This window comes from Photorhabdus bodei (assembly GCF_003287735.1).
GTDB lineage: Bacteria > Pseudomonadota > Gammaproteobacteria > Enterobacterales > Enterobacteriaceae > Photorhabdus > Photorhabdus kayaii.
Genome location: NZ_NSCM01000038.1, coordinates 1 through 48,727, shown reverse-complemented (window position 1 = coordinate 48,727; position 48,727 = coordinate 1). Strand labels below are relative to the sequence as shown.

53 protein-coding genes and 3 pseudogenes are annotated in these 48,727 nt (G+C 43.4%); 28 read left to right on the top strand and 28 right to left on the bottom strand.

All coding sequences use genetic code 11. The features are described 5' to 3' along the window. Window positions 1-135: 135 nt before the first annotated feature. Complete coding sequence (locus tag CKY02_RS24860) at window positions 136-273, bottom strand: hypothetical protein (protein WP_162121016.1); 138 nt, start codon at window positions 271-273, stop codon at window positions 136-138. Between the two features lie 678 nt (window positions 274-951). Here CKY02_RS24860 and CKY02_RS26555 point away from each other — a divergent pair. The 5 genes and pseudogenes from CKY02_RS26555 (at window position 952) to CKY02_RS17650 (ending at window position 2,691) form a co-directional block, all read left to right on the top strand. Beyond that, window positions 952-1,344, top strand: a complete 393-nt coding sequence (locus CKY02_RS26555) for an HNH/endonuclease VII fold putative polymorphic toxin (protein WP_112896296.1) — start codon at window positions 952-954, stop codon at window positions 1,342-1,344. A 2-nt stretch (window positions 1,345-1,346) separates the two neighbouring features. After that, the gene (locus tag CKY02_RS17660; protein ID WP_112896295.1) at window positions 1,347-1,736 is read left to right on the top strand and encodes an Imm50 family immunity protein; all 390 of its coding nucleotides are present in this window, start codon (window positions 1,347-1,349) and stop codon (window positions 1,734-1,736) included. 115 nt (window positions 1,737-1,851) lie between these two features. Then, window positions 1,852-1,956, top strand: a pseudogene (locus CKY02_RS26765) (RHS repeat-associated core domain-containing protein); the annotation flags it as partial. A 54-nt stretch (window positions 1,957-2,010) separates the two neighbouring features. Further along, entirely contained in the window at window positions 2,011-2,355 is a 345-nt protein-coding gene (locus CKY02_RS24855) for an HNH endonuclease (RefSeq protein WP_167405329.1), read from the top strand. Between the two features lie 15 nt (window positions 2,356-2,370). Continuing rightward, on the top strand, window positions 2,371-2,691 hold the full coding sequence (locus CKY02_RS17650) for a DUF7716 domain-containing protein (RefSeq protein ID WP_112896294.1): 321 nt from the start codon (window positions 2,371-2,373) through the stop codon (window positions 2,689-2,691). Between the two features lie 82 nt (window positions 2,692-2,773). Here the strand turns inward: CKY02_RS17650 and murA are convergent, their stop codons facing one another. The 7 genes from murA to mlaF form a co-directional block, all read right to left on the bottom strand. Then, entirely contained in the window at window positions 2,774-4,033 is a 1,260-nt protein-coding gene (murA, locus tag CKY02_RS17645) for a UDP-N-acetylglucosamine 1-carboxyvinyltransferase (RefSeq protein WP_112896293.1), read from the bottom strand. Between the two features lie 51 nt (window positions 4,034-4,084). Then, on the bottom strand, window positions 4,085-4,339 hold the full coding sequence (gene ibaG / locus CKY02_RS17640) for a BolA family iron metabolism protein IbaG (protein ID WP_112896292.1): 255 nt from the start codon (window positions 4,337-4,339) through the stop codon (window positions 4,085-4,087). Between the two features lie 273 nt (window positions 4,340-4,612). Further along, the gene (mlaB, locus tag CKY02_RS17635; protein ID WP_112896291.1) at window positions 4,613-4,906 is read right to left on the bottom strand and encodes a lipid asymmetry maintenance protein MlaB; all 294 of its coding nucleotides are present in this window, start codon (window positions 4,904-4,906) and stop codon (window positions 4,613-4,615) included. Window position 4,907: 1 nt separating this feature from the next. After that, window positions 4,908-5,537 carry a phospholipid-binding protein MlaC gene (gene mlaC / locus CKY02_RS17630; protein ID WP_112879238.1) on the bottom strand — a complete coding sequence of 210 codons (630 nt, stop codon included), beginning with the start codon at window positions 5,535-5,537 and terminating at the stop codon, window positions 4,908-4,910. Window positions 5,538-5,570: 33 nt separating this feature from the next. Then, window positions 5,571-6,077 carry an outer membrane lipid asymmetry maintenance protein MlaD gene (gene mlaD, locus CKY02_RS17625; protein WP_112896290.1) on the bottom strand — a complete coding sequence of 169 codons (507 nt, stop codon included), beginning with the start codon at window positions 6,075-6,077 and terminating at the stop codon, window positions 5,571-5,573. A 4-nt stretch (window positions 6,078-6,081) separates the two neighbouring features. Then, window positions 6,082-6,864: a lipid asymmetry maintenance ABC transporter permease subunit MlaE gene (gene mlaE, locus CKY02_RS17620; RefSeq protein ID WP_112879264.1), complete on the bottom strand. Its 783-nt coding sequence runs from the start codon at window positions 6,862-6,864 to the stop codon at window positions 6,082-6,084. Between the two features lie 10 nt (window positions 6,865-6,874). Then, window positions 6,875-7,678, bottom strand: coding sequence for a phospholipid ABC transporter ATP-binding protein MlaF (gene mlaF / locus CKY02_RS17615; protein ID WP_112896289.1), 804 nt, complete (start codon window positions 7,676-7,678; stop codon window positions 6,875-6,877). Between the two features lie 228 nt (window positions 7,679-7,906). Here mlaF and CKY02_RS17610 point away from each other — a divergent pair, with 228 nt between their 5' ends. The 12 genes from CKY02_RS17610 to rnk all read left to right on the top strand — a co-directional run bounded on the left by CKY02_RS17610 (window position 7,907) and on the right by rnk (window position 16,465). Next, window positions 7,907-8,881 (top strand): calcium/sodium antiporter, encoded by a 975-nt coding sequence (locus CKY02_RS17610; RefSeq protein ID WP_112896288.1) that lies wholly within the window; start codon window positions 7,907-7,909, stop codon window positions 8,879-8,881. Between the two features lie 23 nt (window positions 8,882-8,904). Continuing rightward, window positions 8,905-9,873 carry an arabinose-5-phosphate isomerase KdsD gene (gene kdsD / locus CKY02_RS17605; RefSeq protein ID WP_112896287.1) on the top strand — a complete coding sequence of 323 codons (969 nt, stop codon included), beginning with the start codon at window positions 8,905-8,907 and terminating at the stop codon, window positions 9,871-9,873. Between the two features lie 17 nt (window positions 9,874-9,890). Beyond that, entirely contained in the window at window positions 9,891-10,454 is a 564-nt protein-coding gene (gene kdsC, locus CKY02_RS17600; protein ID WP_112896286.1) for a 3-deoxy-manno-octulosonate-8-phosphatase KdsC, read from the top strand. Between the two features lie 20 nt (window positions 10,455-10,474). After that, window positions 10,475-11,053, top strand: coding sequence for an LPS export ABC transporter periplasmic protein LptC (lptC, locus tag CKY02_RS17595; RefSeq protein WP_112896285.1), 579 nt, complete (start codon window positions 10,475-10,477; stop codon window positions 11,051-11,053). After that, complete coding sequence (lptA, locus tag CKY02_RS17590; protein ID WP_112896284.1) at window positions 11,034-11,567, top strand: lipopolysaccharide ABC transporter substrate-binding protein LptA; 534 nt, start codon at window positions 11,034-11,036, stop codon at window positions 11,565-11,567. Before lptC ends, lptA begins: the two co-directional genes overlap by 20 nt. A 6-nt stretch (window positions 11,568-11,573) precedes the next feature. After that, entirely contained in the window at window positions 11,574-12,299 is a 726-nt protein-coding gene (gene lptB / locus CKY02_RS17585) for an LPS export ABC transporter ATP-binding protein (protein WP_011148169.1), read from the top strand. Between the two features lie 27 nt (window positions 12,300-12,326). Next, window positions 12,327-13,766: an RNA polymerase factor sigma-54 gene (gene rpoN / locus CKY02_RS17580; RefSeq protein WP_112896283.1), complete on the top strand. Its 1,440-nt coding sequence runs from the start codon at window positions 12,327-12,329 to the stop codon at window positions 13,764-13,766. 23 nt (window positions 13,767-13,789) lie between these two features. Continuing rightward, entirely contained in the window at window positions 13,790-14,077 is a 288-nt protein-coding gene (gene hpf / locus CKY02_RS17575; RefSeq protein WP_036775988.1) for a ribosome hibernation promoting factor, read from the top strand. Window positions 14,078-14,200: 123 nt separating this feature from the next. Next, a complete protein-coding gene (ptsN, locus tag CKY02_RS17570) occupies window positions 14,201-14,668 on the top strand; it encodes a PTS IIA-like nitrogen regulatory protein PtsN (RefSeq protein WP_112896282.1) in 468 nt (155 codons plus the stop codon). A 74-nt stretch (window positions 14,669-14,742) separates the two neighbouring features. Then, complete coding sequence (rapZ, locus tag CKY02_RS17565; protein ID WP_011148173.1) at window positions 14,743-15,594, top strand: RNase adapter RapZ; 852 nt, start codon at window positions 14,743-14,745, stop codon at window positions 15,592-15,594. Then, entirely contained in the window at window positions 15,594-15,866 is a 273-nt protein-coding gene (npr, locus tag CKY02_RS17560; protein WP_011148174.1) for a PTS phosphocarrier protein NPr, read from the top strand. The genes rapZ and npr overlap by 1 nt, the downstream gene beginning before the upstream one ends. A 188-nt stretch (window positions 15,867-16,054) precedes the next feature. Beyond that, window positions 16,055-16,465 (top strand): nucleoside diphosphate kinase regulator, encoded by a 411-nt coding sequence (rnk, locus tag CKY02_RS17555; protein WP_112879249.1) that lies wholly within the window; start codon window positions 16,055-16,057, stop codon window positions 16,463-16,465. 54 nt (window positions 16,466-16,519) lie between these two features. Here rnk and pmbA read toward each other — a convergent pair whose 3' ends face one another. Next, window positions 16,520-17,860: a metalloprotease PmbA gene (gene pmbA / locus CKY02_RS17550; RefSeq protein WP_112879250.1), complete on the bottom strand. Its 1,341-nt coding sequence runs from the start codon at window positions 17,858-17,860 to the stop codon at window positions 16,520-16,522. A 201-nt stretch (window positions 17,861-18,061) separates the two neighbouring features. Between pmbA and yjgA the strand changes: the two genes are divergently transcribed. Further along, window positions 18,062-18,601 carry a ribosome biogenesis factor YjgA gene (gene yjgA, locus CKY02_RS17545; protein ID WP_110086377.1) on the top strand — a complete coding sequence of 180 codons (540 nt, stop codon included), beginning with the start codon at window positions 18,062-18,064 and terminating at the stop codon, window positions 18,599-18,601. Window positions 18,602-18,732: 131 nt separating this feature from the next. Here yjgA and CKY02_RS17540 read toward each other — a convergent pair. The 10 genes and pseudogenes from CKY02_RS17540 to mreB form a co-directional block, all read right to left on the bottom strand. Further along, window positions 18,733-18,943 (bottom strand): annotated as a pseudogene (locus CKY02_RS17540) (RNA-guided endonuclease TnpB family protein); the annotation flags it as partial. 36 nt (window positions 18,944-18,979) lie between these two features. Next, on the bottom strand, window positions 18,980-20,425 hold the full coding sequence (gene tldD, locus CKY02_RS17535; protein WP_112896281.1) for a metalloprotease TldD: 1,446 nt from the start codon (window positions 20,423-20,425) through the stop codon (window positions 18,980-18,982). 5 nt (window positions 20,426-20,430) lie between these two features. Further along, window positions 20,431-21,288, bottom strand: coding sequence for a deaminated glutathione amidase (gene nit1, locus CKY02_RS17530; RefSeq protein ID WP_112896280.1), 858 nt, complete (start codon window positions 21,286-21,288; stop codon window positions 20,431-20,433). Next, on the bottom strand, window positions 21,285-25,079 hold the full coding sequence (gene yhdP / locus CKY02_RS17525) for an AsmA2 domain-containing protein YhdP (protein ID WP_167405328.1): 3,795 nt from the start codon (window positions 25,077-25,079) through the stop codon (window positions 21,285-21,287). Before yhdP ends, nit1 begins: the two co-directional genes overlap by 4 nt. A 47-nt stretch (window positions 25,080-25,126) precedes the next feature. Beyond that, window positions 25,127-26,596, bottom strand: a complete 1,470-nt coding sequence (rng, locus tag CKY02_RS17520; RefSeq protein WP_112896278.1) for a ribonuclease G — start codon at window positions 26,594-26,596, stop codon at window positions 25,127-25,129. After that, entirely contained in the window at window positions 26,593-27,180 is a 588-nt protein-coding gene (locus CKY02_RS17515; RefSeq protein WP_112896277.1) for a Maf family protein, read from the bottom strand. Before CKY02_RS17515 ends, rng begins: the two co-directional genes overlap by 4 nt. Before the next feature lie 31 nt (window positions 27,181-27,211). Beyond that, on the bottom strand, window positions 27,212-27,415 hold the full coding sequence (locus CKY02_RS24050) for a hypothetical protein (protein ID WP_146747467.1): 204 nt from the start codon (window positions 27,413-27,415) through the stop codon (window positions 27,212-27,214). Window positions 27,416-27,512: 97 nt separating this feature from the next. Beyond that, entirely contained in the window at window positions 27,513-28,001 is a 489-nt protein-coding gene (gene mreD / locus CKY02_RS17505; protein ID WP_112896275.1) for a rod shape-determining protein MreD, read from the bottom strand. Then, on the bottom strand, window positions 28,001-29,035 hold the full coding sequence (mreC, locus tag CKY02_RS17500) for a rod shape-determining protein MreC (protein ID WP_112896274.1): 1,035 nt from the start codon (window positions 29,033-29,035) through the stop codon (window positions 28,001-28,003). The genes mreD and mreC overlap by 1 nt, the downstream gene beginning before the upstream one ends. 110 nt (window positions 29,036-29,145) lie before the next feature. Then, window positions 29,146-30,189 (bottom strand): rod shape-determining protein MreB, encoded by a 1,044-nt coding sequence (mreB, locus tag CKY02_RS17495; protein ID WP_011148194.1) that lies wholly within the window; start codon window positions 30,187-30,189, stop codon window positions 29,146-29,148. 642 nt (window positions 30,190-30,831) lie between these two features. Between mreB and acuI the strand changes: the two genes are divergently transcribed. From acuI to accC, 4 genes are all read left to right on the top strand, one after another. Next, entirely contained in the window at window positions 30,832-31,809 is a 978-nt protein-coding gene (gene acuI / locus CKY02_RS17490; RefSeq protein WP_112896273.1) for an acrylyl-CoA reductase (NADPH), read from the top strand. Between the two features lie 208 nt (window positions 31,810-32,017). Next, window positions 32,018-32,473, top strand: a complete 456-nt coding sequence (gene aroQ, locus CKY02_RS17485; protein ID WP_112896272.1) for a type II 3-dehydroquinate dehydratase — start codon at window positions 32,018-32,020, stop codon at window positions 32,471-32,473. A gap of 25 nt (window positions 32,474-32,498) precedes the next feature. After that, entirely contained in the window at window positions 32,499-32,969 is a 471-nt protein-coding gene (gene accB, locus CKY02_RS17480; protein ID WP_112896271.1) for an acetyl-CoA carboxylase biotin carboxyl carrier protein, read from the top strand. Between the two features lie 12 nt (window positions 32,970-32,981). Next, a complete protein-coding gene (gene accC / locus CKY02_RS17475) occupies window positions 32,982-34,331 on the top strand; it encodes an acetyl-CoA carboxylase biotin carboxylase subunit (protein ID WP_112896270.1) in 1,350 nt (449 codons plus the stop codon). Window positions 34,332-35,875: 1,544 nt separating this feature from the next. On the opposite strand, the gene CKY02_RS17465 is transcribed toward accC, so the two are convergent. Genes CKY02_RS17465 through CKY02_RS17440 form a run of 6 tightly spaced genes read right to left on the bottom strand, consistent with a single transcriptional unit; the run spans window position 35,876 to window position 42,493 of the window. Then, entirely contained in the window at window positions 35,876-36,757 is an 882-nt protein-coding gene (locus tag CKY02_RS17465; protein ID WP_112896268.1) for a DUF6282 family protein, read from the bottom strand. Then, window positions 36,754-37,431, bottom strand: coding sequence for an RraA family protein (locus tag CKY02_RS17460; protein ID WP_112896267.1), 678 nt, complete (start codon window positions 37,429-37,431; stop codon window positions 36,754-36,756). Before CKY02_RS17460 ends, CKY02_RS17465 begins: the two co-directional genes overlap by 4 nt. Further along, a complete protein-coding gene (locus CKY02_RS17455; RefSeq protein ID WP_112896266.1) occupies window positions 37,431-39,596 on the bottom strand; it encodes an isocitrate/isopropylmalate family dehydrogenase in 2,166 nt (721 codons plus the stop codon). Before CKY02_RS17455 ends, CKY02_RS17460 begins: the two co-directional genes overlap by 1 nt. Further along, window positions 39,593-40,336 (bottom strand): alpha/beta hydrolase, encoded by a 744-nt coding sequence (locus CKY02_RS17450; RefSeq protein ID WP_011148203.1) that lies wholly within the window; start codon window positions 40,334-40,336, stop codon window positions 39,593-39,595. Before CKY02_RS17450 ends, CKY02_RS17455 begins: the two co-directional genes overlap by 4 nt. Beyond that, window positions 40,333-41,271: a beta/alpha barrel domain-containing protein gene (locus CKY02_RS17445; RefSeq protein ID WP_112896265.1), complete on the bottom strand. Its 939-nt coding sequence runs from the start codon at window positions 41,269-41,271 to the stop codon at window positions 40,333-40,335. Before CKY02_RS17445 ends, CKY02_RS17450 begins: the two co-directional genes overlap by 4 nt. Further along, complete coding sequence (locus CKY02_RS17440) at window positions 41,264-42,493, bottom strand: multidrug effflux MFS transporter (RefSeq protein WP_112896264.1); 1,230 nt, start codon at window positions 42,491-42,493, stop codon at window positions 41,264-41,266. Before CKY02_RS17440 ends, CKY02_RS17445 begins: the two co-directional genes overlap by 8 nt. A gap of 465 nt (window positions 42,494-42,958) precedes the next feature. Between CKY02_RS17440 and CKY02_RS24045 the strand changes: the two genes are divergently transcribed. Then, entirely contained in the window at window positions 42,959-43,246 is a 288-nt protein-coding gene (locus tag CKY02_RS24045) for an iron-containing alcohol dehydrogenase family protein (protein WP_146747466.1), read from the top strand. On the opposite strand, the pseudogene CKY02_RS25860 reads toward CKY02_RS24045, so the two are convergent. Then, window positions 43,224-43,358 (bottom strand): annotated as a pseudogene (locus CKY02_RS25860) (RNA-guided endonuclease TnpB family protein); the annotation flags it as partial. The gene CKY02_RS24045 and the pseudogene CKY02_RS25860 overlap by 23 nt on opposite strands. A gap of 137 nt (window positions 43,359-43,495) precedes the next feature. On the opposite strand from CKY02_RS25860, the gene CKY02_RS17430 reads away from it, so the two are divergent. From CKY02_RS17430 to fis, 5 genes are all read left to right on the top strand, one after another. Beyond that, on the top strand, window positions 43,496-43,738 hold the full coding sequence (locus CKY02_RS17430) for a YhdT family protein (RefSeq protein WP_112879754.1): 243 nt from the start codon (window positions 43,496-43,498) through the stop codon (window positions 43,736-43,738). Beyond that, window positions 43,728-45,173 carry a sodium/pantothenate symporter gene (panF, locus tag CKY02_RS17425; protein ID WP_112879753.1) on the top strand — a complete coding sequence of 482 codons (1,446 nt, stop codon included), beginning with the start codon at window positions 43,728-43,730 and terminating at the stop codon, window positions 45,171-45,173. Before CKY02_RS17430 ends, panF begins: the two co-directional genes overlap by 11 nt. Before the next feature lie 41 nt (window positions 45,174-45,214). Continuing rightward, a complete protein-coding gene (gene prmA, locus CKY02_RS17420; RefSeq protein ID WP_112896263.1) occupies window positions 45,215-46,105 on the top strand; it encodes a 50S ribosomal protein L11 methyltransferase in 891 nt (296 codons plus the stop codon). Window positions 46,106-46,388: 283 nt separating this feature from the next. Beyond that, entirely contained in the window at window positions 46,389-47,354 is a 966-nt protein-coding gene (dusB, locus tag CKY02_RS17415; protein ID WP_112879751.1) for a tRNA dihydrouridine synthase DusB, read from the top strand. Window positions 47,355-47,379: 25 nt separating this feature from the next. Then, on the top strand, window positions 47,380-47,676 hold the full coding sequence (fis, locus tag CKY02_RS17410) for a DNA-binding transcriptional regulator Fis (RefSeq protein WP_010847912.1): 297 nt from the start codon (window positions 47,380-47,382) through the stop codon (window positions 47,674-47,676). A gap of 152 nt (window positions 47,677-47,828) precedes the next feature. Here the strand turns inward: fis and CKY02_RS24040 are convergent, their stop codons facing one another. Both CKY02_RS24040 and CKY02_RS17405 read right to left on the bottom strand, forming a co-directional pair. Continuing rightward, on the bottom strand, window positions 47,829-48,044 hold the full coding sequence (locus CKY02_RS24040) for a hypothetical protein (protein ID WP_146747465.1): 216 nt from the start codon (window positions 48,042-48,044) through the stop codon (window positions 47,829-47,831). Window positions 48,045-48,086: 42 nt separating this feature from the next. Continuing rightward, on the bottom strand, window positions 48,087-48,488 hold the full coding sequence (locus CKY02_RS17405; RefSeq protein WP_112896262.1) for a hypothetical protein: 402 nt from the start codon (window positions 48,486-48,488) through the stop codon (window positions 48,087-48,089). Window positions 48,489-48,727: the final 239 nt, after the last annotated feature.

The following is a 48,727-nucleotide window of genomic DNA, read 5'->3' as shown; positions in this document are numbered from 1 at the left end:
GTCGGACAGCCCGAAGCCGGCCTGAAACCTGAGTGCGGTTGGACAGTTCGACGGTTAGCCGCTTCCCTGTGAGCCTGTGGGGTGCAGTGAAAGGCAGACTGCGCGCGTCCCTGCGCACAGACTGCCTGCCTACCTTCAGCGTGCCGGCGGTAAATGGTGGCCGCCCGGCGTTAAGCCGACGCGTCCACTGTCAGCGCGGTTGCCGGTCAGCCCCCAATGAACATAATGTGGCATTAAGCGCAATGGGCCTGAACGGCCCGCCGCGCTTAACAAACATTATGTCGGCGCCGCCCACCCAAGGGCGCTGCGCGGCCACCTCAACAAAGGTGAGCGGCTGACCGCCGGGTGGGGCCTCTTAGCCCCCGTGGCGCACCGGGCTGCGCCCGCTGCTGTCAGCCTCAATGCAAAATCCCACCGCCGCAGTCGCCGCCATCCGTGGCGGCTCCGGTGTCAACATCCGCCTTAAACCGTTGCCGGTCAGTCCGTCAAGGTCAACGGCCCTGAAAGCAGGCCAGCAAGCTGGCCGCAGTTTATTGCCCCCGCCCCAACCCTGCTGCACTGGCTGCGCCCGGTTCGCAGTCGCAGGCTCCTTGCTCATTCCCGTGCTCGCCATCTCCGCCCCGTGCAGCCCCCAGGGGCTTCCCTGCTGAACAGCGTCACCTGCGGGCCTCGCCGGCCCGCACCCGGCCAACCCGCGTCAGCGGCGCAGACAAGCTGCCCCGCCGCCACGGGTTATCGATAAAACCCGGTTCTGGCAGAAAAAGCGGGCGGAAACCCGGCACTGACATCGGGGAAAAAGTGAGCTAAAATCGGCAAAGTGCACATCGGGGTTTTGGGTTCGCGGCGGTGAGTGCAGTGGGACGAAGTGGCTCTTTAACAGGTTGTTATTAAAGAAAAAATCCCGGTAAAAAAGTATGGTCGTGTCGGGGCAGTCCCTAAGACCCGCTAGGGCTGGCTGGGTGTCCGGGGACTAAGAACAAGAAAACGACGTATGAAGGGAAAAGTCGTCGTGACGCGTTACGGCAGGCCAAGAGAGATGCGGGGATACCAAATAATCAGCAACCTTTTGAGATATCAAGAGTAGATTTAGGGGATGGATACGGAGGTAATATTCGTAATGCTAAAGGCGTTCCAGTTCAAACCCGACAATATCACTATAGGGATAAGCAAGGTTCTGTCGTAGTTATTCAAGAACACAGTTTGGGGCATTCAAAGGCAACACCTTTACATGGAGCAGAACCCCATTTTAATGTTAGACCAGTTGATAAAGTAAATGGAAAAATATTAGATACGGGAAGTGTTCCAGACACTCATGGACATTATAATTTTCCTTTAGGGATGTGATTATGTGGTTTAGTAATGCGATAAGAAATGAGCAAATAAAATATATGTTCAATAATGAGTTTGATATAAGCAAAGCCGAATTCATTAGTTATACTTTTCATCATTATTCATCTTTACAGCTTTGTTTTATATGTAAAAAAATCCCTTCCGTATATCCTAAAAAGTGGGATAATAAAGGATTTAATGCGATGAGTTTAGTTTTAAGTATGTCTAATATAAATTCATTTGAAAGCAAAGGAAATAAAGTGGGTTTTATTTGCTCTCCACAAATTAGTAGCACCCATGATTCTACATCTATTGAAATAATCAATAAGAATTTCTATTTATTGTGTAATGCGGATTTTTTAACAATAGATGGTATTACTCCATATATAGATGAAAGATGGGATTAATATTTTAATTTATTGTTGATCATTCCAATAAATAACAAAAAGCCGGAAAGATCCCCATGACCTTCCGGCTTTGTTCTACTTAATGCCCAATGAAGAGCAGAACTTGACCTGACATTTGCGATTCTGTGGGCAGTATGAGGATGAGGAAAGCGGGCTATACTATAATCGTTTTAGGTATTACGATAACGAGACCGGGCAATACCTCTGTGCCGACCCTTTAGGCTTAACTGGCTTTGATGCTTCCGGTAGACCTTTATCCAGTCCGAATTATAGTGTGTGGTATCAAACAGATATTCTCGCAGATTTACATTCAAGTAGCAGACCTAAGCATTTTAATAATGCAAATAAACAACTGTATGAAGCAATACAAAAAGATCCACATTTAGCTAAATCGTTACCACCTGAAGTTGTAGCGCATGTGCAGCCGGGTCCAAAAGGTGGATTTGAACGTACTAGCCCGCCTAATCATTCATGGCACCATAATGCTCAAAATCCAACTAAGATAGAACTTATTCCAAGATCTCAACATCAAGCGCCTGGCGCTGTACAGAAAAGCCTTCATCCAAATCAGGAAGGAGGATTTAAAAAGTTAGGTAGTGGAAAATGTGGTGGACTATAAATAATGAGGTAGTTTATGAAGTTAGTTTCTATTGCTGATGTATTATCGACCCCAGAAAATAATTCCAGCGAGTGGTTTTGCTTGCCTCCAGATCAAAATAGTTGGACGTTAGAAACAGAAGGAGTTTTTTCTCTGAGTAGTGCTGATTTTCCACCTGATTCTGATGATTATTTACCTAAACAGGTAAAAGAAAACGGGTGGATTGAAGTTTTAGATGGAGGAACAATTGAAGAAGTAGTAGCTAATACTAAGGCCCAGTTAGATAATCCATCTCTCAATGATCTATTAGAGGCATTTATTTTTTATTTTGAAAATGATGCTTTTATAGAGTTTTAATTATATGTGATATGAGCCGGAAAGATCTTTCGAGATCTTCCGGCTTTCTTATGATCTACCGTGGTGCATACCCACAGTAAGCCTACGTTGATTTCACTCGTTCAATGTTTGCGCCAAGTCCGCGCAACTTATCTTCGATATGTTCATAACCCCGGTCAATATGATAAATACGGTCAACAACCGTCACGCCTTCCGCAATACAACCCGCCAGAACTAAGCTCGCCGATGCGCGTAAATCCGTCGCCATGACCTGAGCACCAGATAATTTTTTAACACCATGACAAAGCACGGTGTTACTTTCAATTTCCGCATGAGCTCCCATCCGAATTAATTCAGGGATATGCATGAAACGGTTTTCGAAAATAGTTTCGGTGATCATCCCAGCACCTTCCGCAACCAAATTCAGCAAGCTGAATTGTGCCTGCATGTCGGTCGGGAAACCAGGGTGCGGAGCAGTACGTAATGTCACCGCTTTAGGGCGTTTACCGTGCATATCAAGGCTTATCCAATCTTTACCAATTTCAATATCAGCACCCGCCTCACGCAATTTAGCTAATACCGCATCCAGCGTATTAGGCTGAGCATGACGGCAAACTACCTTGCCACCGGATATCGCAGCCGCAACAAGAAATGTCCCCGTTTCAATCCGATCAGGTAATACACGGTATACACCACCACCAAGACGTTCTACACCTTCAATGATGATATGGTCAGTACCCGCCCCTGTGATTTTTGCACCCAAGGTATTGAGAAAATTAGCCGTATCCTCGATTTCAGGTTCACGTGCTGCATTCTCAATAATTGTTGTCCCTTCTGCCAACGTTGCCGCGGTCATAATCGTGACTGTCGCTCCAACGCTAACTTTATCCATCACAATGCAAGCCCCTTTCAGACGCCCATTAACGGAAGCCTTGACGTAGCCCTCTTCCAGCACAATTTCAGCACCTAACTGTTCCAAGCCACTGATATGCAGATCAACCGGGCGGGCACCAATCGCACAACCACCCGGCAAAGATACTTGCCCCTGACCAAAACGCGCTACCAAAGGACCTAACGCCCAAATAGATGCACGCATGGTTTTTACTAGCTCGTAAGACGCACAATATTGATTCACATCGCGAGCATCTACAAATACAGAACCATTGCGTTCAACTTTGGTCCCAAGGCGATTCAATAATTTGATAGTGGTATCAATATCTTTCAATTCTGGAACATTTTGCAACTCAACAGGCTCTTCAGCCAACAACGCGGCGAACAGGATTGGCAGTGCAGCATTTTTTGCCCCGGAAATAGTAACCTCACCCGATAGACGAGTGGGCCCTTTCACACGAAATTTATCCATCTGTGACGACTCTCTTTATATAATTTGCTGTTCACAACGAGGCAAACAACATTAAAAACCGTTGAGCTTGCGATCCCGTTTCCAATCATCCGGCGTGTAGGCTTTAATTGACAAGGCATGAATACGATTGTCAGCAATGTATTCCATTAAAGGCGCATAAACGGATTGCTGCTGTTTTACCCGACTCATACCGGCAAACATCTCACCAACCACAATAACCTGGAAATGGCTGCCATCTCCGTTAACAATGACTTCATCCAGTGCTAATTTATCCATCAGCACTTGCTTAATCTCATTAGTATCCATAATTGCTCAATGTTCTGTAGTTAGAAATAAATAATAGACAGCCATCTATCCTAATAGAATCCTGCTTATTCTTAAACTATGAAAACGCCCTTGTAATATTTCTGCTTACAAGGGCGCTGATTATACCCGTTATCTTTCAAGTTGCCTCTTTGTTGGCTGCACTCGCTCACCCCGGTCACATCGTTACCTATGCTCCCGGGGATTCTCTCCCTTGCCGTCGCGATCCATCTTGAAATCCATAGGGTATGTACAGATAATTAATGAGATTATCGGTTAGCTATCAATGATCATTTCTTGCAGATCATAGAGCTTAATCAGGGTGTTAAGCCGTTCATCAATGCCAGAAAAGCGCAATTTATCCCCTCTCTTTTGCATATGATGCTTGAAACGGACTAAAAGAGCTAACCCGGTAGAATCCACATATTCAAGTTGTGACACATTGATGCTGTCAATATCAGCCAATAATTTCTCTTTTTGCTGCCAGAGAGGAAGCAAACTATTACGATCCAAAGTGCCCTTGAGAATCAAGGTTTGCCCTATTTTTTCCCAGATCAGACTCTCAGCCATCTTATTTTTTCTCTTCCAGAGTAATTGGCTGACGGGCACTGATTTCAAGCTGCTTAGTTAAGCCATCAATACCTTGCTGACGCAAGATAGAGGCCCATTCACTCTGTTTAGTCGTAATCATACTGACGCCCTCTGCAATCATATCAAATGCCTGCCAGTAACCAGTTTTGCTGTTTTTGCGCCATTGGAAATCAAGACGGACAGGAGGACGGCCATTCGAATCGATAATAGTGACACGAATAGCAATAACATTGCTGTCCCCTAACGGCTTTTCAGGGTCAATCTGGTAAGTTTGATTATGATACATTGCCAAAGCCTGCCCATAGGCCTGCTCAAGATAAGATTCAAATGCAACAAAATAAGCCTTGCGCTGCTCTGGAGTCGTATCTTTATAGTATTTCCCCAGAACCAATGCCCCTGCGTATTTGATATGGACATAAGGCAGTAGCTCCTCTTTCACCACTTTACGCAGATAATCTGGGTTTTGACGAATTTGTGATTGGCTGTTTTTCAAACGAGTAAAAGTCTTTTCCGCCGCATCCTGCATCAGCTTATAAGGATTCGTTTGATCAACCGCGCTCGCTAATGGCGCAAAAACCAATAGCGCCACCATTAATAATCTCTTCAACATAATGGGTTCCTCTTAATGATATTCAGTTGCTGGCTAGGGTGTCGGCGTGTGCTCTGCCCCACTTTGGACATTATCACCACTCTTATATAAGAACTGGCCGATGAGATCCTCAAGTACTATTGCTGATTTGGTATCCTGTACGCGATCACCCTCTTTCAGAATACGGGTGTCCATATCGGGATCTTCAAACCCTATATTCAAGGCAATATATTGTTCACCTAATAGGCCAGAAGTACGAATGGAAAGAGAACTGGTATCAGGGATACGGTCATATTGCTTCATAATATCCAGTGCCACTTGCGGCGTATAAGTTTTTTCATCAAGAGAGATACTTGCAACACGACCAATCACCACACCTCCAATTTTTACCGGTGAACGCACTTTCAGGCCACCAATATTGTCAAAAGTTGCGTACAAACGGTAAGTTGGCTGGTTGCCTACCGATTTAATGTCTGCCACTTTTAGGCATAAAAAGACGATTGCAGCCAGTGCAATCAAGACAAAAAATCCAACCCAAATTTCACTTTTCTTGCTTTGCATTGGCTTAGTTCCCAAACATGAGTGCTGTCAGCACAAAATCCAAACCTAAAACCGTTAACGACGCATGAACCACCGTTCTGGTCGTTGCTCGGCTGATCCCTTCCGAAGTCGGGATCGCATCATAACCATTGAATAGAGCAATCCAGGTCACAGTAATGGCGAAAACGACACTTTTAATAAAACAATTCAGCAAATCTTTCTGCCACTCGATAGCAGACTGCATGGAAGACCAGAAGAAGCCACTGTCAATCCCCTTCCAATCAACACCAACCATCGCACCGCCCCAAATACCTACCGCTACAAAAATCAAGGATAATAGCGGCATACTGATAAACCCGGCCCAAAAACGGGGCGCTATCACACGCCGTAATGGATCTACCGCCATCATCTCCAAGCTGGAAATTTGCTCCGTGGCTTTCATCAAACCGATTTCTGCGGTCAGGGCTGATCCTGCCCGACCAGCAAACAACAGTGCCGTGACCACCGGCCCCAATTCACGCAACAGAGATATCGCCACCATCATACCAAGACTGGCTTCCGCGCTGTATGTTGTCAGTACCAGATACCCCTGTAGGCCAAGCACCATGCCAATAAACAGCCCTGAAACGATAATAATCAATAATGACCGAACACCCACGCTGTAAAGCTGCTGTCGGAGTAACGGCCATTGTCTGGCGGGTTCTGGCTTGCCAATTATCGCGCGGAAAAGCATAAAACCCGCACGGCCAAAAGAGGCAAACACCTCAATGGCCCGTCGGCCAAGTGCCGCCAGCGCCTGTGTTAACATTAACATCCCATTATCCTAATAACTCAGTTTTATAATCCCCTGCCGGGAAACGGAAAGGTACCGGCCCGTCAGCAATACCATCCAGAAATTGCCGTACTCGCCTATCAGAATTAGAATGCAACTGTTGAGCTGTACCCTCGGCAATAATCTGTTGTTCAGCGATAATATAAGCGTAATCCGCAATGCTCAGAACTTCCGGTACATCGTGGGAAACAACCACACAGGTAACGCCAAGTGCCTTATTCAGCTCATCAATCAACTTCACCAAAACCCCCATCGTAATCGGGTCCTGACCAACAAAAGGCTCATCAAACATAATCAGATCAGGATCAAGTGCAATAGCACGAGCCAGAGCCGCACGCCTTGCCATACCACCGGAAAGTTCGGAAGGCATCAAATTCGCGGCACCACGTAACCCTACCGCCTCTAATTTCATCATTACCGTGGTCTGTATAATTTCTTCAGGCAGATTCGTATGTTCACGCAGCGGAAAAGCAACGTTCTCAAAGACATTGAGATCAGTGAATAATGCCCCAGATTGAAACAGCATACTCATCTTCTTGCGAGCAGCATACAAGTGAGAACGGGATAAAGCAGGAATATTGTCACCATCAAACCAGATCTCTCCGCGTTCAGGACGTAACTGACCACCAATTAATCGTAATAGTGTCGTTTTCCCTATCCCAGAAGGCCCCATGATTGCAGTGACTTTTCCTCTAGGCACAACTAGATTAATATCAGCAAAAATCAAACGGTTACCACGGGTAAAATACATACCACGGATCTCGATGAGATTTGCTGTCTGTTGATTCATTATTGATAGCCCTTAACGGTTAATAAATTGGCTTTAATATTTGGTTCATATATTAATCATATATACTACAAAAAAACGGGAAAATTTTCGCCATTAATGTGATGACAAATTTTACTTTTCTATCCACCGCCGTCAGAATATGTCCCATCTAACTGGGCAGACAATTTTTGTTTAGAAAATCAACCAGCGTTAACATTAATTCGGAATATACCTTACAAGGGACGCTTCATGCTTCTGACCTTTTTACTTCTAATTGCCGGGTTGATTTTACTGGTATATGGTTCCGATAGATTAGTATATGGTGCTGCAATTTTTGCCCGTACTCTGGGACTGCCTCCATTTATTATTGGTATTACCATTGTTGGCATTGGAACTTCTCTACCAGAATTAATGGTTTCAGTTACTGCAATGCTAGATAGTCAACCTGATATGGCCGTGGGTAATGTTATTGGCTCCAACATTACTAATCTGCTACTAATACCCGGTGCTGCTGCATTTATTCGCCCAATGGAAGTAAAATCAGATATCCTGCGGCAGGAACTGCTGTTGATGCTACTGCTCACCGTCTTCTGTGGTTATTTAATGAGTGATCACTATCTCAGCCGGATGGATGGGTTGGTATTACTCGCTTCCGCCATAGTGTATATCTTACTGATGATAAAAATGGTTGCTCTACCGCGCCGTGCCGAAGCGGATATTTATACGCAAGAACAGGCCGCGGAATTACCGGTCGAAGGCAATAAACACATTGCCCTACTTTGGATTCTATTAGGGTTACTTATTTTACCTATGGCAACTCGTATGGTTATTGATAATGCAACTGTTATTGCCCGCATTTATGGCATCAGTGAATTAGTTATCGGGCTTACCGTGCTTGCGGTCGGTACCAGCCTGCCAGAATTAGCAACCTCTATTGCCGCAGCATTCAAAGGCGAAGATGACATTGCATTTGGAAATATTATAGGTTCGAATATATTCAATATATCAATTGTTTTGGGCCTTCCCGCATTACTCTCACCAGCCGCCATTTCACCTGAATCTTTCCATCGTGACTTTTGGGTAATGATGGTAGCCAGCATAATATTTACTGCATTTTGTCTGGGTCGTAAACACCGATTAAACCGATTTAAAGGTGTCCTGTTATTAAGCTGCTTTATCGCTTATTTTATCGTACTGTTTATTTCCAATTACAGCATTGAATAAACACGAATGAGTAGGAAAAAGAAATGCCTAAGATTGATTTTCAGCAAGCGGGTAAAAAAGTATTACACATAGAACGTGATGGATTAACAGAACTTGAACAACATATAAACGGAGATTTTGACCGTATCTGTGAACTGATATTCAACTGCGAAGGTAAAGTGATTGTCATGGGGATGGGTAAATCCGGCCATATCGGGTGTAAAATTGCCGCCACTTTCGCCAGCACCGGTACACCATCCTTTTTCGTTCATCCGGGAGAAGCCAGCCACGGCGATCTCGGCATGATCACACCTAAAGACATTGTTTTAGCCATCTCAAATTCGGGTGAATCCAGTGAAATTTTGTCGCTGATTCCCGCATTAAAACGCCAAAAAATCCCGCTTATCTGCATGACTAACAATTACAACAGTAATATGGGAAAAGCCGCCGATATCCACCTGTGTATCAAAGTCCCGCAGGAAGCTTGTCCGCTAGGTTTGGCTCCTACAACCAGTACCACCGCAACACTGGTTATGGGTGATGCTTTAGCGGTTGCATTGCTCCAGGCACGCGGCTTTACTGCTGAAGATTTCGCGCTATCACATCCAGGCGGCACTCTTGGACGCAAACTTCTGCTACTGGTGAGTGATTTGATGAATACAGGCGATGATATTCCAAAGGTTAATCGTCACGCCACCTTACGCGAAGCACTGCTCGAAATCACCCGACAAAAACTGGGGATGACCGTCATTTGCGATGAAAATATGTATATTGATGGTATTTTTACTGATGGTGACTTACGGCGAGTGTTTGATATGGGCGTCGATTTGTACAATGTCAAAATTTCAGATGTTATGACAACAGGTGGCATCCGCATCAAACCAAATGCCCTTGCAGTTGATGCATTGAACTTAATGCAGTCACACCATATCACGTCCTTATTGGTTGCAGAGGACAATAAACTGCTTGGTGTATTACATATGCATGACCTGCTACAAGCTGGTGTGGTGTAACCGGAGAAAACGCCTTAATGAGCCAATTAGTTTATTTAGACACCTGTTATGGTCCAGTTAATAAAGACGTTATTGAAAAAGCCCGTAAAATCCGCTTACTGATTTGCGATGTTGACGGTGTTATGTCCGATGGCCGGATCTATATGGGCAATAACGGTGAAGAATTAAAAACATTTAATGTTAGAGATGGTTACGGAATTCGCTGCTTAATTACTTCAGGAATCGAAGTCGCTATTATTACCGGCCGTAAAGCAAAATTGCTGGAAGATCGAGCAAACACCTTGGGTATTACACATCTTTACCAAGGACAAAGTGATAAGGTTTTGGCGTACAAAGAATTGTTAGATAAACTGGGATTAAAACCAGAACAGGTTGCTTATATTGGTGATGATCTGATTGACTGGCCTGTCATGGAACAAGTGGGGTTATCCGTCGCTGTGGCGGATGCACATCCATTACTCTTACCAAAAGCGCATTATGTCACCCAAATTACAGGGGGACACGGTGCGGTAAGGGAACTTTGTGATTTGGTGCTTTTTGCTCAGAATAAGCTGGAAGAGGCCAAAGGATTATCAATATAGTAGGTTGAAGTGAAACGAGAATGGATAGAATCAAATCCTGGTTGGTGATAACACTGGTATTAATCATCCTGGCGTTAATTGGCTGGAACTTGTCTAATTCAGATGAGATTAAATCATCTTCTGCCACAGATAACAGTCAGCCAACCTATCAAAGTCAGGAAGCTATAACTTTTGTTTATGACCCTACGGGAAAACTGACGTATAAACTGGTCGCTGATGACGTCCAGAACTATGCAGAGTCAAAACTTACCTGGTTTACCAAACCGGTATTAATTACTTATGACTCAAACGCCATTGCTACATGGACAGTTCGTGCTAACAAAGCCAAACTAACTAATGACAAAATGCTCTATCTTTACGGAGACGTACAGGTTGACAGTCTGACTAATACGTCACAATTACAACGTATTACTACAGAGAACGCTATCATCAACCTGGTCACTCAGGATGTTTCATCTGACGATCAGGTCACACTGATTGGTGTCGGGCTAAAATCCGTCGGTATGAAAATGCGTGGCAACCTGCGAAACAAAACCGCTGAACTGATTGAAAAGGTTAACACCTACTATGAAATCCAACATGAAAAACAGAATCCGTAATGCTTTTATTGCCAGTGCTATCTTTGTAGTCAGTCTTCCCGCCATGGCACTGAAAGATGACACACAGAAACCCATTTCTATCGATTCTGTTAAACAAGCCCTTGACATGACAGGGAACACTGCCACATTTACAGAAGATGTGATCGTCAAACAGGGTTCTATCGATATCCGCGCTGACAAAGTTGTTGTGACTCGCCCAGATGGCGATTCTAAGAAAATGGTTATTGAAGCATTTGGCAATCCGGTAACCTTCTATCAACTACAGGACAATGGCAAACCAATCAAGGGCCGCGGTTCCAAAATGCGTTACGAAATGGATAAAGAGCTGGTTACACTCACTGGCAATGCCTATTTGGAACAGTTAGACAGCAATATAAAAGGCGACCGTATCACCTATCTAGTCCCAACTCAGCAAATGGAAGCGTTTAGTGACAAAGGTAAACGAGTGACAACCGTCCTACTACCTTCTCAATTACAAGAAGAAGGCCCTGGGGTTAACAACAAGAGTAAATAACGATATATGGCAATACTAAACGCAGAAAACCTGGCAAAAGCTTACAAAGGCCGTAAGGTCGTTGAAAATGTCAGCCTAAACGTGAACTCCGGCGAAATTGTCGGCCTGCTTGGTCCGAACGGTGCAGGGAAAACGACGACTTTCTATATGGTCGTCGGTATCGTTTCACGGGATACCGGGACAATTACCATTGATAATGAAGATATTAGCCTACTGCCACTTCACGAACGGGCACGACGTGGTATCGGTTATTTGCCTCAGGAAGCTTCTATTTTCCGCCGTCTAAGCGTATTCGACAACCTGATGGCTGTATTGGAGATCCGCCAGGATTTGACTCAAGAACAGCGGAAAGAACGTGCCGAAGAGCTGATGGAAGAGTTTCATATCAGCCACCTACGTGACAATCTTGGTCAATCACTTTCCGGAGGTGAACGTCGCCGCGTAGAGATTGCCAGAGCGCTGGCAGCTAATCCTAAATTTATTTTGCTGGATGAGCCTTTCGCCGGCGTAGATCCTATCTCAGTCATCGATATCAAGAAGATTATTCAGCATTTGAGAGATTATGGACTAGGGGTCCTTATCACAGACCACAATGTCCGTGAAACATTGGATGTATGCGAACGTGCTTATATTGTCAGTCAAGGGCATCTGATTGCTCACGGCACACCTAATGATATTCTTAATAATGAACAGGTGAAGCGCGTTTATTTAGGCGAAGGTTTCCGGCTCTAATTCGGCCAGGAGAATTGATTTAACGCTATGAAGCAAAGTTTGCAACTCAGGCTTAGCCAACAACTGGCTATGACACCACAGCTCCAACAAGCTATTCGTTTGTTGCAACTTTCTACGCTTGAACTCCAACAGGAAATACAACAAGCGTTAGAAATGAATCCTTTGCTTGAACAGGATGAAGATTATCAGGAAATTGGCAATCAGGAACTTCCCGATAACGAAACGGAAGCTATGGATACGCTTGATGCCTTGCAACAGAAGGATATGCCAGATGAGTTACCCCTGGATGCCAGTTGGGATGAAATTTACACCGCTGGCACACCTTCCGGGACACGCAATGACTATAACGACGACGAACTGCCACTTTACCAAGGTGAAACCGTTCAAACCCTGCAAGACTATTTGATGTGGCAGGCAGAGTTGACCCCTTTCACGGAAATAGAGGCGGCGATTGCGACATCAATCATTGATGCCGTAGATGACACTGGCTATCTCACTGTATCACTAGAAGATATCCTTACCTGCATTGGCGACAATCAACTCACTCTGACAGAGGTGGAGGCTGTGCTCAAACGGATACAGCATTTTGATCCTATCGGTGTCGCTGCTCGTGATTTAAAAGATTGTCTACTCGTCCAACTATCCATGTTTCCACCAGAAACACCTTATCTGAAAGAGGCGAGACTGATCATTTGCGAACATCTGGAGTTATTAGGTCATTGGGATTTCCGCAATTTAATCCGTCTGAGTCGCTTGAAAGAAGATACACTGAAAGAGGCTATAAATTTAATCCAGTCACTTGAACCAAAGCCTGGCCTGGCAATAAACACTGGCGAATCAGAATATGTCATCCCCGATGTACTGGTTCGAAAAGAGAGTGAACACTGGCAAGTAGAATTGAATACAGATAGTATCCCCCGTTTACACATTAATCAGCATTATGCAGAGCTTGGGCAACATACGCGCAATGAAAGTGACAGTCAGTTTATCCGTAATAACCTACAAGAGGCCAAGTGGCTTATCAAAAGCCTGGAAAGCCGAAATGATACTCTGCTGAAAGTTGCGCGTTGTATTGTAGAACAGCAACAGGAATTTTTTAAACATGGTGAAGAATATATGAAGCCTATGGTTTTGACAGACATTGCTTTCCAGGTTGATATGCATGAATCCACCATTTCCAGGGTGACTACCCAGAAATTCCTGCACAGCCCACGTGGTATTTTTGAATTGAAGTATTTTTTCTCCAGTCATGTCAATACAGAAAGTGGAGGCGAAGCCTCTTCAACTGCAATACGGGCTTTGGTGAAAAAACTGGTAGCAGCGGAGAACCCCGCCAAACCATTAAGTGACAGCAAACTGACGAGCATGCTAGCCGATCAAGGCATCATGGTTGCCCGACGGACTGTCGCAAAATATCGAGAGTCGTTATCCATTCCGCCATCAAACCAACGTAAGCGTCTGGTTTGAAATGAACAGAGAAGGAAGACAATATGCAACTCAAAATAACCGGCCACAATATTGAAATTACTGATGCATTACGCGACATTATCACTGCAAAATGCAGCAAACTGGATCAATATTTCGACAGGATCAACCTGACTCAGGTAATCCTCCGAGTGGAAAAGGTACAACAAATCGCCGAAGCTACTGTACACATTAACGGAGGTGAGTTGCACGCATCATCAGAACATGAAGATATGTATGCAGCAATTGATGGACTGGTCGATAAACTGGCGCGTCAATTAACCAAACATAAAGACAAACTGAGACATCATTAACAGTTAGTTAACAAAGAATGTAGTAACAACAGCAGAGTATTGCTGTAAAACAGTGCGCAAATACAGGATGCCACAGATAACCTATGGCATCCTGTATCAATAAGCACCTAAGTGAATAGGAAAATGAATAATCAAGCAGATTTACTACTAAGCTCTGTGCTTTCCCTCGCATGTACACGCAATAATGTACATTGTTCGAGCAAAAAACGGGCTTTAGAGATTATCAGTGAGCTAGCATCTAAGCAGCTTAAGTTACCAGAAAATGTCGTATTCGAAGCAATATTAACCCGAGAAAAAGTAGGTACTACTGGAATTGGCAGTGGTATTGCTATCCCTCACGGTAAGTTAGATGAAGAAAGCTCAGATCAAGCGGTTGGCGTTTTCCTAAATCTGGAACAACCTATTGCTTTCGATGCTATTGATAATCAACCAGTCGATTTGCTGTTTGCTTTACTGGTTCCAAACGATCAATGCCAAACACACCTACACACATTGTCATTGATTGCCAAACGTCTTGCAGATAAAAATCTCTGCCGTCGTTTAAGATCGGCACAAAGTGATGAAGAATTATACGCAATTATCACTGAATAACTGTTGCAATGCATGGATAGCAATAGATAAGAGTGGCTCATAATAACCACTAAGAAATTAAGGGGAGTCGCCTCATGGTGCTGATGATAGTCAGTGGCCGTTCCGGTTCAGGTAAATCCGTTGCCTTACGCGCACTGGAAGATATGGGTTTTTATTGTGTAGACAACTTGCCGGTAGTATTACTACCGGAATTAGCAAATACGCTAGCTGACCGCGATATTTCCGCTGCGGTTAGTATTGATGTAAGAAACATGCCGGAATCACCTGAAGTTTTCGAAGAAGCTCTGACTAAACTACCAGCGAGTTTCTCACCGCAATTACTATTCCTTGATGCTGAACGTAATACGTTGATCCGCCGTTATAGCGACACCCGCCGTCTGCATCCGCTATCAAGCAAAAATCTTTCTCTGGAAAGCGCGATTGATCAAGAAAGTGATCTGCTGGAACCCCTTCGTTCAAGAGCTGACCTGATTATCGACACCTCCGAAATGTCAGTCCATGAATTGGCTGAGATGCTAAGAACGCGTCTGCTAGGCAAACGGGAACGTGAGTTGACAATGGTCTTTGAGTCTTTCGGCTTTAAGCATGGCATTCCAATTGATGCCGACTATGTTTTTGACGTACGCTTCCTACCAAACCCACACTGGGACCCCAAATTACGGCCAATGACCGGTCTTGATCGTCCTGTAGCCGCTTTCCTCGACCGTCATACGGAAGTGCATAACTTCATCTATCAAACCCGCAGTTATCTTGAACTCTGGCTACCTATGCTTGAAACCAATAACCGCAGCTATCTGACCGTTGCTATTGGCTGTACCGGCGGTAAACACCGTTCTGTTTATGTGGCAGAACAGTTGGCCGATTATTTTCGTTCCAGAGGAAAAAACGTACAGTCGCGCCACCGTACTCTCGAAAAGCGAAAATAATGACTGTCAAGCAAAGACTTGAAATCAAAAATCGGCTGGGAATGCACGCCCGGCCAGCAATGAAGCTGTATGATCTAGTACAGCTCTTTGAATCTCATGTTATTTTACGCAATGATAGCCATGTTGAAGCCGAGGCCAGCAGTGTAATTGCCATGCTGATGCTGGATTCAGAAAAAGGCAGCTATATTGAAGTTGAAGCCAGTGGCCCAGATGAAGAGCAGGCTCTTGCCGCTATTATTGATCTATTTAATTCGGGATTTGACGAAGAATAACGTTGCTCACTCACCTATGGATTATCATGTCCTTCACTGTTTTCATTAGCAGCACAAAACAGTTCGTGATCATGATCTCTTTATTTTCCAGTAAGAACAGCCTACTATCAGGTTAATCATTTTAAATAACACCCCCCTCCTCATGGTGCGGGGTGTTATTTTGTATTGGAATCCATTTGGAGTGTGGTATGACTAAACCAGCAATTATCATCAACGAATTAGACGCAGAACGTTTAGATTCCCTGTTGGAACAGCCAGCGTTTGCAGATACTAGTATCGCTGACGCTTTGAATGAGGAGCTGGATCGTGCAGAGATTGTACCGCCAGCAGAAATTCCATCAGATGTTGTGACGATGAACAGCCGGGTTCGTTTTATTGACCTGACAAGCAATGAAGAACGGGTACGTACTTTAGTTTATCCAGCGTCACTGCAAGACAGTTCAGATCAGCTTTCTGTTATGGCTCCTTTAGGTGCTGCATTATTGGGCCTTCGTATCGGTGACGAAATCAGTTGGGAATTGCCAAACGGCGAAGAAACCCGCGTCAAAGTATTGGAATTACTTTATCAACCAGAAGCTGCCGGTGAGCTCCACCGTTAATTCAGCCAGCCCATTTGATCCGGGCTGACTAAAGTAATCGGAAACGAGTATCTCTTATTGACCAGCGATACTCATTTCCGGCAGTAAGACTGAACCACACTGGATATTACTACGCGTTTCAATATCATTCCCAATAGTGACCATATTGGCCCACATATCCTTTAAATTGCCTGCAATAGTAATCTCGCTGACAGGATACTGAATCTCACCATTTTCTACCCAAAAGCCAGCGGCACCACGGGAATAGTCGCCGGTTACTGCACTGACTCCCTGCCCCATCAGTTCAGTGACCACTAACCCAGTTCCCATCTGACGCAGTAAACCTGCAAAATCTTGACCTTGCCCTGCAATGCACCAGTTATGAATCCCTCCTGCATGGCCGGTACTTGCCATTCCTAGCTTACGGGCAGAATAACTGGTCAGAAGCCAAGTCTGTAATATACCATCCTTGATAATATCCCGATTGCTGGTAGAAACACCTTCACTATCAAATGGAGAAGATGCTAGCCCCGCCAGCAAGTGTGGCCGCTCTTCAATTGTCAGCCATGATGGCAGGATTTGTTTGCCCAGATGATCAAGCAGGAAAGAGGATTTCCGGTAAATACTGCTACCACTGATAGCGCCAACCAAATGACCGAAAAGGCCCGTTGCAACCTCCGCAGCAAACAACACCGGTGCTTTCATAGTCGGTAATTTACGTGGCGACAAACGAGATAATGCACGACGAGCGCACTCCTGCCCAACCCATTCTGGCGATTTTAAATCTTCAAAACGACGATGAATGGTATACGCATAGTCCCGCTCCATATCGCCATCAAGTTCAGCAATCACACAACTCGACATAGAATGACGGCTGGAGCAATAACTTTGCAACATACCGTGGCTGTTACCAAACACTCTGATACCATAATGACTGTTAAAACTGCCACCTTCAGTATTGGTAATACGCTTATCTGCCTGTAATGCAGCTTGTTCCGCACGAGCAGCCAGTTCAATTGCTTTATCAGCATCCAACTCTGTTGGATGGAATAAGTCAAGATCTGGCGCTTCAAACGCCAGTAGCGCTTTATCTGCCGGGCCAGCACACGGGTCCTGAGAGGTATAACGAGCGATATCAATCGCAGCCTGAACAGTACGGGCAATGGCATCCGGGCTTAAATCTGTTGATGATGCGCTACCTTTACGTTGCTGATGGTATACGGTAATCCCCAAAGCACCATCACTATTGAATTCTACATTTTCTATTTCACCAAAGCGGGTACTGACACTAATACCCGTTGTTTTATTAACCGCAACCTCCGCAGCATCACAACCCGCTTTTGCCAGCTCTAGTGCCTGTGAAACTGCATTTTCCAGTTGTTTGCGTTGTTCCGCAATTTGATCCGTGATTTTCATTAATTACCCGTAATTTGATGAATAAAGGGAAAATCTGTCGGAAAAACAGAACCGTTTTATCCACACAGTCAATGTCGAGTGGTAATCCGACGTTTTTCCCAGTTACAATACACAATATTAGGATGTTAACACCCACCGAGCTACAGGTCATGCTCCAAAAATCAACCTGCCAGCTCCGGCCTTTTTAAAAGGAAAACCACTATGGCAAAGCAGCCTGAAGATTGGCTCAATGATTATCCTGCCGAAGAGGAAGAGGAAGAGATAATTTGGGTCAGTAAAAGTGAAATTAAACGTGATGCCGAAGCATTGAAAAAGCTGGGTACAGAATTGGTTGAGCTCAGCAAAAGTGCGCTTGAACGCGTTCCGTTAGATGAGGATCTGCTGGCCGCCATTGAACTTGCACAGAAGATAAAAAGAGAGGGGCGCCGTCGCCAATTACAATTTATTGGTAAATTGCTGCGTACCCGGGATGTCGAGCCAATTACCACCGCGCTTGATAAACTGAAAAATCGTCATAATCAGCAAATCACTCTGCTCCATAAACTGGAAGAATTACGTGATAAATTGATTGATGGCAATGACGATGTTATTGATGAAGTGGTGGCGTTATTCCCACAAACCGATCGCCAGCAATTGCGTACCTTGATCCGCAACGCCAAAAAAGAAAAGGCGGCAAATAAGCCACCTAAATCTTATCGTCAGATTTTCCAGTATCTTAAAGATATGGCTGAATCCGCTTAACGACCTAAAACCCGTAAGGTTCTAATTTCTGTTAGGGGAAAATATTAAAACTAAGTTCCCCTTTCAGTTCTTCTTCTGCTTCTTCAAACAAAAGCAGTGACTGCTTCCCGCCGTAAACGGCGATGCTTCCCAAGTTTGACCAAGTGAACCCCTGCTGCCACTGCTTTGTATTCCAGTTTCACGATGAAGCCATACCAGCCCGCATCACTGATTGCGCGGGCGAATTTGGGATTTTTCATCAGGTTTGCCGTCTTCAGCGTCTCCACAATTATCGCTTGGTTTTCGTCAATAATTGCACAGTTTGTGTTGAAAATCGGCACGAGCATTGGCTATCCGTTCGTGTCTTATAATGATCTATCTCGGATAAACAACCAAAAATCAGGCTGTTCCTCCAACGGTCAAGTTGTCCAGTTTCAAAGTAGGCTGACCAACACCAACAGGTACGCTCTGGCCCTCTTTGCCACAAACTCCAACACCTTTATCCAGATCAAGATCGTTTCCTACCATAGAGATCTGCTGCATAGCCTCAATACCGGAACCGATAAGGGTTGCACCTTTCACTGGTTTGGTAATTTTACCGTTCTCAATCAGATAAGCTTCCGATGTCGAGAACACGAATTTACCGGAAGTGATATCCACTTGACCACCACCAAAATTTGGCGCATATAAGCCATTTTTCACACTACCGATGATCTCTTCCGGTGTGGAATGACCCGCCAGCAAATAGGTATTAGTCATACGAGGCATTGGCAAATGGGCATAAGATTCACGGCGACCATTGCCAGTCGGCGCGACACCCATCAGACGCGCATTCATTTTATCTTGCATGTAACCTTTCAGAATGCCATTTTCAATCAATACATTGTATTGTCCAGGAACGCCTTCATCATCAATTGCCAATGACCCCCGGCGACCTTTTATTGTGCCATCATCAACCACAGTACAGAGTTCAGACGCGACTTTTTCACCAATCTGACCAGCAAACACCGAAGTACCACGGCGGTTAAAATCACCTTCCAGCCCATGACCAACAGCTTCATGCAGCAACACTCCCGGCCAACCAGCCCCTAGAACAACCGGCATGGTACCAGCAGGTGCAGCAACAGCGGAAAGATTCACCAGTGCCATACGAACAGCTTCACGCGCAAATTGTTCTGCACGGATCTGACCACTAACCACTTCCAGAAAATATTCATAACCGTAACGGCCACCACCACCGCTAGTGCCGTGTTCCCGTTTGCCGTTATCCTCCACCAGCACCGTGACAGATAAGCGAATGAGAGGACGAATATCAGCCGCCAAGGTCCCATCGGTTGCCGCGACCAACACCCGTTCATAGATCCCTGTCAGACTGGCATTGACTTCCTGTACTCTTGGATCTTCAGCACGAGCCACCTGATCCACACACTGCAATAACGCAATCTTTTCTTCACGGGAAAAACTTTGCAGCGGATCAATTGCTGCATAAAGCTGAGAATAGGTCACTTCGCCAAAAGTATGGGCTTTACCATTCCCTTTTTCATGGACGATGCTACGGGCAGCCTGTGCGCTTTGTTGCAACGCATTCAACGTGATCTGGTCTGCATAAGCAAAACCCGTTTTTTCACCACTGATTGCCCTAACGCCAACCCCCTGATCAATATTATAGGAACCATCCTTAATAATTCGATCTTCCAGTACCCAAGATTCATGGTAACTGGACTGAAAATAGAGATCGGCATAATCGAGCCGACGTTCAGCCAGTTGACCGAGTACTGAAAACAGATCTTGATGGCTTAATTTATTTGCAGCCAGTAGGTGTTCACTGACAGAAGTTAAACTCATAATTGCTACTCTTTAATTTGCGGTATTTTTTCAATCAAGGAAGTCAACTGTGGTCGAAAGCGGTTATGTTTCACCACCTTCATCTGCTCACGCATAATCTTCAAGCTATCTGCCCTGATATTCAGTTGTAGTGCACTGACTGCATCGGGGTTTTTCTTAATCACTTTCCCCCAACCATCCACTGCCATTGAGTGACCCCACGTCTGACGGGTTCCATGTACACCAACCTGAGCTGGCGCTAACAAAATACACTGGTTTTCAATAGCGCGAGCCCGCAACAGTGGCTCCCAATGTGCTTTTCCTGTTAAACGAGTAAATGCCGCAGGAACAGATATCAACTCAGCGCCTTGCTCACGTAATGCCTGAAACAACCCTGGGAAGCGCAGATCATAACATATGGTCATTCCGAGACGACCAACAGGTGTATCTACAACGGTAATATGTTCCCCACGCTGGAAAACAGATGATTCATTATATGATCCATGTTCATCATTAATATTGACATCAAACATATGGATTTTGTCGTAACGTGCGCAAATCTTACCCTGATCATCAAACAACAGGCTACTACTGGTGAGCCGTTCAGGATTTTCACGACTGATAAGCGGCATGGAACCGATTAATAACCAAACACCATAACGGCGTGCAATCTCACTGACAGCTTGCTGCAAAGGCCCATGACCCTGTTGTTCCGCATGCCTACGATAGCTATCAGCAGTAGCAAACAACAATGCATTTTCCGGGGTCATGACAAACTTGATGGTATCCGGCAACTGCTTAATTTGTTGTTCAATTTGCGCCAAATTATGTTTGATATTCTCACCGCTACATAACTGCAAGAGTGCAACATTAACGTTTCTCATGTTCCTCTATTCTCCTTAAGCTGACGCAGAACTTCATCAATTTTCGGTTGTTCAAGATTACCAGTAATCCGGTAACGAATAACGGATATCTTATTCCATAACGGCCCCAAAACCTTGGTCGCTGCGAATAATGCAGCACCTGCCATCGGATTGATGACAAAAGCCGTTGCTACCCCCACAGTAGCAGAAATCTCCGGCGTGACGATGGCTTCTATATTGATCTGTTGACGAACAAGATCGATCTCACCTTTCGTTATCACATCGGCAATCAACCCATCAACCCGTAAGTTTTCAGTCTTGAGTATCCCATTTTTTACTGAAACATCACCACGAATTGAATCAAATTCAAAATCCTGGCTAAAGGTATCGCTAAAATCGAGCTGTAATTTACGTAACAGAGCATCAAAACTGACTAATTTTAGTAACTGACCAGCACTTCCTCCCCCCAATTTTTCAATAGCACCTTTGCCTAAGTCACTTTTAAGATTGCCATTCAGCGTCTGGAAATTGGGTTTCCACGGAGTATCCCACCAATTAAAATCAAAACGGAAGGTAAACGGTGAATTTACAATCGGTACGACTATACCAAGGTAAGATGCCATCTCATCAAACTTTTCACCAAAAAATTGCCCCATAATACGAGTATTATTCCCTACAGCGCCTTCTTGCCAACGACCTGCCAAAGTTAGTTTGCTGACACTGTTTTCTACTATTCCATCTCTTAATACCAGCGAATTACCTTCTGGAATCAGGGAACCAGACACCTTCCCAAGCTTCAATCCCATAATCCAACATTCAGAACAGATGATGTCTAATGAAGGCCATTGGTTCAACGAATAACGCAGAGTTGTACCTGCCTGAGATTGCTCAGGTAAATCTGATTCAGCTTGCTGAGAGCTATGTTGCAAAGGATTATAGTAAAGATGACTCAAATTCATTTGCCAAGAGCCACTATTACGGATATTGAGTTTACCGTTGATTTCCCGACTATTAGCAGTGATCTGCGTTCCCCAAAGCTGTTTTTCCACATCCAACGATAACTGATTCCAGCGTTGTCCCCCCGCATCCAGTGATGGAAGTGATATATGCAGATGCTGTGGCAACATTGACATACCTGCCAATGAAGAACCAGAAGTCAGAGGCGCAATCAGCCCTAACCACTCTTCCCCCTCAACTGCCGGAAGATTCAATTCCAATAGGGATTTTTCAGGCAAATCAGGAATTTTATCGCTGCTTTGTAAAATTCCACGTGACAGTTGAGTGCTTTTCCCTGCCAGACGCCATTGAGTATTAAATGCATACTGTTTATCCAGAGTGCCTTTTACTTGCAACTGCTCCATATCACCATCAGCCAGAATATGAAGAGCACGCGGTTCATCCACTTTCAGGAAAGATAAGTAACTATCCACTTGTGATAAATCAACGTCGATTTTCATATCATATTGAGGCTTGCCCTGAAACGGCAAACTGACACCGACCTTCCCTTCCCAATCAACAGAGCCAGAAAACGCTTTAGCAATCGCTGGTGAAAATTTAGATAATTTTGCCACAGCCCAACGCGCATTCAGACCAACATTGACTCGATAGTTTTTGGGTAAACTTTTAGTAGAAAAATCAACCGTCACAGGCTGCCCAAGCCATTGGACCGATAATTTGCCGCTTTGTAAATTACCATTATCAAAGCGAAACCGGCCACTCACATTTTTCATTTCGCTATCTAGAGGCTTAATCAACAAGTGATTATTTTTTAAAGTCACCTCACCACGGGCATCCACATTGCCACCATTGAGTGGAATATCCAAATGCAAATTACCAGCAATCCGACCACCAACCTGCAATATATCCAGCGTTTCACCAACAGAATTTGCTAACGGACTACGAGTAAAATATTCATGAATATCTTTGCCATCTCCCAGAAGATCAGCGTTGATTAACAATTTCTTACTACGATAATTAGAAATTACTGCTGAAACATTGCTAGCTTTCACTTTACCAAGTGCCGTTTGCGGAGCAAGCATCCATAAACTGTTATTCTGGAAATTAAGATCAATATTGAGATCTAGCAATGCCGGCCAATTTGGTTGGTACTGAAAAGTCGCGTGACGCAATGGAGCAAAAACTTGAAACTGGCCATTATTCTTTGCAAATGGGAAATCTTTTGGATTGCCTTGAAAAACAAAAGTCGCGTTTTCTATCTGCCCTTTAATAATTGAAGCTGTTAGATAGTCAGTCAGAGCTGTCCCCATCAAAGATTCTGGAAAATATCTCCAGGCATCACCTGCATCATAAACCCGTATTCCCGCCAGAATATTCAGCGCGGGAGGCTGTTCTTTAGGCTGTTGATAACGAAAATCACCATTGACCCACAATGATTTCGCCTGCAAATCCAATCCTTGACTCCAAAGTTGCAAGCCTCGCTCATCTTGCCGCCAGAGTATTTCGCCATGACTTTGGGATATCTCAAACGGTGCCAGGAACATATCTCGATAATCAACGACACTATTCTTCAATGCAAAACTCAGTTTGCCTTGCCGCAAGCTGCCATTGAGAGAACCAGAGAAATTATCAATAGAAGGCAATTCCTGCCAACGCTGCCAACTGACATTCTGCCATTGCATACTGATTCGGGAATCATCTACCATTTTGGGTGTAATATCGAGGGCAAGATACTTTACCAATCCTTGTGGCTGACGATGCTGCCAATCCTTCACAAGATCAGGCGTCAAAAAAGAAAAAGTCGGTAAAATGCTACTTAGCCGTTCAAGTTGAATGTTTTTTGCCCGGATACGCCAATGATCATGACCATCAGCTCTCTTGGCTTCCGGCAGATAGAGCACTGATACTTTTCCTGACGGCCATTGTTGACCATCAGTGATCAAATTTGCCAGCTCAGGTGCATCAAACAACCAACCACCATCTTGGCGGCGCATTCGTAACACCAAATCACTGACAGAAAGGTTGTGGAATTTGTTAGCAACTTTCCAATTAGCTTTTCCCTGACGGAGTTGTAGTTGACCACCATCAATCCGACCATCTTTCAGCATAATCCAGCTAGACAAACTAAACTCAGCATCCTTCAGCCCAGTATTATCCTGCAACCAATGGCTTAACCACGGATGAACATCAACATTATCTGCCTGTAAATAAATAGTACCGTTATCCAATATGCCATTAGTGTCATGCAAATCAAATTTAACTTGTATATCCCCATGCTGATTATTGATCGAAGAGAGACTAATTTTCCCTTGAGCTCGGTGACGATTATCTTTATTTAGCCAGGTTAATTGTGGTAACAGAAGATCAGCGCGTTCACCAGAAGGAGTAAGGAAAGTAAAACGGCTATCTTGCAGATTAAAATGATCAAACTGCTCCAGAAACAGATCAGAAAATAGATCCGATTGGGAAAACATATTACCGCTTTGATCATTAAACAGCGGTTGATAGTAATCTACTTGTAACTGATAAAAAGTAAGATCGCGGAAATTCCAACGCATTCTTAGTAAAGATAACCAGATATCCAATGCAACCGTGATCTTTTTGGCTTTCACATCTGCATTTGCGGTTTTTACACTGATATCACGTAATTCAAAAACAGGCCCGAAAGATTCCCATTCTCCCGCAATATATCTAGCATCAATAGGTACACCAATAATTGATTCAATTTTAGCGAATAATTGTGGGCGGTAATCATTAATATGTGGCAGTAGAAAACGTAATCCACTAACAAGCAAAGCCACAATGATAATGACTATTGCGGCTGTCGCTAATAATACTCCCGGCAGTCGCCTCACACGCATCTCCTTGGTTACCAATGCTGTTATGTCAGCAAATCAGATGGTTACATCATAACTACGTCAAATTGTTCTTGACTGTAGAGCTGTTCTGTCTGAACTTTTACCTGTCTACCGACAAAAATCTCCACTTCCGCCAGTGCATGAGATTCCTCCCCTTTCAGCGCTTCGGCCACTGCGGGTGAGGCATAAATAAGGAAACGATCTGCGTCAACTGCCCGGTGCACACGCACAATTTCACGCATAATCTCATAACAGACTGTTTCAACAGATTTTACGGTTCCCTTGCCCTTACAAGTAGGGCAATCGCCGCAAAGTATATGCTCGATACTTTCACGAGTCCGCTTACGAGTCATTTCCACCAGCCCGAGTTGTGAAAAACCATTAATCGTGGTTTTAACACGATCTTTACTCAGCGCCTGCTCAAGAGAAGCCAATACCCGCCGGCGATGCTCCTCGCTATTCATATCGATAAAATCGATAATAATAATACCACCTAGATTACGCAGCCTTAATTGTCTGGCAATAGCTTGCGTCGCCTCAATATTGGTATTAAAAATAGTTTCTTCCAAATTACGATGGCCGACAAATGCGCCGGTATTAATATCAATTGTGGTCATCGCTTCAGTTTGGTCAATAATCAAATAACCACCTGATTTTAATTCAACTTTGCGATCGAGTGCTCGCTGAATTTCATTTTCTACATCAAACAGATCGAAAATAGGCTGACTACCGTTATAAAGCTCCAATCTGGCTGTCATTTTAGGAATATATTCGCGAATAAATTCCTGTAACTGAGTAAACGTCAAACGAGAATCTACACGAATACGATCAAGGGCCGCGCCGGCGAAATCACGCAAAATACGATGGGCCAGAGCCAATTCGCCATAAAGTTTATTTTTAGTGACATTGCGCTTTTTACGCTCCATCACTTTACTCCACAATCGTTTCAAGAAAGCCGCATCTTGAGCTAATTCTTCGTCGCCAACGCCCTCGGCAGCCGTCCGAATAATGAAACCACCATGTTCATCACAATAATCAGCAACAATATTTTTCAGGCGATTACGCTCTTCTTCACTTTCAATACGTTGTGAAACCCCGACATGGGATGCGCCGGGCATAAATACAAGATAACGGGAAGGTAAGGTAATATCGGTAGTTAGCCGAGCGCCTTTGGTACCAAGGGGATCTTTCACTACCTGAACCATTAAATCTTGTCCCTGGCGAACCAACTCAGCAATATCTTTAACATGAAAGTTCTTTTGCTCCTCACCGGCAATACATTCCGTATGAGGCATAATATCCGAGGCATGAAGAAAGGCGGCTTTTTCCAGCCCAATATCAACAAAAGCAGCCTGCATTCCTGGTAATACCCGGCTTACACGACCTTTATAAATATTGCCGACAATTCCCCTTTTGGCTTCCCTTTCAATATGGATTTCTTGCAAAATCCCACCATCAATGTAGGCAACGCGCGTTTCGGATGGTGTGATGTTGACTAATAACTCTGCTGTCATAGGTTCCCCTTCCCATCAACTAACGCAAAAAACTTTGTGATTAATTCGTGCGTTTCCACCAATGGCAGACCAACAACCGAGTGATAACTGCCATTCAGCGTTTTAACAAAGCAACCTGCTTTTCCCTGAATACCATAAGCCCCCGCTTTGTCCATCGGCTCACCGGTTGCTACATAATCCAAAATTTCCTGCGTGGATAATTGGCGAAAGGTTACATCTGTAATGACTATATCACTTAAGGTACGCTGACTATCTGATAAAGCAATAGCTGTCATCACCTGATGACTCTGACCGGAAAGTGCACTGAGCATTGCAACAGCATGTTGCTCGCTACGTGGTTTTTCGAGAATCTTACCATTCAATACAACAACAGTATCCGCTCCCAACACCAGAAAATCCTCTGGTGCAATAGCAACTCCCGCTAGAGATTTATCTTTTGCTAATCGGCTGACATACTGACGCGGAGTTTCACCCTCTTGCCATTGCTCCTTTACCTGAGGAGAAAGAATTTCAAATTTAAAGTCCAATAATTCAACCAACTCACGCCGCCTTAGTGAGCAGGAAGCCAGATAAAGGGTTTTCATGATGATCTCGTCCTTACTACTACCTATCTCATTAGGCTATTTCATTTGCCATTTTGAACCTAGAGCAGAGCTTAATCCTCACGTACATTATGTACGCTCCGGTTATATACCTGTCATCCTTCAAGTTGCCTCTTTGTTGGCTGCACTCACTCACCCCGGTCACATCGTTATCTATGCTCCCGGGGATTCGCTCCCTTGCCGCCGCGATGCATCTTGAAATCCATAAGGTATACACACTACTCGTATCCTCAAGTTATTGGAAAGAATGGCCTGCATCAGTAACGCCTGCTGGAATAAGCTCTGTCAGGACATTAAAAACGGCGATCCGACCACTAATGTACATTAAACTGACGACGGATTTTTCGCATTAACAGGAACAACCACGGCCAAAGAATACCATTGACCAAACTGTTCCAGAACACTTCTGGATGAAAAGCAACATTTGATAACAAAAATTCCGCCCAAAAAACGCTGAGATCCATCAGTACCGATAAAGCAATGACAACCAAAGCCTGCTGCCAAAGTGCCATATTGCGAAATAATTGAAACTTAAATGACACCAAATAACTCACAAGGCTGTAAGCCAAAGCATTAACACCCAGTGACGCTCCCTGAATCAAATCCACGATGATCCCCAATATAAAACCGGTACCAACACTGACTCTATGCGGTAACGCCATCACCCAATAAATCAACAATAGTGCCGACCAAGTTGGCCGATACATATAAATTTGCTCCGGCCACGGCATAATTTGCAGCACCATTGCAATCAAGAAAGATACCCAAATGATCCAACGCCCATGACTCCGGTATTGATTCATTAACGATTTCCCGAATTTATAAATTTAGCCGACGTTATTGTCGATTCAGCACCTTTTACTCTTTCTGTTGTCTTGGTTGCTTCATCAGAAACAGACGATGGTGCAGGTGGTCCCATTTCATTTGCATGTGGCAATACCTGAGGCATCATTTGCATTAAACGTTCGTTGGCTACACGATAAACCTCTGATGGCGGCAATGGTTCGGATGGATTATTATCCGCCCCCCACAACAACAACAAATAACGCAAACGCTGTAATTCCGCCGTTGGCCGAGCATGAATCACAGTATAAGCCCGTTGATTATCGACTTTAACTGACGAAACCACCGCAACCGGATAACCTTCCGGGAAACGACCCCCTAATCCAGAAGTCACCAACACATCCCCAACCCGAATATCTGTGTTGCTCGGTAATAACTCAAACTGCAAATCATCAGTACAACCCGCACCAGCAATAATAGCCCTGATATCATTACGTAAGACCTGGATTGGTAAAGCATGAGTCGTATCACAAATCAGTAATACCCGGCTAGTAAACTGACTGACAGCAACAACCTGACCAACAATGCCTTTATCACTGATAACAGGTTGCCCTTCATAAACACCTTCTCTTGATCCCTTATCGATGACGACCTGATCACTATAAGGATTAGCCCTACCGGAGATCACCTGCGTCACCATCATGTGTTCATCCTGACGTAAAGGTGATCCCAATAGCTCACGCAAGCGGGAATTTTCCTGTTTAAGTTGGCCTAACAACAGCATATCGCTATTTTTCATCAATAATTCTTGGCGTAAAGCACGATTTTCCAATCGAAGTTGTTCACGGGAAGCAAGGGTTTCTGACACACCATCAAGCACTTGACGCGGGCCATTGGCGAGAAAATAAAATGGACTGACTACCGTATCCATATAATTACGGACTTTACTGAGAGCATCAAGGCGGCTGTCTGCCACAACCAAAGCAATGGCAACAATAACAGCAAAGAAAAGTCGTAATTGCAGGGAAGGCCCTCTGCTAAAAATTGGCTTCATAAGCTGCGCTATTCCAAACTGTACTGTTTCATAAACAATGGAATTCCCAGACAGCAATCGCAAGGAGGTCTGAGCTGCCCGTCATTCCCCCCTCACTTGCAAGTTAACACTCACTCCTCGCTGAAGAGTTCACCGCCATGCATGTCGATCATTTCAAGTGCTTTCCCGCCACCACGAGCAACACACGTCAATGGATCTTCCGCAACAATGACAGGAATACCGGTTTCCTCTATCAGTAAACGATCAAGATTGCGCAATAATGCACCACCCCCGGTCAAGATCATGCCTCGTTCTGAAATATCGGAAGCCAATTCTGGAGGACACTGCTCAAGAGCGACCATGACAGCACTGACAATACCCGTTAAAGGCTCTTGCAGAGCTTCAAGAATTTCATTGGAGTTAAGCGTAAAGCCACGTGGCACACCTTCAGCCAAGTTACGACCACGAACTTCGATCTCCAGCATTTCATCACCAGGATAAGCAGAACCGATCGTGTGCTTAATACGCTCAGCCGTTGCTTCACCAATCAGTGAACCATAATTACGACGAACGTAATTGATAATAGCCTCATCAAAACGATCACCACCGATACGTACAGAAGATGAATAAACAACCCCGTTCAAAGAGATAACCGCCACTTCCGTAGTGCCGCCACCAATATCCACAACCATTGAACCCGTGGCTTCAGAAACAGGTAAGCCCGCACCAATCGCCGCAGCCATAGGTTCTTCAATCAAAAATACTTCACGAGCGCCAGCACTGAGCGCAGATTCACGGATTGCCCGACGCTCAACCTGAGTTGCACCAACCGGTACACAAACCAAAACTCGCGGGCTTGGACGCATGAAACTGTTGCTATGAACTTGCTTAATAAAGTGTTGCAGCATCTTCTCTGTAACATAAAAATCGGCAATCACCCCATCTTTCATCGGACGAATTGCCGCAATATTACCCGGTGTTCGACCCAGCATTTGCTTTGCTTCCTGCCCAACGGCAGCAACACTTTTCGATGAACCAGCACGATCCTGACGGATTGCGACGACAGAAGGTTCATTCAATACAATACCCTGACCTTTGACATAAATAAGGGTATTGGCGGTACCCAAGTCAATAGACAAGTCGTTGGAAAACATGCCACGAAATTTTTTAAACATAGCGAAAGGATAATCCTGCAAGCTGGGGACGGAACGAAACCCGTCTACTCTACCAACCACATGAAGCAGCGACAAGGCACACAAGCACTTGCTTCAATAAAAAAGTGGCTACGTTATTCATATCAACAGAGCGATATTCTACGTTACTTCTCCCAAACGGAGCAGAAAAAAACTGCATAAAAATGGGTTAATTTTACCAATTGTTCCATAACTAAATGCAAGAACCACCTGATTTTACATAATTCAACATTATGGCACGGATACCGTAACCGGCTAAATCCGCTCCTGTTTTTTGACCAGTAACGATTCTTGTAAGTTCACATAAGACCCACACTTTTGCTCACTATTTCCAATATTTAACTACAAGTACGTAGTCTATGTAGTGAACAAATTAATGATGTAATAAATTGCGACTAAAATACAATACTTTCTGCTAATAAATAATAAAAAACAGAATTTTCTGAAATAGATTGCGATAGGTAATAGTCTGAAATCCGATACCGACATCATAGAAAAAATGTGAACAGATTCTGTTTCACAATCCATCAACACTTTATTTTTTCTTATATTCCTTATGTAAATCACCCATTTTTATCTATTCTTATTTAATGACAAAATCAATTACAGAAAACGGAACGATCAATGAAAGCCTTGCTACTCAAACAACAACAGAATCAATTAACAGCGTCCATTGAAGAAGTTGAGACTTCTCATCTTCCCAAGGGGGATGTTACCGTCGATATTCACTGGTCAACCCTGAACTATAAAGATGCATTGGCAATCACAGGTAAAGGGAAAATTATCCGCCAATTCCCAATGATACCGGGTATTGATTTCTCTGGAATCGTACACCACACAGAAGATCCGCGTTTTCATATCGGCCAACATGTTTTATTAACCGGCTGGGGCGTAGGAGAAAATCATTGGGGTGGCTTGGCAGAACAAGCCAGAGTTTCAGGGGAATGGTTAACGCCTTTACCCATTGGTTTAGATAGCCGACAGGCAATGATCATTGGTACTGCTGGCTTTACCGCAATGCTGTGTGTTATCGCCTTGGAACAAGGTGGCGTCAAGCCAGAAAATGGTGATGTTATTGTGACAGGTGCCAGTGGTGGTGTAGGAAGTACGGCGATAGCACTACTCTCACAACTTGGCTATTCCGTTGTTGCCGTTAGCGGTAGACAAGAAAATCATAACTATTTGTTATCCCTAGGGGCAAAAAAAGTTTTGCCACGCCATGAATTTAGCCAATCGCCTCGCCCATTGGAAAAACAACTTTGGGCCGGAGCTATTGACACTGTAGGCGATAATGTACTGGCAACAATACTGGCCCAAACTCACTATAACGGTACCGTTGCAGCCTGCGGTCTTGCCAGCAATGCAAATCTACCAACAACAGTAATGCCATTTATTTTACGCAACATACGCCTGCAAGGTGTAGAGTCGGTCACGGTTCCATCAGCCAAACGCCCCGCTGTGTGGCAACGTCTGCAAGAGCTACTACCTGCTGCTTTTTATCAACAAGCAACGACTGAAATCACACTAGACCAAGCGGTGGAATATGCTAATAAATTGATAGCTAACCAGGTTACAGGACGTACATTGGTAAGAGTTCGTTAAGAATTGTGATTAGCCTCTAAAGTACAGTGGTTTTATTCTTGACATTTTTTCTGATAAGACCAGTATTTAGCTGCTAAATGCTACGATATCATTATAATGTCGCGCTTTGTCGCCGAAATGAACTTGTGGCTGTTATAAAAAGATGACAAATCGTTAATATAGGATTATGTTGGGCAGTTGTTGACAAATTGCCGGAGATACCAGCACAATGGCAGGAAAGTTTCACATTTTACTCCTTAACGGCCCTAACTTGAATATGTTAGGAACCCGGGAACCTGATATCTATGGCAACTTAACGCTTGATGATATCGTCAGCAAATTATCTGAAGAAGCCCATCAATCAGGGGTTAGATTCAGTCACCTGCAATCCAACGCAGAGTTTGAGCTGATAAATAGAATTCATTCTGCGCAGGGTAATACTGATTTTATCTTGATTAACCCTGCTGCATTCACGCATACCAGCGTGGCACTGCGTGATGCATTGCTGACAGTGAAGATCCCATTTATTGAGATCCATCTCTCCAATGTTCACGCCCGCGAGCCATTTCGTCATCACTCATATCTTTCAGATCTTGCTGTTGGTGTAATCTGCGGTTTAGGGGTAGATGGCTATAGCTTTGCATTACAGGCAGCGGTAAACCGCTTGCAAAACTCAACTAAATGAAACAGAAGAGTACGGAATCACACTCATGGATATTCGTAAGATAAAAAAACTGATCGAGCTGGTTGAAGAATCTGGCATTTCTGAACTGGAAATTTCTGAAGGGGAAGAGTCAGTGCGCATCAGCCGCGCATTAGCCCCCCAGAGTTTTCCGGCAGCTCAACAATATATTCCCGTCCAAGCGCAACAACCTGCGCTGGCTAGCGCTGTTGCGCCTTCTCAGGCTCTACCAGAAACGATCAGCGGCAGATCGGCTGCAATCGACGGCCACGTTGTTCGTTCTCCAATGGTAGGTACCTTCTATCGTACGCCTAGCCCAGATGCGAAACCGTTTATCGAAATCGGCCAACGTGTCAATGTGGGCGATACCCTCTGCATCGTTGAAGCAATGAAAATGATGAATCAGATTGAAGCCGACAAAGCAGGTGTGGTTAAAGCGATTCTTGTGGAAAACGGCCAACCCGTTGAATTTGACGAGCCATTGGTCGTCATCGAATAACGAGGCGTTCCCATGCTTGATAAAATTGTAATTGCTAACCGTGGTGAAATTGCCCTGCGTATCCTGCGAGCTTGTAAAGAGTTAGGGATCAAAACCGTTGCGGTACATTCCTCTGCGGATCGTGATTTAAAACACGTACTGCTGGCAGATGAAACTATCTGTATCGGCCCGGCAGCTTCTGCAAAAAGCTATCTTAATATCCCTGCGATTATTTCCGCGGCAGAAATCGCTGGCGCAGTAGCCATTCACCCTGGCTACGGTTTTCTGTCTGAAAATGCAGATTTTGCTGAACAGGTTGAACGTTCTGGCTTTATTTTTATCGGTCCAAAAGCAGAAACGATCCGCCTGATGGGTGATAAGGTTTCTGCTATCAATGCGATGAAAAAAGCGGGCGTTCCTTGTGTACCTGGCTCTGATGGTCCATTGTCTGATGACACAGAGAAAAACAAAACCATCGCTAAACGCATCGGCTATCCTGTCATCATCAAAGCATCCGGCGGCGGCGGTGGTCGCGGTATGCGCGTCGTCCGCAGTGATAAAGATCTGGAACAATCAATCAATATGACCCGTGCGGAAGCAAAAGCTGCTTTCAATAACGATATGGTTTATATGGAAAAATTCCTTGAGAATCCACGTCATATTGAAATCCAGGTATTGGCCGACGGTCAAGGTCAAGCAATTTATCTGGCTGAACGTGATTGCTCCATGCAACGCCGTCACCAGAAAGTTGTCGAAGAAGCCCCTGCTCCGGGTATTACGCCAGAGATGCGCCGCAGTATTGGTGAACGTTGTGCTAACGCATGTATCGAAATTAGCTATCGTGGCGCCGGTACTTTCGAATTCCTGTATGAAAACGGCGAGTTCTACTTCATTGAGATGAACACCCGTATTCAGGTCGAACATCCCGTTACAGAAATGATTACCGGTGTTGACTTGATTAAAGAGCAGTTGCGGATTGCCGCAGGCATGCCACTTTCAATTAAGCAGAAAGATGTTGTGATTCGTGGTCACGCGATTGAGTGTCGTATCAATGCCGAAGATCCGAACACATTCCTGCCAAGCCCAGGTAAAATTACCCGCTTCCACTCACCGGGTGGATTTGGCGTACGTTGGGAATCGCATATTTATGCTGGCTACACCGTTCCCCCTTACTATGATTCAATGATTGGTAAGCTGATTACTTACGGTGAAAATCGTGACAATGCCATTGCCCGTATGAAAAATGCATTGGCAGAATTGATCATTGATGGCATCAAAACAAATATCGAGCTTCAACAGACGATTATGAATGATGAAAACTTTCAGAATGGTGGCACGAATATCCACTATCTGGAGAAAAAACTGGGATTACAGGAAACTTAAAACCGGTTTAATGACATCAATACCTTTGAAGGAGCGCTTAAACGCTCCTTCGGATTGCTGACAAAGTGCGGCTTTTTAGCCGACACTTTGTTTTAATCAAGTTCTGTTCTCCAAACAGAATTTACCACCACGTTAAAACCCACCTTGAGGTAAAATCAGTGTGGTTTTAAAATCTGGAAAAAGGGCAAGCGCATCACGAAAAAACCGGTAAAAACGTTAGTCATTAAAGGTAAAACCGAAAGTGATTAAAGATTTTTTAAAGCAGGTAAAAAAACTCGGTACTATACTGATATTAGAAGAGAAAACATCAGGAAAAACGGCTTTTGAATTTATTAACCACATGACAAAATAATAGCGTTAATCAAAAAACAAGAAGATGAGATTGTATCAAAACATTCAACAGGATTAACCACATTAAGAAAATTTTCTCAAACAAAAGATTCTGCATGACTGAAAGAAGTTTACGAAAAATGAGGATAATCGTTAAAAAAAGTTGAGAAGCTTTTAGATTAAACATGAAAAAAAGAACAAAAACGTTTAAAAACATTAAAGATGATTAAAGAAATGAGCTATTTTCCTTTTTTTGCGATCGCAAGCACCTTTTTAGAGGTGATTAACTCAGTTATACATCAGACAAAGGTTAAAAAAATAGGTTCCGATTAATACCAGATTTTTAAATAACGTTTCATAATTCTGCTACACATAGCCTTATTCAACCCATTGTTATACATAGAATTATGGGTGGCATAAGATGTAGCACTATTTTGGAATCTTATTTAAGCAAGACAAAATGACTAAAAAACTGTTTACTTCCGGATTAACGATGTTGCACTTATTATGTGAATCCAAGAGGGTTAATTATATTTAATCGAAGCCATCAACCATTGAGAGAAAGTCGAAAAGAAATCAGCACGCAAAGGGATATTATCCGAACAGATGGTATTAACGCACTTTCTCATTGTTATTTTATGAAGAAAGCCATAAAAACAACGCAATAAAAAATGGATAAAACGATTAATCTGGCAGGATTAACACTCTGAAAAACGGGGGTTATCTGAAAAAACATCAAGGGTAGTAATTTATTAAAATTACTCAGAATTGCCGGTAAAACAGCGTCAGTAAAGGGTATGATTAACGTTGATTTAACGTAAAATAGATATCCTATAGTAATTAAACTTAATAAAAATCAGGTGGTAAAAGTGACCATAAACCATCAAAACACTATACTGATTAAAACCCTAAATTAAAACAGTGACTTTAAATAACAGTTTAAAACCTGCTCATGATAAAACTCAAAGTGGGAGAGCATGTAATATGGCTTTTCTACGGTTCGATTAAACCGTTCCTCTTTATAAAAACTATTGCCCGTCAACTTCACAAATGATTTGGATATTGCTATATCGTTTTTCAAAGCGCGAGCATGGTCATGTTCTAGTGGTGTTGTAGTCAAATAATTCCAGCTAATTTCATAGATCTTTGTTGCAACTCTCCATATTCAACCAACAACAGATAATTATCGTCTTCTCAGTCAATGAACCTAATATCTAACCCGGAGCCAACATCCGCAGTGGATTCAGTAAACAGATATCTCGGATGTGTTCTTCACCAAGGCCAGCGGTTTTAAACCAGCGTTCACTATCGTCCAACCATTGCTTAACATCTGGCTGAACTGGCTGTCCAAGATCAGAGCTATAGACAACATTATTCACCTCCGATAACACTTCAAAAAAATCCTCAGTTGTCTGATAACCAAGATAAACAGTTAATGCTGTTTGCTCCACATAAAGCCAATCATGTTTACCCAACGCTTTAAGATCTTTCGCTTTTAATCCTGTCATAGGACTGGCAGGTTGGTTCAGCATGAACTTACAACCACCCGCAGCAGTAATCGCATCAATAAGTTGCATAACTTCATAACGTGAAGCATGGCCTGATGACAGCACAACATTATGCTGCTGCGCAAAACTAATTAACTCATGGATCTCGTTATGCAACCGCCCATTGCTATCGACAACAGACAAAGGTTGCTGTGCTAAAGTTTGCGCGAAAGCATTTGCCCAAGAACGCTTCATTACACTTTTATGGCTTGTAGGGACAATAGTCGGCAGATGAACCAGCAGCCGCGGAACTCTACAGAACTGGTACTGACTCAGTGACTGGATAACAGAGTTAATTGCCAGCCCTCCAGAGGCTGCGTTCAATACTACCGAACCAAAAACCGGAAGTCTTGCTTCCTGAGCCAGTGACGACAAAGCAGTAACACTCCCCAAATGGTTTTTAAGTACAACTCCACCACCATGTCGGGCATATTCCCTTCCAGCTTCAAGCACATTGTACCGCCGAATGTAACTATCGGGGCGAGCATGATAATGTACATCCAGAAAACGAAGTTTTCTCTCCCAGTATTCTATAAACATCTGACTCATTGCACAGTTTTCCAAGGTACGGCATATCCCAGTTTTTCGCGGGCGTTAACCAGATCTTCTCCGTTAGTTATAGCCTCAATAATAGCTTGTTCAGTTTTGTCAACATTTTCCGCACGCTCAATAACGGTGAGCAAATACTGCTGCGGGATGGCTAACGCACCATTATCATCAGCAAAAATCCAATCTCCTGGAAATATCACTACACCGCCAATATCCAAAGTGCATTGTGTTGCAGCAACCTTGGCACGATTCTTTCCGGATACCATATAAACCCCCGTCGTAAATAAGGGATATTCCAATCTGCGAACCTCAGACAAGTCTCTGGCTGACCCATAAATTACAGAGCCTGAGATTCCTTTTTGTACAGCTTTAAAAGTTAAGATATTACCCCAACTGGTACAATCCGTACGCCCCTGATTATCAACCACTATTACATATCCAGCAGGTACTTCATCAATGTAGTTTCCAGCATTAAGAAACTTGCCCTGTTCCGGAATGATAGGTTCATAACGTACAGTAAAAGCAGGTCCAGCCATTTTAATCCCGACATTACTACGTGGCACAATTCCAGCCAGTCCAGCAGGAATATGCAGACTATCCATTGCATCCGATATAGCCGCACTGTCAAGCTCCATTAGACGCTTTTTGATTTGATCAATTTGTGTAGTTTGCATTACATTTCCCCTTTCGATTCACGTGCGCACAGGACACTCCAGGCGGCATATTCTGGTATAGATTGTTGCAGTAGCAATTTATTACATGGAAAATCCACCGAATGTTGTCGCCCTTCATCATCTATAGTTGTCAGGGTCATCTGACCAAGCATTTCTTCACCAGACAAAAATGAACTTATAGAAGGAAACACAGTAATATTCACCGAAAGAGACTTTAAAGGATTACTTACTGCATATGTTGTGTGTAGATATGTATTTAATTCATCATCATCTGTGAACCAGTTAATACGGTATTGCTCACTGAGTTTTTCCATAGCAGTCATCTGGCAATCACTAACCAATTTGTTTTCAAACATGGTGCCAAAGTTAACCAATTGCCGTACGGAAAGAGGGGCATCAGCAGGAGTAATAACTTGTACTACTACATAAGGCGCTTTCCACAGATAGTGAATATCACACTCAACACCATCAAAGAATGCGTTCACCATCGTACCGACTTTACTTTCAGTAACGCCGATTAGTGTCCAATGGTAGTTTCGCTCTCTCATGCCAGCTACTGGAGGGATAGAATGTTCTTCTGACAACATTAACCGCATTTGGGACGGAGGCCCTGGCAACACAACTATTTTGCTACTATCAACATTAAGACTGAAGCCAGGTGCTGTACCTGTAACATTGGGAATAACCTTTGCTCCAGACGGAAACATGGCTTGGAATCGATTAGAGTGATCACAATATACTCCCAGTTTTTCCAATTGTTTCTGTATTTCCACCCAGACGTTATCACGTATTTCCAAAGGACTACCTGCCACTTTTGCTATCGCCTCACGAGTTTTATCATCCGGTGTCGGGCCAAGACCGCCACACACAACAATGAGAGTATCCTGCCCTAGCCTACGAACCACTGCGGTAGCAATCTGGTTAATATCATCAGCGCAAACCTGATGTTGCTTCACTTTATATCCCTGCTCCGTGAGATATTCACTAATATCCTGAAGATTAGTATTAGGATATTTTCCACTCAGGAGCTCATCACCAACAGTAATAACCGATGCAGAATAGCTAGTGCATTTTTTACTTAGAGTACTAATAATAGCCTGCGCCATTTGTTGGGTTGTTGCGCTACCACCCAGATCATAAGTAACAGTTCGTCCTTCATGTATCACATTATCTACTGCACAGTTAATTTGCTGTGCTGCATCAGCAAAGCCAAGATGTTCCAGTAGTAATGCTATTGTGTAAAACATCGCTGCCGGATTGGCTTTATTTTTACCTGCCATACCAGGCGCACTACCGTGTACAGGTTCAAAGTATGCAATATCACTACCAATATTAGCGCTAGGCGCTAAACCAAGACCTCCCATTACGCCCGCTGCCAAATCAGACAAAATATCACCGAACATATTCTCAGAGACAATGACACCAAATTCATGCGGTTTTTTTACCATCCATAAAGCTATTGCATCTACATTGTGGATATCCGCTTTTATTTCAGGGTAACCTGCCGCAACGGTATCGAAAATACCTTTTGCAAAGTGCCCACTTTCCCTCATTACATTTGGTTTATCCGCAAAGGTTACACGGGAGTAGTTATTTTCCTTTGCATACTCAAATGCAGTGATAAACAAACGTTCTAAACCAAAACGGGTTTGTAGACGGACTGTCCATGCAGCTTCTTCAGGACCATATTTATCTATATTTGGGTGCTGTAACCAAGTCGTTGCCGTAGCGGGAATTCCTTTAAAATCGAACCCTGCATATAGTCCTTCGCTGTTTTCCCTGATAACACAACAGCGAAATGGTTTACGGTCCCCTTCTACATAACGTACTGGGCGGATATTTGCATATAATCCCAAACGCTGGCGTAATTGGATAACAGGTGACACATAATTTCTCGTTTTCACACGCAGATGCGGTGGCAACGCTTGTTGTGCTTCTTCTTTACCTTTACTAGTAATAGCGCCGAGTAACACCGCATCTACTGAAGCTATTTTTTCCCAAGTATTGGCAGGCACTGGGTTACCTTCTCTTTCCCAACAAGTCCAACCAATATCCCCAATTTCCAATGTCACAGGAAGATTTAGAGCCTGAAAAACGGGAAGAGCGGCATCGCATACTTCCTGACCAATACCATCACCAGGTAAAATAAGAATTTTTTTATTCATAAGATTTTTAGCCAATCGTTAATTACATTGTTAATAAATAACGGCTTATCTTCCCAAGGCCGCATTCCTGCTCCATCCACGACAACAAAACAGTGCGTAGGATTAGTATTGACCACCTGATTACATTCTGTGGCTAATTGCGAACGTCCGCCAACTATGCTCAGAAATTTTCCTTTGTAATTGCACAATATTGCTCTGGCATCCAGTTGTAGCAACAGTGAAAATCCCACTATCATACGTTCCCGAGCAGTATTTCTTAAATGACCAGGTATCGCAGGCATTTTAGGAAGTGGAGTCCCACCTTCAGGAATAACAAAGTCATGTAACACAGAAATCGCTTCATCTAGCTGATTTCTATTCAGTAATGCTATTAATTGTTCCAGCTTATTAGTCAGTAACGAATCAGCATACCCAGGACCACTCACTGAGATTACTCCCGTGAGGTTTTTCAGGCGCGACGCAAGCAATTGCGCCAGAGTACCTGACATCGCAAAACCGATAAGCAAATAAGGCTGGAAAAAACGTTGATTAAGTTCAGATTCAATAATATTAATAGCGTAGTCAGGATCAGATGAATTAATTAAGGATAATGTATCAATAATAGACACCTGATATCCCATTTTCTGTAATAATATGCGCAATGGAGTGCAAAAATCGCCATGATCCCAAAACGGCATCACAGGTGCGAGAATTACCGCTTCAAGGCTGAAACATCCAGCATGGTTATTATGCTGTATCATGTCGTTGCTCCTCGCAAAGATTTAACAACCTGAAACGCATAATTAATACCATTTCGTAACCCTTCTTCGAGAGCTGTTTTATTCTCCACACTCAAATTGTACATACCCATCATTATATCGATAAGATCGCGCCTGGAGGCGGCAAAAAAACAATGGGATTGCAGTTCATTGAGTTGATTAAATACTCGTTCAAGGTCATATTGTTTACTATTTTGGCTCAGATTGAGAAATGATAGCCAGCTTTCCAAATTGAGATTTCCGGCACCTTTTCCCATCCCTGATAGAGAACTATCAATAAAATTGACTCCAGCTCTCATAGCTTCAATACTGTTCGCTGTGGCAAGACCCAAATTATCATGAGGATGGAATCCCAATTGCAATTGCGTGGCAGACTTTAACCTATAAAACATCTGCGCTACCTGTTCAGGGAACAAACTACCATTTGAATCCGCTAGGTAAATAATATCAGCACCCGCTTGTTCACACTGTTTAGCAACTTCAATAATTTTACTGATAGAGAGCTGACTCACTCGTGTAAAATTAATACCCACAGCCATTCCAGTAGTTCGAGCAATCTCGCACAACCCTAAGCATGGCTGCGGGTTATCAGCTTTAATACATAACCTAAGCAAACTAACGCCATTCATCTTCATTGCATAAATATCATCAGCATTGATATTGTGAGGATGAGCAATGACTACCAATCTTGCCTCAGGTACCGATTGATGAATATCTCGGATATAACTATCCGGAGACATACCTGTTAGGCCAATATTAGAGATAGGTTTGAAAGAACCATTGCGATAACCGATTTCAAACCATTCCACACCACTTTTAGTCAACGCTTCAACATGCTTGATAGCGTATTCTGTTGTAAAATTAAAATTATTCAGGTATCCACCATCACGTAATGTGACATCTATATTATTAACCATTTTTCATTCCTATTTTAGTTTCTATTGTTTGTTTTCTACTTATTTCTTTACCGCCTCTATTACCCGTTATATAAATAATACTACCGACCAAAGAAACAACTGTGATGATAGATGCCACTTTAATAGGTTCATGGTGAGATATATAACCAATAAACAATGATGCCAGTCCTGCACTACCTAATTGCAATGTTCCCATTACGCCGGAAGCTGTCCCAGCCGCTTGAGAATGCGTGGCAATTGCCGATGCAGTACCTAGTGGCAATAAAAAACCATTACCGAAAGTCAATACTGATATTGTTAGCACAGAAGTTATCAATGGGTAGGAACTAAAAAACATTTGTATTGTGAAAGCAATACCTCCAACAACAAAGATGAGATAACCATGAGAAATTGTCTTTCTCACGCCCTGACGGCGACTTAATTTTTTAGCAATAAGATTACCCAACACATAACTTAAAGAGAGCATTATATAGGTGTAACCAACATATTTTTCTGGTAATCCCATAGCGGTAAGAATAAATGGAGATTCAATCAAATAAGAAAAATATGCCGTATAAGCGAAGCAAGGTATTGCTGCATAGTAAAGAAATTCTTTATTTATTATCACTTGGTAAGTACTAACCAATACATTTTTAATACTTAATTTTTGGCGTTTATTTATTGGTAGTGATTCTTTCAGAACTAGCAAGCACAATATAAGCGTGACTGTTATAAATAAAGTAAGAAATAAAAAACAGGATCTCCAGCCATAATATTCACTTAACATACCGCCGATCATTGGTGCGATAGCGGGTGACATTCCCACAAAAGGGAAAATAATCAGATACAAATTGGCTGCCTCTTCTTTCTCCATCAGATCACTAATAATGGCACGACTTAATGTAATACCAGCACAAGCGCCTATTCCCTGAAATAAACGCAATAATAGTAACTCACTAATATGTGTACTGTAAAAAATACCGATTGTTGAAATCAACCATATAATCATCCCAGAAATAAGAACCGTTTTTCTTCCTAAACAATCACTTAATGGCCCATAAATAAGTTGAGAAAAGGCTATACCAAATAGAAATATAGTTATTGTACTTTGTATACTAGATTCGCTAACGTGATAATAGTTTCCCATCTTACTCAAGGCGGGTAGAAATATATCCGATGAAACCAACCCCCCCATAGAAAGAAAAGCCATTAAAACGACAAATAATAAAGATTTATTTTTCATGGACCATAACCAATCAATATAATAAACATTATCCCTGAATAAATTCCGTATAAAATAAAAGTCATGTACCAGTTAAATTTACATTAAATGCACACAATCACTTATTTAATGAAAAAACCAATACCTTGCATGTAAGAACAACAAATTACTTTGCATATTATCTTGTGCTGCAAGAATTAAGAACTCTTTATAACAACATAAAGACAAAATCCCACCCATGCTTTAGATTAATAATTTTTTACTCTATAAATACCCCCTCCAAGTATTGAGATACTTTTACACAACTTCTTTAATAATTAACTTTTACAAAAATAAATTCATGTAAATATTAATTAAAAAAATAGTAACACCAACATCACTTTTAGCAAACAAAAAAACATAGAATTTAAGTTCAAAAATGAATAAAAAAAACACAAAACACAACATATAATACTAAAAAAATCATTTTGAAATTCCAGCACGAACATGTACTTGCCCTTTTTGTACCAAGCACAATGCTGTCTGGACATCATTCGTCAGTACGGAGCAGCGCCTGTTGTCATCAGTCAAATTAACGGTCGCGATTATACCGTAGTTAACGTCAATACCTTTGAAGACGTTGACTCTGCGCTGCTTAAATATATTGCTGGTGACTGCTCCTCCGTAAACGGCAAGGCTTCCCACTTCTCAGGCCGCCACCGTCGATATGACGGATTTACGTGGGCAGAAACGACGAATCCCGCCGCCTGTAATCACACCCTGTCACGCAGGTGATAAAGCCCGGCTTTTCCGGCGCATCCTTGCCATCGTCACAAAGGATAGCGGCGAAATATTTTCCCGTAGCTGTTCGGGATAGCGTAATGCTCTTCACTTTCCCTTCAATTTCATTCTCTCTTTTTTTGTCCGTTGCTATTTTTAAACAAAACTCAGGCTATTAACCACATATCACATTTTTCCTGAATGAATTCGCATCTTGCCGTACAATCCTTCCCTTCCCATCTTATTTAATTACCGGAAGAACGAATGGACAGACGATTTGTTCAATCCCATAAAGAAGCACTTTGGGCCGTGTTCCTAACGCTTGCTTATCTTATTGGCTGGCTATTGACAGCCTATTTACCCAGTGATGCTCCCGGTGTCACCGGCTTACCTCGCTGGTTTGAAATGGCATGTTTGTTACTACCAGTTGTATTCATTATCCTCTGCTGGTTAATGGTGAAGTTTATTTTCAAAGAAGTCCCGCTGGAGGATGAGAATGCAAAGTGAAGTTATTTTACCTCTGCTTGGCTATCTTGCATTGGTATTTCTCCTGTCAGTTTACGCTTATCGACGCCACCAGAAAGGCACCTTCCTGACTGAGTATTTCCTTGGCAACCGTTCAATGGGCGGCTTTGTATTGGCAATGACCATTACTGCCACCTATATCAGTGCCAGCTCATTCATCGGCGGGCCAGGAGCAGCCTATAAATATGGTTTGGGATGGGTATTACTATCGCTAATTCAGTTGCCGGCAATATGGCTTTCCCTGAGTGTGTTAGGTAAAAAATTTGCCATTCTTGCCCGTCGCTATAATGCCGTCACTCTTAATGACATGTTGTATGCCCGTTATGGAAGTCGTTTTCTGGTTTGGTTTGCCAGCCTAAGTCTTTTAGTCGCTTTTATTGGCGCGATGACCGTTCAGTTTATTGGGGGCGCACGCCTGCTAGAAACTGCCGCGGGTATCCCTTATGGCACCGGATTAATGATTTTCGGTATCTCTATCGCTCTCTATACCGCATTTGGGGGGTTCAGAGCGAGTGTCCTCAATGATGCCCTACAAGGGCTGGTAATGTTGCTGGGCACTGTTCTACTGCTGGTGGCGATTATCTATAAGGCAGGAGGTCTGTCAGAGGCGGTCACCACATTACGAACAATTAATCCTGAGCTGGTTTCCCCACAAGGCGCAGACCATATCCTTAGCGGACCTTTCATGGCATCGTTCTGGATACTGGTCTGTTTTGGGGTAATTGGATTACCTCATACTGCCGTTCGTTGCATCTCCTACCGCGATAGCAAAGCTGTTCACCGTGGGATCATCATCGGAACCATCGTCATGACGATCCTCATGTTTGGTATGCACCTAGCAGGCGCAATTGGTCGAGCCATTATTCCTGATCTGACCATTCCCGATCAGGTGATCCCAACATTGATGATCACTGTATTGCCACCATTCGCTGCTGGAATTTTTCTAGCCGCGCCGATGGCCGCCATTATGTCCACAATTAATGCACAACTGCTGCAATCTTCCGCCACAATCGTCAAAGATCTCTACCTAAACCTGTTTCCACAACAAATCGTACAGGAAAAAAGACTGGCCCGAATTTCCAGTTTTTCTACCCTGATTCTTGGTTTGTTGCTACTTTTAGCCGCCTGGCGCCCACCCGAGATGATTATCTGGCTAAATCTACTAGCCTTCGGTGGCTTACAGGCCGTATTCCTCTGGCCATTAGTACTGGGCCTGTATTGGGAAAAAGCCAATGCCTATGGCGCTGTCAGTTCGATGATTACAGGGGCAATAAGCTACACTCTGCTCGCTAGTTTCAATATCCATCTATTGGGCTTCCATCCGATCGTGCCATCATTACTACTTAGCTTGTTGGCTTTTTGGATGGGTAATACCCTCGGTCAGCGATTACCGCAAAAAGTGATCAGATCTCATTAAGTGAGTTACTTTAACTCGTTTCCAATTAAGGAGAATTTTTTATGCCTTGGATACAACTTCGATTAAATACCACAGGACAGCTCGCTGAATCCCTTGGAGATACTCTAATGGAAAATGGCGCAGTTTCCGTCACCTTTCAAGACAGCCACGATAACCCTGTATTCGAACCTTTACCGGGCGAGACCCGTTTATGGGGAGATACTGATGTCATCGGACTGTATGATGCTGAAACCGATATGAAAGCCGTGATCAGCCAGCTCGAACAAGTTCCCGAGTTAGGTAAAGGATTTATTCATAAGATCGAGCAGTTGGAAGACAAAGATTGGGAACGTGAATGGATGGATAACTTCCACCCAATGCGTTTTGGCAATCGCTTATGGATCTGTCCAAGCTGGCGCGACGTCCCTGATCCAGATGCTGTCAACGTTATGCTAGACCCTGGACTGGCTTTTGGTACAGGTACTCACCCAACCACATCGTTATGCCTGCAATGGCTAGACAGCCTCAATCTGGAAGGTAAAACGGTTATCGATTTTGGTTGCGGCTCCGGCATACTCGCAATTGCTGGGCTAAAGCTCGGTGCAACACACGCTATTGGCATCGATATCGACCCACAAGCTATTCAGGCCAGCCGAGACAACGCAGAACGTAATGGCGTTCTGGAGCGTTTAACGCTATATTTGGCGAAAGATGCACCAACCGATCTTGAATCTGATGTAGTAATTGCTAATATTTTGGCAGGCCCTCTGCGTGAACTCGCCCCTGTGATTGGCGCATTACCAAAACCGGGTGGCCTGTTAGGTCTATCGGGCATTTTAACGAACCAAGCAGAAAGTGTTATTCAGGCCTATACTGATAAATTTGTAATCGATCCTGTTGCGGAACAGGAAGAATGGTGCCGGATATCTGGGGTAAAAATAACAACAAATTAAAATTATTTTATTTTGTTATAATTTCAAGTGCAAATTTTGATCTCCTATTGATGATAATCCGTGCTGTCAGCAAACTTGCTGGTAGAAAAATCCTAAGTGATAAACTTTACCAATAACATATAACACCATGTTATTTATGAATAATTATATTTACCACAGAAGAAAAGCTGGAAAAAAGTTGTGACAAATGACGATTTGCTCAAAGTTTGGCCTTTCATATTTTGCGAAAAATGCGTAATATACGCGCCCTTGCAGTCACAGTATGGCCACTCTTTCTTCGTCTATGCGTATCGGACAATACCAGCTGAAAAACTGTCTTATTGCGGCCCCAATGGCTGGCATAACTGACCGCCCGTTTCGGTCACTATGTTACAAAATGGGTGCGGGTATGACAGTATCGGAAATGCTTTCTTCCAACCCACAGGTCTGGAAGACAGACAAATCCCGGCTACGTATGGTTCACAGTGACGAACCGGGGATTCGTTCCGTGCAAATTGCTGGCAGTGATCCCAATGAAATGGCAGCGGCAGCGAAGATCAACGTCGCTAATGGTGCTCAGATCATTGATATCAACATGGGGTGTCCAGCCAAGAAAGTGAATCGTAAGCTAGCAGGTTCGGCTTTACTACGTTACCCTGAATTGGTGGAAAAAATTCTTTCTGCCGTTGTAAACGCAGTAGATGTTCCTGTTACGCTGAAAATCCGCACTGGATGGTCGCCAGAAGAACGAAACTGTGTAAAGATTGCCCAATTGGCCGAGCATTGTGGTATCCAAGCTCTGACGATCCACGGCAGGACTCGTGCCTGTTTGTTTAACGGAGAGGCAGAGTACGACAATATTCGGACAGCTAAGCAGACTGTTGCCATCCCGGTTATTGCCAATGGTGACATTACTGACCCGCTTAAGGCCAGAGCAGTGCTTGAATACACCGGGGCTGATGCCCTGATGATAGGCCGCGCTGCTCAGGGAAGACCCTGGATCTTCCGGGAAATCCAGCACTATCTGGCAACAGGAGAACTGCTGTCACCGATGCCGATTGGCGAAGTGCAGCGTTTAATGAACGAGCATATACAGGAATTGCACGACTTTTATGGTCCAGGCAAAGGAGCCCGTATAGCACGTAAGCATGTATCCTGGTATCTCCGGGAACATGCTCCTGATGACCAGTTCCGGCGCACATTCAACACCATAGAGGATGCCAGCGAACAGCTGGAGGTGTTGGGGGCATATTTCGAAAATTTTGCGTAATATAAAGAAAAGAGCTGACAGAACTATGTTCGAACAACGCGTAAATTCTGACGTACTAACCGTTGCTACTGTAAATTCACAAGATCAGGTAACCCAAAAACCTTTACGTGATTCAGTTAAACAAGCACTGAAGAACTATTTTGCTCAATTAAACGGTCAAGATGTTAATGATCTGTATGAGTTGGTATTGGCTGAAGTGGAACAGCCATTGTTGGACATGGTGATGCAATACACCCGTGGCAACCAAACGCGCGCTGCCCTGATGATGGGCATCAACCGTGGCACACTGCGTAAGAAATTGAAAAAATATGGCATGAACTAATTAATTAACCGTTAGTTCATTAAAAAAGGCGCTGTACCTCTTGGTAAAGTGCCTTTTTTGCCAAATTCACCGGTAGAGGATTGGTGCTACTGGAATAACAGCATTGCAATGCTCTTTAGCCATTGCATGAAACTGTATTGATAAAATATAACTTAGAATCTAATGCTTTCGTCATTCATAACGCTTTCCTTTGTTCTTGGTAGAGATTTCCGCAAACCGCAAATCAATCTGCGTTTATATCCGTCATCTTTCAAGTTGCCTCTTTGTTGGCTGCACTCACTCACCCCGGTCACATAGTTATCTATGCTCCCGGGGATTCGCTCCCTTGCCGCCGTGATGCATCTTGAAATCCATAGGGTATAAAACATTTTCTGTATGCATAATGGAACCCTTCAATTAAAATAAGATGTTTAAACCAAATTTGCCGTCACATAAGCAACTTTATCCGTATTATTATAGATAACAAATTTACTATAATAAAAAGAGTTGCTAGGCACGTTTAACACCTTATCTTCTCCTAATCCTACATCGATAGAACCAGACTCAAACCATTCAGAGGTAAAACTATGAGACCAGTAAAATTTAGCCGTAACACTATTTGATAGCCCTGTATTTACAACTCTCAGAGAGCTTCTGGATTCTGGAATTACTGGTGTATCTATTCTAAATACTTCCACACTAGCATGAGGTGATATAGTCAGATCACTCAAAGGACCAACTGCATTTAAATCTTTATATACTGGAACAGGAGAATTAGAATAAAATTCTGCTTTCTGCTCATCTGAATCAACAACAATGGTTATTTTAGACATATTTATTTTCCTCATTAAAATTTAAATAAAATATACTCAACTTGCATATAAATATTTTCAAAAACAGTATTACCACTTAATTAAAGATACTCTTTAACTATTATAGAACTACTATACCCGTAATCATTGAAGATGCTTGATTTTTCCCAAAATAAGGATCATTGTACCAGTCATGAAAATATTCATTACCGATGAACAAAAAGCCGAACTCGAACACCTCCATCACACCTGTCGTGATA

What these genes read in the sequence shown, in the direction of transcription:
- mreD (WP_112896275.1), bottom strand. Translation starts at nt 28,001, where the DNA reads ATGAATCAATACCGGAGTCATGGGCGTTGGATCATTTGGGTATCTTTC.
- prmA (WP_112896263.1), top strand. Translation starts at nt 45,215, where the DNA reads ATGCCTTGGATACAACTTCGATTAAATACCACAGGACAGCTCGCTGAA.
- rng (WP_112896278.1), bottom strand. Translation starts at nt 26,596, where the DNA reads ATGACAGCAGAGTTATTAGTCAACATCACACCATCCGAAACGCGCGTT.
- mlaC (WP_112879238.1), bottom strand. Translation starts at nt 5,537, where the DNA reads ATGTTGAAGAGATTATTAATGGTGGCGCTATTGGTTTTTGCGCCATTA.
- aroQ (WP_112896272.1), top strand. Translation starts at nt 32,018, where the DNA reads ATGGCAGGAAAGTTTCACATTTTACTCCTTAACGGCCCTAACTTGAAT.
- CKY02_RS17450 (WP_011148203.1), bottom strand. Translation starts at nt 40,336, where the DNA reads ATGATACAGCATAATAACCATGCTGGATGTTTCAGCCTTGAAGCGGTA.
- CKY02_RS17445 (WP_112896265.1), bottom strand. Translation starts at nt 41,271, where the DNA reads ATGGTTAATAATATAGATGTCACATTACGTGATGGTGGATACCTGAAT.
- mreB (WP_011148194.1), bottom strand. Translation starts at nt 30,189, where the DNA reads ATGTTTAAAAAATTTCGTGGCATGTTTTCCAACGACTTGTCTATTGAC.
- acuI (WP_112896273.1), top strand. Translation starts at nt 30,832, where the DNA reads ATGAAAGCCTTGCTACTCAAACAACAACAGAATCAATTAACAGCGTCC.
- accC (WP_112896270.1), top strand. Translation starts at nt 32,982, where the DNA reads ATGCTTGATAAAATTGTAATTGCTAACCGTGGTGAAATTGCCCTGCGT.
- nit1 (WP_112896280.1), bottom strand. Translation starts at nt 21,288, where the DNA reads ATGAGAAACGTTAATGTTGCACTCTTGCAGTTATGTAGCGGTGAGAAT.
- mlaD (WP_112896290.1), bottom strand. Translation starts at nt 6,077, where the DNA reads ATGCAAAGCAAGAAAAGTGAAATTTGGGTTGGATTTTTTGTCTTGATT.
- npr (WP_011148174.1), top strand. Translation starts at nt 15,594, where the DNA reads ATGACTGTCAAGCAAAGACTTGAAATCAAAAATCGGCTGGGAATGCAC.
- ptsN (WP_112896282.1), top strand. Translation starts at nt 14,201, where the DNA reads ATGAATAATCAAGCAGATTTACTACTAAGCTCTGTGCTTTCCCTCGCA.
- CKY02_RS17430 (WP_112879754.1), top strand. Translation starts at nt 43,496, where the DNA reads ATGGACAGACGATTTGTTCAATCCCATAAAGAAGCACTTTGGGCCGTG.
- CKY02_RS17650 (WP_112896294.1), top strand. Translation starts at nt 2,371, where the DNA reads ATGAAGTTAGTTTCTATTGCTGATGTATTATCGACCCCAGAAAATAAT.
- rpoN (WP_112896283.1), top strand. Translation starts at nt 12,327, where the DNA reads ATGAAGCAAAGTTTGCAACTCAGGCTTAGCCAACAACTGGCTATGACA.
- CKY02_RS17465 (WP_112896268.1), bottom strand. Translation starts at nt 36,757, where the DNA reads ATGAGTCAGATGTTTATAGAATACTGGGAGAGAAAACTTCGTTTTCTG.
- rapZ (WP_011148173.1), top strand. Translation starts at nt 14,743, where the DNA reads ATGGTGCTGATGATAGTCAGTGGCCGTTCCGGTTCAGGTAAATCCGTT.
- murA (WP_112896293.1), bottom strand. Translation starts at nt 4,033, where the DNA reads ATGGATAAATTTCGTGTGAAAGGGCCCACTCGTCTATCGGGTGAGGTT.
- mlaF (WP_112896289.1), bottom strand. Translation starts at nt 7,678, where the DNA reads ATGAATCAACAGACAGCAAATCTCATCGAGATCCGTGGTATGTATTTT.
- accB (WP_112896271.1), top strand. Translation starts at nt 32,499, where the DNA reads ATGGATATTCGTAAGATAAAAAAACTGATCGAGCTGGTTGAAGAATCT.
- mreC (WP_112896274.1), bottom strand. Translation starts at nt 29,035, where the DNA reads ATGAAGCCAATTTTTAGCAGAGGGCCTTCCCTGCAATTACGACTTTTC.
- hpf (WP_036775988.1), top strand. Translation starts at nt 13,790, where the DNA reads ATGCAACTCAAAATAACCGGCCACAATATTGAAATTACTGATGCATTA.
- CKY02_RS24045 (WP_146747466.1), top strand. Translation starts at nt 42,959, where the DNA reads ATGTACTTGCCCTTTTTGTACCAAGCACAATGCTGTCTGGACATCATT.
- CKY02_RS24040 (WP_146747465.1), bottom strand. Translation starts at nt 48,044, where the DNA reads ATGTTTTATACCCTATGGATTTCAAGATGCATCACGGCGGCAAGGGAG.
- CKY02_RS17660 (WP_112896295.1), top strand. Translation starts at nt 1,347, where the DNA reads ATGTGGTTTAGTAATGCGATAAGAAATGAGCAAATAAAATATATGTTC.
- CKY02_RS17460 (WP_112896267.1), bottom strand. Translation starts at nt 37,431, where the DNA reads ATGCAAACTACACAAATTGATCAAATCAAAAAGCGTCTAATGGAGCTT.
- CKY02_RS17610 (WP_112896288.1), top strand. Translation starts at nt 7,907, where the DNA reads ATGCTTCTGACCTTTTTACTTCTAATTGCCGGGTTGATTTTACTGGTA.
- CKY02_RS17455 (WP_112896266.1), bottom strand. Translation starts at nt 39,596, where the DNA reads ATGAATAAAAAAATTCTTATTTTACCTGGTGATGGTATTGGTCAGGAA.
- kdsD (WP_112896287.1), top strand. Translation starts at nt 8,905, where the DNA reads ATGCCTAAGATTGATTTTCAGCAAGCGGGTAAAAAAGTATTACACATA.
- CKY02_RS17515 (WP_112896277.1), bottom strand. Translation starts at nt 27,180, where the DNA reads ATGAAAACCCTTTATCTGGCTTCCTGCTCACTAAGGCGGCGTGAGTTG.
- dusB (WP_112879751.1), top strand. Translation starts at nt 46,389, where the DNA reads ATGCGTATCGGACAATACCAGCTGAAAAACTGTCTTATTGCGGCCCCA.
- CKY02_RS17440 (WP_112896264.1), bottom strand. Translation starts at nt 42,493, where the DNA reads ATGAAAAATAAATCTTTATTATTTGTCGTTTTAATGGCTTTTCTTTCT.
- fis (WP_010847912.1), top strand. Translation starts at nt 47,380, where the DNA reads ATGTTCGAACAACGCGTAAATTCTGACGTACTAACCGTTGCTACTGTA.
- panF (WP_112879753.1), top strand. Translation starts at nt 43,728, where the DNA reads ATGCAAAGTGAAGTTATTTTACCTCTGCTTGGCTATCTTGCATTGGTA.
- yjgA (WP_110086377.1), top strand. Translation starts at nt 18,062, where the DNA reads ATGGCAAAGCAGCCTGAAGATTGGCTCAATGATTATCCTGCCGAAGAG.
- kdsC (WP_112896286.1), top strand. Translation starts at nt 9,891, where the DNA reads ATGAGCCAATTAGTTTATTTAGACACCTGTTATGGTCCAGTTAATAAA.
- tldD (WP_112896281.1), bottom strand. Translation starts at nt 20,425, where the DNA reads ATGAGTTTAACTTCTGTCAGTGAACACCTACTGGCTGCAAATAAATTA.
- mlaB (WP_112896291.1), bottom strand. Translation starts at nt 4,906, where the DNA reads ATGGCTGAGAGTCTGATCTGGGAAAAAATAGGGCAAACCTTGATTCTC.
- CKY02_RS17405 (WP_112896262.1), bottom strand. Translation starts at nt 48,488, where the DNA reads ATGTCTAAAATAACCATTGTTGTTGATTCAGATGAGCAGAAAGCAGAA.
- mlaE (WP_112879264.1), bottom strand. Translation starts at nt 6,864, where the DNA reads ATGTTAACACAGGCGCTGGCGGCACTTGGCCGACGGGCCATTGAGGTG.
- lptB (WP_011148169.1), top strand. Translation starts at nt 11,574, where the DNA reads ATGGCAATACTAAACGCAGAAAACCTGGCAAAAGCTTACAAAGGCCGT.
- lptA (WP_112896284.1), top strand. Translation starts at nt 11,034, where the DNA reads ATGAAAAACAGAATCCGTAATGCTTTTATTGCCAGTGCTATCTTTGTA.
- pmbA (WP_112879250.1), bottom strand. Translation starts at nt 17,860, where the DNA reads ATGAAAATCACGGATCAAATTGCGGAACAACGCAAACAACTGGAAAAT.
- lptC (WP_112896285.1), top strand. Translation starts at nt 10,475, where the DNA reads ATGGATAGAATCAAATCCTGGTTGGTGATAACACTGGTATTAATCATC.
- rnk (WP_112879249.1), top strand. Translation starts at nt 16,055, where the DNA reads ATGACTAAACCAGCAATTATCATCAACGAATTAGACGCAGAACGTTTA.
- ibaG (WP_112896292.1), bottom strand. Translation starts at nt 4,339, where the DNA reads ATGGATACTAATGAGATTAAGCAAGTGCTGATGGATAAATTAGCACTG.